This is a genomic window from Stenotrophomonas sp., assembly GCF_032099025.1.
GTDB lineage: Bacteria > Pseudomonadota > Gammaproteobacteria > Xanthomonadales > Xanthomonadaceae > Stenotrophomonas.
This window is the reverse complement of sequence record NZ_DAMCID010000031.1, coordinates 1-41,726: the sequence shown is the minus strand read 5'-3', so window position 1 is coordinate 41,726 and position 41,726 is coordinate 1. Positions and strand designations below refer to the sequence as shown.

Annotated in this window: 39 protein-coding genes; 14 read left to right on the top strand and 25 right to left on the bottom strand. The window is 67.4% G+C overall.

Going from position 1 to position 41,726, the window contains the following annotated elements; all coding sequences use genetic code 11:
* Positions 1–205 precede the first annotated feature (205 nt).
* From pstS to RT456_RS17075, 5 genes are all read right to left on the bottom strand, one after another.
* Positions 206–1,225, bottom strand: coding sequence for a phosphate ABC transporter substrate-binding protein PstS (gene pstS / locus RT456_RS17095; protein ID WP_313348334.1), 1,020 nt, complete (start codon positions 1,223–1,225; stop codon positions 206–208).
* Positions 1,226–1,559: 334 nt separating this feature from the next.
* Positions 1,560–2,771 carry an OprO/OprP family phosphate-selective porin gene (locus tag RT456_RS17090; RefSeq protein WP_313348332.1) on the bottom strand — a complete coding sequence of 404 codons (1,212 nt, stop codon included), beginning with the start codon at positions 2,769–2,771 and terminating at the stop codon, positions 1,560–1,562.
* Positions 2,772–2,952: 181 nt separating this feature from the next.
* Positions 2,953–3,588, bottom strand: coding sequence for an endonuclease III (gene nth / locus RT456_RS17085; protein ID WP_313348338.1), 636 nt, complete (start codon positions 3,586–3,588; stop codon positions 2,953–2,955).
* A gap of 38 nt (positions 3,589–3,626) precedes the next feature.
* Positions 3,627–3,989 (bottom strand): hypothetical protein, encoded by a 363-nt coding sequence (locus RT456_RS17080; RefSeq protein ID WP_313348330.1) that lies wholly within the window; start codon positions 3,987–3,989, stop codon positions 3,627–3,629.
* Positions 3,990–3,992: 3 nt separating this feature from the next.
* Positions 3,993–4,775 carry an enoyl-CoA hydratase-related protein gene (locus RT456_RS17075; RefSeq protein WP_313348328.1) on the bottom strand — a complete coding sequence of 261 codons (783 nt, stop codon included), beginning with the start codon at positions 4,773–4,775 and terminating at the stop codon, positions 3,993–3,995.
* Between the two features lie 167 nt (positions 4,776–4,942).
* Here RT456_RS17075 and RT456_RS17070 point away from each other — a divergent pair, with 167 nt between their 5' ends.
* From RT456_RS17070 to RT456_RS17060, 3 genes are all read left to right on the top strand, one after another.
* Positions 4,943–5,650: an FKBP-type peptidyl-prolyl cis-trans isomerase N-terminal domain-containing protein gene (locus tag RT456_RS17070; protein ID WP_313348326.1), complete on the top strand. Its 708-nt coding sequence runs from the start codon at positions 4,943–4,945 to the stop codon at positions 5,648–5,650.
* 86 nt (positions 5,651–5,736) lie between these two features.
* Positions 5,737–6,540 (top strand): CoA pyrophosphatase, encoded by an 804-nt coding sequence (locus RT456_RS17065; RefSeq protein WP_313348336.1) that lies wholly within the window; start codon positions 5,737–5,739, stop codon positions 6,538–6,540.
* Positions 6,537–7,445, top strand: coding sequence for a sulfurtransferase (locus tag RT456_RS17060; protein WP_313348324.1), 909 nt, complete (start codon positions 6,537–6,539; stop codon positions 7,443–7,445). Before RT456_RS17065 ends, RT456_RS17060 begins: the two co-directional genes overlap by 4 nt.
* A 98-nt stretch (positions 7,446–7,543) precedes the next feature.
* Here RT456_RS17060 and RT456_RS17055 read toward each other — a convergent pair whose 3' ends face one another.
* On the bottom strand, positions 7,544–8,113 hold the full coding sequence (locus RT456_RS17055) for an N-acetylmuramoyl-L-alanine amidase (RefSeq protein WP_313348322.1): 570 nt from the start codon (positions 8,111–8,113) through the stop codon (positions 7,544–7,546).
* A gap of 57 nt (positions 8,114–8,170) precedes the next feature.
* Between RT456_RS17055 and RT456_RS17050 the strand changes: the two genes are divergently transcribed.
* Entirely contained in the window at positions 8,171–8,698 is a 528-nt protein-coding gene (locus RT456_RS17050) for a hypothetical protein (protein WP_313348320.1), read from the top strand.
* 198 nt (positions 8,699–8,896) lie between these two features.
* On the top strand, positions 8,897–11,041 hold the full coding sequence (gene rlmKL / locus RT456_RS17045; protein WP_313348318.1) for a bifunctional 23S rRNA (guanine(2069)-N(7))-methyltransferase RlmK/23S rRNA (guanine(2445)-N(2))-methyltransferase RlmL: 2,145 nt from the start codon (positions 8,897–8,899) through the stop codon (positions 11,039–11,041).
* A gap of 65 nt (positions 11,042–11,106) precedes the next feature.
* Here the strand turns inward: rlmKL and RT456_RS17040 are convergent, their stop codons facing one another.
* From RT456_RS17040 to RT456_RS17030, 3 genes are read right to left on the bottom strand one after another with little or no spacing between them, the layout of a single operon-like run.
* Positions 11,107–11,439 carry a DUF3325 domain-containing protein gene (locus RT456_RS17040; protein ID WP_313348316.1) on the bottom strand — a complete coding sequence of 111 codons (333 nt, stop codon included), beginning with the start codon at positions 11,437–11,439 and terminating at the stop codon, positions 11,107–11,109.
* The gene (locus RT456_RS17035) at positions 11,436–13,079 is read right to left on the bottom strand and encodes a PepSY-associated TM helix domain-containing protein (protein WP_313348314.1); all 1,644 of its coding nucleotides are present in this window, start codon (positions 13,077–13,079) and stop codon (positions 11,436–11,438) included. Before RT456_RS17035 ends, RT456_RS17040 begins: the two co-directional genes overlap by 4 nt.
* A complete protein-coding gene (locus RT456_RS17030) occupies positions 13,076–13,399 on the bottom strand; it encodes a DUF3649 domain-containing protein (RefSeq protein ID WP_313348312.1) in 324 nt (107 codons plus the stop codon). The genes RT456_RS17035 and RT456_RS17030 overlap by 4 nt, the downstream gene beginning before the upstream one ends.
* Positions 13,400–13,685: 286 nt before the next feature.
* Here RT456_RS17030 and RT456_RS17025 point away from each other — a divergent pair, with 286 nt between their 5' ends.
* Positions 13,686–14,921 carry an aminotransferase class V-fold PLP-dependent enzyme gene (locus RT456_RS17025; RefSeq protein ID WP_313348310.1) on the top strand — a complete coding sequence of 412 codons (1,236 nt, stop codon included), beginning with the start codon at positions 13,686–13,688 and terminating at the stop codon, positions 14,919–14,921.
* Positions 14,922–14,952: 31 nt separating this feature from the next.
* Here RT456_RS17025 and RT456_RS17020 read toward each other — a convergent pair whose 3' ends face one another.
* The 4 genes from RT456_RS17020 to RT456_RS17005 all read right to left on the bottom strand — a co-directional run bounded on the left by RT456_RS17020 (position 14,953) and on the right by RT456_RS17005 (position 19,475).
* On the bottom strand, positions 14,953–15,351 hold the full coding sequence (locus RT456_RS17020) for a DUF4124 domain-containing protein (RefSeq protein ID WP_313348309.1): 399 nt from the start codon (positions 15,349–15,351) through the stop codon (positions 14,953–14,955).
* Between the two features lie 124 nt (positions 15,352–15,475).
* Positions 15,476–16,768 carry a DUF445 family protein gene (locus RT456_RS17015; protein ID WP_313348307.1) on the bottom strand — a complete coding sequence of 431 codons (1,293 nt, stop codon included), beginning with the start codon at positions 16,766–16,768 and terminating at the stop codon, positions 15,476–15,478.
* A 398-nt stretch (positions 16,769–17,166) separates the two neighbouring features.
* Positions 17,167–18,051: a plasmid replication/partition related protein gene (locus RT456_RS17010; RefSeq protein ID WP_313348305.1), complete on the bottom strand. Its 885-nt coding sequence runs from the start codon at positions 18,049–18,051 to the stop codon at positions 17,167–17,169.
* Between the two features lie 71 nt (positions 18,052–18,122).
* Complete coding sequence (locus RT456_RS17005) at positions 18,123–19,475, bottom strand: aspartate aminotransferase family protein (protein WP_313348304.1); 1,353 nt, start codon at positions 19,473–19,475, stop codon at positions 18,123–18,125.
* A gap of 208 nt (positions 19,476–19,683) precedes the next feature.
* On the opposite strand from RT456_RS17005, the gene RT456_RS17000 reads away from it, so the two are divergent.
* Positions 19,684–20,979: an MFS transporter gene (locus RT456_RS17000; RefSeq protein WP_313348302.1), complete on the top strand. Its 1,296-nt coding sequence runs from the start codon at positions 19,684–19,686 to the stop codon at positions 20,977–20,979.
* Here the strand turns inward: RT456_RS17000 and RT456_RS16995 are convergent.
* The 3 genes from RT456_RS16995 to RT456_RS16985 all read right to left on the bottom strand — a co-directional run bounded on the left by RT456_RS16995 (position 20,960) and on the right by RT456_RS16985 (position 23,759).
* Positions 20,960–21,421: a bacteriohemerythrin gene (locus RT456_RS16995; RefSeq protein WP_313348300.1), complete on the bottom strand. Its 462-nt coding sequence runs from the start codon at positions 21,419–21,421 to the stop codon at positions 20,960–20,962. The genes RT456_RS17000 and RT456_RS16995 overlap by 20 nt on opposite strands.
* Positions 21,422–21,491: 70 nt before the next feature.
* Positions 21,492–22,832 (bottom strand): diguanylate cyclase, encoded by a 1,341-nt coding sequence (locus RT456_RS16990; RefSeq protein ID WP_313348298.1) that lies wholly within the window; start codon positions 22,830–22,832, stop codon positions 21,492–21,494.
* A gap of 297 nt (positions 22,833–23,129) precedes the next feature.
* Positions 23,130–23,759 carry a hypothetical protein gene (locus RT456_RS16985; protein WP_313348296.1) on the bottom strand — a complete coding sequence of 210 codons (630 nt, stop codon included), beginning with the start codon at positions 23,757–23,759 and terminating at the stop codon, positions 23,130–23,132.
* Between the two features lie 436 nt (positions 23,760–24,195).
* On the opposite strand from RT456_RS16985, the gene RT456_RS16980 reads away from it, so the two are divergent.
* The gene (locus tag RT456_RS16980; protein WP_313348295.1) at positions 24,196–24,813 is read left to right on the top strand and encodes a DUF6338 family protein; all 618 of its coding nucleotides are present in this window, start codon (positions 24,196–24,198) and stop codon (positions 24,811–24,813) included.
* 148 nt (positions 24,814–24,961) lie between these two features.
* On the opposite strand, the gene RT456_RS16975 is transcribed toward RT456_RS16980, so the two are convergent.
* Positions 24,962–26,248: an FAD-binding oxidoreductase gene (locus RT456_RS16975; RefSeq protein ID WP_313348294.1), complete on the bottom strand. Its 1,287-nt coding sequence runs from the start codon at positions 26,246–26,248 to the stop codon at positions 24,962–24,964.
* Between the two features lie 231 nt (positions 26,249–26,479).
* On the opposite strand from RT456_RS16975, the gene RT456_RS16970 reads away from it, so the two are divergent.
* Together RT456_RS16970 and RT456_RS16965 are read left to right on the top strand one after the other, a co-directional pair.
* Positions 26,480–27,931 (top strand): glutamine synthetase family protein, encoded by a 1,452-nt coding sequence (locus RT456_RS16970; RefSeq protein ID WP_313348292.1) that lies wholly within the window; start codon positions 26,480–26,482, stop codon positions 27,929–27,931.
* Positions 27,932–28,093: 162 nt separating this feature from the next.
* Positions 28,094–29,200: a polyamine ABC transporter substrate-binding protein gene (locus RT456_RS16965; protein ID WP_313348290.1), complete on the top strand. Its 1,107-nt coding sequence runs from the start codon at positions 28,094–28,096 to the stop codon at positions 29,198–29,200.
* 53 nt (positions 29,201–29,253) lie between these two features.
* Here the strand turns inward: RT456_RS16965 and RT456_RS16960 are convergent, their stop codons facing one another.
* Positions 29,254–30,594 carry an NAD(P)-binding domain-containing protein gene (locus RT456_RS16960; RefSeq protein ID WP_313348288.1) on the bottom strand — a complete coding sequence of 447 codons (1,341 nt, stop codon included), beginning with the start codon at positions 30,592–30,594 and terminating at the stop codon, positions 29,254–29,256.
* 442 nt (positions 30,595–31,036) lie between these two features.
* On the opposite strand from RT456_RS16960, the gene potA reads away from it, so the two are divergent.
* The 4 genes from potA (at position 31,037) to RT456_RS16940 (ending at position 35,373) form a co-directional block, all read left to right on the top strand.
* Positions 31,037–32,170 carry a polyamine ABC transporter ATP-binding protein gene (potA, locus tag RT456_RS16955; protein ID WP_313348286.1) on the top strand — a complete coding sequence of 378 codons (1,134 nt, stop codon included), beginning with the start codon at positions 31,037–31,039 and terminating at the stop codon, positions 32,168–32,170.
* Entirely contained in the window at positions 32,167–33,078 is a 912-nt protein-coding gene (locus tag RT456_RS16950) for an ABC transporter permease subunit (RefSeq protein ID WP_313348285.1), read from the top strand. The genes potA and RT456_RS16950 overlap by 4 nt, the downstream gene beginning before the upstream one ends.
* The gene (locus RT456_RS16945; protein WP_313348283.1) at positions 33,075–33,917 is read left to right on the top strand and encodes an ABC transporter permease subunit; all 843 of its coding nucleotides are present in this window, start codon (positions 33,075–33,077) and stop codon (positions 33,915–33,917) included. The genes RT456_RS16950 and RT456_RS16945 overlap by 4 nt, the downstream gene beginning before the upstream one ends.
* Before the next feature lie 91 nt (positions 33,918–34,008).
* Positions 34,009–35,373 carry an NAD-dependent succinate-semialdehyde dehydrogenase gene (locus RT456_RS16940; RefSeq protein ID WP_313348281.1) on the top strand — a complete coding sequence of 455 codons (1,365 nt, stop codon included), beginning with the start codon at positions 34,009–34,011 and terminating at the stop codon, positions 35,371–35,373.
* On the opposite strand, the gene RT456_RS16935 is transcribed toward RT456_RS16940, so the two are convergent.
* The 7 genes from RT456_RS16935 to RT456_RS16905 form a co-directional block, all read right to left on the bottom strand.
* A complete protein-coding gene (locus RT456_RS16935; RefSeq protein ID WP_313348280.1) occupies positions 35,370–36,374 on the bottom strand; it encodes a magnesium and cobalt transport protein CorA in 1,005 nt (334 codons plus the stop codon). The two genes, RT456_RS16940 and RT456_RS16935, sit on opposite strands and share 4 nt — an antisense overlap.
* Before the next feature lie 15 nt (positions 36,375–36,389).
* The gene (locus RT456_RS16930) at positions 36,390–37,655 is read right to left on the bottom strand and encodes a DUF4105 domain-containing protein (RefSeq protein WP_313348278.1); all 1,266 of its coding nucleotides are present in this window, start codon (positions 37,653–37,655) and stop codon (positions 36,390–36,392) included.
* Positions 37,656–37,663: 8 nt separating this feature from the next.
* Positions 37,664–38,545: a transporter associated domain-containing protein gene (locus RT456_RS16925; protein ID WP_313348277.1), complete on the bottom strand. Its 882-nt coding sequence runs from the start codon at positions 38,543–38,545 to the stop codon at positions 37,664–37,666.
* Between the two features lie 64 nt (positions 38,546–38,609).
* Complete coding sequence (locus RT456_RS16920) at positions 38,610–39,206, bottom strand: hypothetical protein (RefSeq protein ID WP_313348276.1); 597 nt, start codon at positions 39,204–39,206, stop codon at positions 38,610–38,612.
* A 32-nt stretch (positions 39,207–39,238) separates the two neighbouring features.
* Complete coding sequence (gene ybeY / locus RT456_RS16915; protein ID WP_313348274.1) at positions 39,239–39,724, bottom strand: rRNA maturation RNase YbeY; 486 nt, start codon at positions 39,722–39,724, stop codon at positions 39,239–39,241.
* A gap of 19 nt (positions 39,725–39,743) precedes the next feature.
* Positions 39,744–40,280 (bottom strand): hypothetical protein, encoded by a 537-nt coding sequence (locus RT456_RS16910; protein WP_313348272.1) that lies wholly within the window; start codon positions 40,278–40,280, stop codon positions 39,744–39,746.
* Positions 40,281–40,285: 5 nt separating this feature from the next.
* Complete coding sequence (locus RT456_RS16905; protein WP_313348270.1) at positions 40,286–41,269, bottom strand: PhoH family protein; 984 nt, start codon at positions 41,267–41,269, stop codon at positions 40,286–40,288.
* Between the last annotated feature and the right edge of the window lie 457 nt (positions 41,270–41,726).

The window sequence follows — 41,726 nt, the reverse complement described above, 5'->3', positions numbered from 1 at the left end:
CGGGGGACATTTGCATAGGGGCCTGCCGGCCGCGGCGGGGCCCTCAACGCGCGCGGCAGATCTGATCGAAGTCCGCGCGCCAAGCTCCAAAAAAAAAGCGCGGACCTTTCGATCCGCGCCGCTGGTGCCGTCAGGGGGAGAGAGGACCCGACGGCACCGTTGCTCCCGACCGGTGGGTCACGGCCGCTGGCCGTGACGCCTTCGATCAATATTTCAGGTTCTGCGACCAGTAGGTCTCGATCTGCTTGACCAGCGCGTCCGGCAGCGGCACGTAGTCCAGCTGCTTGGCCTGGGCGTCGCCGCTCTTGTAGATCCAGCGGAAGAACTCCTGGGTGGCCTTGGCGTTGGCCACGCTCTTGGGCTGCTTGCGGACCAGGATGAAGTTGGTGGCGGTGATCGGCCACGCTTCGGCGCCCGGGGCGTTGGTCATGACCAGGTAGAAGTCCTTGGCGTTGGCCCAGTCGGCGCTGGCGGCAGCGGCGGCGAAGGACTCGTCGCTCGGCAGCACGACCTTGCCCGAGGCGTTCTTCATCGCGGCGTAGGACATCTTGTTCTGCAGGGCATAGGACAGTTCGACGTAGCCGATGCCGCCCTTGATCTGCTTCACGTACGCGGCAACGCCTTCATTGCCCTTGCCGCCAATGCCGACCGGCCACTGGACGGAGGTGCCTTCGCCGACCTTGCTCTTCCACTCCGGGTTGACCTTGGAGAGGTAGTTGACGAAGTTGAAGGTGGTGCCCGAACCGTCCGAGCGGTGCACGACGGTGATCTTGCCGTCCGGCAGCTTCACGCCCGGGTTCAGCGCGGCGATCGCCGGGTCGTTCCAGGTCTTGATCTTGCCCAGGAAGATGTTGGCCAGGGTCGGGCCGTCCAGCTTGAGCGCGCCCGGGGCGATGCCGGCCACGTTGATCACCGGCACCACGCCGCCGATCACCGAGGGGAACTGCGCCAGGCCGGCAGCGGCCAGCTCTTCGGGCTTCAGCGGGGCGTCGGACGAACCGAAGTCAACGGTCGCGGCCTTGATCTGCGCGATGCCACCACCGGAACCGATGGACTGGTAGTTGACCTTCTTGCCGGTCGCGGTGCTGTAGTCGGCCGACCACTTGGACATGACCGGGTAGATGAACGAGGCGCCCGCGCCGGTCACATCGGCGGCATTGGCGGCGAACACGGACGACGCGGCGAGGACGGCAACGGCGGCGCGCGACTTGAAGGCGTGGATCACGGGGTGGCTCCTGGGATGGATGAAGGTGCGGGGTGTCCCGCCCGGTGCTCATTGCATAACGGTTCGATGACAGGGCAGCGACTGTCATATGACGGCGGGATGACACGCGTTCCCGGCGGTTCCAGCCACGCAGGGCGTGGCTCTACGGCAACCGCACCAGCGTGGCCACGCGTACACCCGGCTGCACTGCGTAGATCCGCGCCCTGCGTGGCTGCCCGTACACCCGGATGCACCGCGTAGAGCCACGCCCTGCGTGGCTGCCCGTACACCCGGATGCAACAAAAAAGGGCGCAGCCCAAGCTGCGCCCCTTCCGTTACGGCGGTTGCGTGTGACTTACCAGAAGAACTGCAGGCGCGCTTCCAGGATGTTCGGGTCGTCGTTGACGAACGTACGGGTCGCCGAGCTGTACTTCTTGCTGTCCACCATCACGTAGTTCAGCGCGAACTTGGTGTTGGAGCGCCAGTAGTAGTTCACGCCCACCGTCCAGATATCCATCTTGCCGCCCAGCACGCCGTCCACGATCGGCGGACGACCCGCGACCGGGTTGGCAAGCAGGTTGCCGTCGTCCAGGTTCATCGAGTCATAGCGTGCGCCCAGCTGCCACATCCCACGGCCCGGCTCGTCCGGCAGACCGGTGGTCGGCACGCCGCTCTTGTAGCCCCAGCTCTCGCCGGTGATGTTCCACAGGCCGCTGACATAGAAGCCGTCGCTCTCGTAGTTGTCGTGCGAGTAACGCTTGGCCTTGCTGGTGTAGTACTCGCCCTGTGCCTTGAACGGGCCGCCGATGTACATCGCTTCGGCGCCGATCGTGGTCAGGCGGTCGGTGTCGACCATGTTGCCGCTGTCGACCAGTCGCGCGGTGGCCAGGTCCGCATTCGGACGGGCGCGCACGCGCAGGGTGTCGGCGTCGGTGTCGTAGTCGACGTAGCTCAGGCCGAAGTGCAGGACCTGGCCCTTCTCGTTGATCGGTGCCCAGGTGCCACGCGCGCCGTAGCCGCTGCCGTGGGCCAGGTTGCGGGTCAGCTCGCGGCCGAAGGCGCTGGCGGTGACCGACCAGTTGTTGTCACCGTAGCTGTAGGCGCCACCGAGACGGCGTGCCACCGCGTAGGTGTTGGTGACCGCGGCCTTGGAGATGAAGTCGTTGTTCTTGGTGCTGGACAGCTCTTCCAGGCTGTTGGGCTGCTTGAACTGGCCCAGCTGCACGAAGTGGTTGGCGTTGCCGGCCAGCTTGTACTTGACGTTGGTGTCCAGGAACTTGTCGGCCTTGGCGTCGTAGCCGACCACCCATTCCACGTTGCCCGGGCCCTTGCCCTTGAGGACCAGCTCGGCGCGGCGCAGTTCGAACTCGCTGTCCTTGCCGTTGGCGGCATCGCCACCGTTGAGGTCGGTCACATCGTTGTCGAACCAGTTGCCGTCGGCCTGGACCAGACCCTCGAAGGTGATCTCCGAGCCGCCGATCACGTCGATGGCCACTTCAGCGTGAGCGGCCGGCACGAACAGCGCAGCAGCCACGGCCGCAGTGAGGAGTTGGCGATGCAGTTTCATGGAAAGGAGCCTTGCAGGCAGGTGGGAAGATGCTGCGCAGGCTAATAAGTGAAGATTGCGTAAATATGACAGTTTCGGACAAAGCGTCCCCCGACCCGGGGCAGGCGGCGGCTGGGGTTGCCAAAAATGCCTGAAACAGATGACTGCCCGGTTGCGCCCAGATGGCAGTCGCGCCGCCCGCTCAGGCGGCGGTTTTCTGCTTGAACCGGCACAGGTCGCGGATCACGCACTGCGGGCAGTCGGGTTTGCGCGCCTTGCACACGTAGCGCCCGTGCAGGATCAGCCAGTGGTGCGCATCCAGCAGGAACTCGGCCGGAATCACCTTCACCAGCAGGTCCTCGACCGCACGCACGTCCTTGCCCGGGGCCAGTCCGGTGCGGTTGGAGACCCGGAAGATGTGGGTGTCCACCGCCATCACCGGTTCGCCGAAGGCGGTGTTGAGCACTACGTTGGCGGTCTTGCGGCCAACACCCGGCAGGGCCTCGAGCGCGGCGCGGTCGCGCGGCACCTCGCCACCGTGCTGCTCCACCAGCAGCCTGCACGCGGCAATCACGTTCTTCGCCTTCGCGTTGAACAGCCCGATGGTGGCGATGTAGTGCTTCAGCCCGTCTTCGCCCAAGGCCAGGATCGCCTGCGGCGTGTTGGCGACCGGGAACAGTTTGCGCGTCGCCTTGTTCACGCCCACGTCGGTGGCCTGCGCGGACAGCGCGACGGCGACCAGCAGTTCGAACGGCGTGGTGTAGTCCAGTTCGGTTTTCGGATGTGGATTGAGTTCGCGCAGCCGCGTGAACATTTCCACGACGTCGGCCTTCGGCATGCGCGCGCTGCGCGGGGCGGCTTTTACGGCGGTAGGCATCACGGAAGCTTTCCTGCGGCCTTGGCCTTGGCGCGCGCTAGGATCGCGGCGGCGGCAGGCGGCAGGGCCGGTTTCAATTCGGGGGTGGGCGCCGGTGGAGCACGCCGGGCGTCGCGTTCGGCGGCGCGTCGTGCCAGCCGCTGCGCGCGCTGGCGGTAACGCGCACGCGCGTCCCATGCACGCTGCAGCTGCTGCTGGGCCTGCAGCAGGCGCGCCGGCAGCTCCGGGTGGCCCGGCAACAGCGATGCATCGGCCGGGCCGGGCACGTAGTCCATCAGGCCCGCGGCCAGCGCGCCATCGAGGTCGTCATCGAGCACCAGCAACAGCAGCCGGGCGGGCAGGGGCATGTCGGTGTGCGTCATGGTTCAGCGGTTCTGGAACACCGGCGGGCGGCGCGCCAGGAACGCCGAGGTGCCTTCGCGCATGTCCTCGGTGGCGAACATCAGGCCGAACTGCGCGCTCTCGTATTCCAGGCCTTCGCCGAGCGCGCATTCGCCGCCGACATGCACCGCATCGAGAATGCCGCGCAGCGCGAGCGGGGCCGAGCGGGCGAGCTGCGCGGCCAGTTCGCCGACGCGCGCATCCAGCTGGTCGGCGGCCACCACCTCGTTGACGATGCCCAGCTGCCGTGCGCGCTGCGCGCTGATCGGCGTGCCCAGCAGGCACAGCTCCAGCGTGGCCGCGCGGCCGCACAGGCGCAGCAGCCGCTGGCTGCCGCCGAAGCCGGGAATCAGCCCCAGGTTGATCTCCGGCTGGCCCACCTTGGCGGTGTCCGCGGCGACGCGCAGGTGGCAGGCCATGGCCAGTTCCAGGCCGCCGCCGAGAGCAAACCCGTTGATCTTGGCGATGACCGGTTTGCGCAACCGTTCGATGCGGCGCATCAATCCCTGGCCCAGCAGGGAGAAATCGCGACCCTGAACCGGTGTCAGCCCGTTCATTTCGGCGATGTCGGCGCCGGCCACGAAGGCCTTCGGGCCGGCGCCGGTGAGCACCACCACGCGCACCTGCGGGTCGGCGTCCGCACCGGCAAAGGCGGCATCCAGGGCTTCCAGCGTGGCCTGGTTGAGGGCATTGAGCTTGTCCGGCCGGTTGACGCTTATCCAGCGGATGGCGCCGTCGTCGATAATGGCAAGGGGGGCGTCGGCCACGGCGTGCTCCTCGGAAACGTTAAAAAAAAGTGATATTGAACTCTGGAAACAAAGACAGGTCATAGCCTGCGTCGTTAGTGGCGGTTCAACGTTGCGGCGGCTATCCTAACCCGTCGCCTCAGGGCGGCCCAACGCGTCCTGAGTTACCACCCCTGGAGAAACGTTTGATGAAGTTGCGTTCTATCGCGGTCGCCGTCGCGGCCCTGGCCCTGACCCTGACGGGCAATGCCTTCGCCCAGGACACTTCGTCCGAAAAGGGCAAGCTGAGCTATTACTTCGGTTACGACTACGGCAACAACCTGGCCGAGCTCACCGCACGCGGCGAGCAGCTGGACATCAACTCGGTGGTCAAGGGCCTGCAGGATGCCTACGCCAAGAAGCAGCCGTCGATCACCGCCGACCAGTTGAAGCCGGCCGTCGAAGCCTTCCAGAAGCGTGAGCAGGGTCGTGCCCAGGCCGCCAAGGCCGAGTACGAAAAGGCCGCCGCCGAAAACAAGACCAAGAGCACCCAGTTCCTGACCGCCAACAAGGCCAAGGCCGGCGTGCAGGCGCTGCCGAGCGGTGTGCAGTACCGCATCATCGAAGCAGGCAAGGGTGCCAAGCCGACCCAGGCCAGCACCGTGCAGCTGGAAGTCGCTGGTCCGTACCCGTTCGGTACCCGTCCGGCCGAAGCCCGCCCGGCGCAGCAGATTCCGTCGATCAAGGTCAGCGAAGTCGAAATGAAGGCCATGCGCGAAGTGCTGCTGCAGATGCCGGCCGGTTCGAAGTGGGAAGTCACCCTGCCGCCGGAACAGGCGTATGGTGCCGACCCGCGCACCCCGTTCCCGCCGAACGTGGCCGTGCAGTTTGAAATCAAGCTGGTCAGCGTCAAATAAGAAAGTGCTGGAACAAACAAACGCGCCGATGGCAACATCGGCGCGTTTTTTGTTTCCGATCGCGTTACTGTTGCCGTGTGCAATCCCTGGAAGAATCCCCGCGTGCCGTGCCGACACCCTGTATTGGAATCTGCGCGCTGGACCGTGCCGGTCTGTGCAGCGGCTGCCTGCGCACGGTGGACGAAATCACCCGCTGGTCAACGATGACCCGACACGAACACGATCATGTGATGCAGCAGGTCCTGCCGCTGCGCGAACAACTGCGGCAGTCGCTGGGCAGCTCGCTGGCCGGGCACGAACGCCTGCTGCGCGCGCTGCATCCGCTGGATGCCCCACCCACCGGCGATGGCTGGAACCACAGTGAACTGGCCGACCTGCTGCCCCCCGGGCCTCCGGTGGAGGCGGCGGTGCTGGCCGGGATCATTCCGCGTGCCGGTGGCGCGCAGGTGCTGCTGACACGGCGCACCGATACGCTGCGCCAGCACGGCGGCCAGGTCGGATTTCCCGGCGGCCGCCAGGAGCCGGATGATCGCGACGCGGTGGCGGCGGCCATTCGCGAAAGCCACGAAGAAATCGCCCTCGCGCACGACCAGGTGCAGGTCCTCGGCTACCTGGACCCGTTCGTGACCATTACCGGTTACCGGGTGATGCCGGTGGTGGCGGTGATCGACCCGGCCTTCGTGGCCGTGCCGCAGCCGGACGAAGTGGCCGAAGTGTTCGAGGTGCCCTTGGCGTACCTGATGGACCCGGCCAACCTGCACCAGGTGGAGATCGACCACCGCGGGCGCATCCGCCACGTGCTGGAATACGGCTGGCCAGGCCAGCGCATCTGGGGCGCCACCGCCGCCATCCTTTACAACCTGCGTCGCCGCCTGGAGCAGCTCGAATGACCACCGCCCCCCCCGATGGCTGGACCACGATCGTCGATGTGGCCACGCTTGCCGCCGCGCTCGAACCGGGGGCACCGCGCCTGCTGGATGCACGCGCCACCGCCAGTGCCGCACCGCGCCTGCTCGACGCCCGTTTCTCGCTGGGTGATCCGCAGTCCGGTGCACGGGCGTACGCGCAGGGCCATCTGCCGGGCGCGCTGCAGGCCGACCTCAATCGCGACCTGGCCGACATGACCCGGCACGGTCACGGACGCCATCCGCTGCCGGACAGCGACGCCTTCGCGGCGCGCCTGGGGCAGTGGGGCATCGCCCCCGACACGCAGGTGGTGGTGTACGACGCCGGTGACGGCAGCATGGCCGCCGCACGCGCGTGGTGGCTGTTGCGCCTGATCGGTCACACCCGGGTGGCCGTGCTCGATGGGGGCGTCGCGGCCTGGCAGGCGGCGGGGTTGCCGTTGACCACGGAGGTGCCGGAGGTGGCGCCGGCGCCGGCCTATCCCCGGCGTTTCGACACGACGCAGATCGCGTCGGTGGAGGAAATCGCCGCGCGCCTGAAGCATGCGCCGGGCTGGCTGCTGGACGCGCGTGCCGGCGAGCGCTTCCGCGGCGAGGTTGAGCCGTTGGATCCGGTGGCCGGGCATGTGCCCGGGGCCGTCAACCGACCCTTCGGATTGAACGTGGCCGACGGACGCCTGCGCCCGGCGGCAGACCTGCTGGCCGCGCTGCTGCCACTGATCGGCAGGCATGATCCGCAGCAGGTGGTGCTGATGTGCGGCTCGGGCGTGACCGCCTGCCACCTGCTGTTGGCGATGGAAGTGGCCGGTCTGCACGGCGCGCGGATCTATGCCGATTCGTGGAGCGGGTGGGTGAGCGATTCAAGTCGGCCGGTGGCCACCGGCGCGTGATGGAGGCGCGGGATTGCGGCGGGTGATGCGCGGCGCGTTGCGCGGTTGACACGCACGGCGTGTCACTACGACCTGTTACGGGCCCCTCTGGATCCGGATCAAGGCACCAGTGGTTTCAATGGCGTTGCCGCCAACACCCGTGGCCACGGGAACAACGGACCCGGGTCGCGCTTGCGTGGGACGCGGCGTTCCGGGTCATCGGTTGCCACTTCTTCCCTGGTGTCCAGTTGTTCGTGGCCGGCGATGCGCTGCAACCCCGGCAGGGTGTCACACAGATGCTGCAGCAGGTCGATCAGTGCCGCGATCTGGGCGTCGGGGTAGGGCTCGTCCATCGCCTGGTGGCGCGAGTCCAGCCAGTGCGGGTAGCGGCCGGTGTTGACCAGCTCGATGCCGATCGAGCGTGGGTTGCAGCCGCTGACATGGTGGGCCACGCGGTCGGCGGGAACGTACTGGACGATGCTGCCGTCGCGGTCGATGTAGTAATGACCGCTGTTGCCGCTGCCGCTGTCGTACAGCACGCGCTCGCCGTAGCTGCGTGCCATGGCCAGGTCCGGCAGCTCGGTGCAGTGGATCACCACCAGGTCGATGTCTTCCGGCGCGCGCGCCGCCAGCTTCGCCACGTAAGGCAGCGGCTGCAGGTCGATGCGGGGAAGGGCACGGTCGGGCATGCGGCGATGCTAGCATTCAGCCATGAACGCTTACATCCATTCCCGCGCGGTGCGTGCATGAGCCGCGGCCACTGCATCCTCTCCCACGGCTTTGAAAGCGGCCCGGACGCCACCAAGGTGACCGCGCTGGCCGAGGTCGCGCAGCGGCTGGGCTGGAGCCACGAACGCCCGGACTACACCGACCTGGACGCCCAGCGCGAGGTCAGCAGCGTCGGCGACGTGCGGGCGCGCCTGCAGCGCCTGATCGAACGTGCCACCGCGGCTGCCGCACGCGGCCCGGTGGTCCTGGCCGGCTCCAGCCTGGGCGCCTACATCTCCGCCATTGCCTCGCTGCAGGTGCCGGTGCATGGTCTGTTCCTGATGGTCCCGCCGACCCGCATGGGGCCCATGCCGGCGCTGGACGCCGCGCCGGTGCCGACGAGCGTGGTCCACGCCTGGCACGACGAACTGATTCCCGCCGCCGACGTCATCGCGTGGGCGCAGGCCCGTTCGGCCCGGCTGCTGCTGGTGGACGACGGCCACCGCCTCAACAACCACGTCGCGGCGTCCGCGCAGGCCTTCGAGACGCTCCTGCAGGCGCTGTAATGCCAGGCCCTGCCTGACTGCCATGGTGGCGCCGGGTGCCCATGGCACAGGCGGTCGGGTCCCCCCGGCGGGGGCGCGGGCATCCCGCGACGGCGCTTTCGGCGACCTCACGTACAATGCGCGGTCCGGCCCCGCGGTCGGGCCGTCTGCCGTGCCCGTGGGCACGCCCCCCTTTTGCTGACCTGCGATACCGATCCCGTGAAATTCTTTGTTTCCTGCGCCAAGGGCCTGGAGTACCTGCTCGCCGATGAACTGCTGGCATTGGGCCTGGACAAGGCCACTGCCACCATTTCCGGCGTGAACGCCGAGGGCGAGCTGCCGCAGGCACTGAAGGTGGTGCTGTGGTCGCGCCTGGCCAGTCGGGTGCTGTGGCCGCTGGCCGAGTTCGAGTGCCCCGACGAGGGCTCGCTGTACCAGGGCGTTTCGTCGATGGCCTGGGAGCAGCACATCCGCCCCGAGCTGACCCTGTCGGTGGACGCCCATGTCTCCGGGACCGAGATCACGCACGCGCGCTTCGCCGCGCAGCGGGTCAAGGACGGCGTGGTCGACAGCCTGCGTTCGCAGGGCATGGAGCGGCCGTCGGTGAACACCGAGTTCCCCGACGTGCGCATCAACCTGTCGCTGCGCAAGGGCCGCGCGACGATCTCGATCGACCTCGGCGGCGGCCCGATGCACCGGCGCGGCTGGCGCATGGCGCAGAACGAGGCGCCGCTGAAGGAGAACCTGGCGGCAGCCGTGCTGATGCGGGCCAACTGGCCCAAGATCCACGCCGAAGGCGGCGGCCTGCTCGACCCGATGTGCGGCAGCGGCACGCTGCTGATCGAAGGCGCGCTGATGGCCGCCGACGTCGCCCCCGGCCTGCAGCGCCACGGCAGCATTCCGCCGAGCCGCTGGCTGGGCTTCGACCGGGATGCATGGAACAGCCTGATGGACGACGCCCGCATCCGCGAGCAGGCGGGGCGCGCTGCGCTCAAGCAGGTCATCCACGGCAGCGATATCGACCCGCATGCGATCCGCGCGGCCAAGGAAAACGCGGAAACCGCCGGCGTGTCCGAGGCGATCTGGTTTGGCGTGCGCGACGTGGCCGACATGCAGGTGCCGCCGCAGGAAACCGGCTGCGTGGTGTGCAATCCCCCATATGACGAACGCCTCGCCGCGGACGCGGTGCTGTACCGCCGCCTGGGCGATGCGCTCAAGCGGGCGGTGCCGCAGTGGCGCGCCAGCCTGCTGTGTGGCAGTGCCGAGCTGGCGTTTGCCACGGGCCTGCGCGCCACCAAGAAATACCAGCTGTTCAACGGTGCCATCGAGTGCGCGCTGATCGTCTGCGACCCGATCGCCGTGCCGCAGCGCGAGAACGCCGGGCAGCCGCGCGAGCTCAGCGAAGGCGCGCAGATGGTGGCCAACCGGCTGCGCAAGAACATCAAGAAGTTCAAGAACTGGCGCGCCCGCGAAGGCATCACCTGCTACCGTGTGTACGATGCCGACCTGCCCGAATATGCGGCCGCGATCGACGTCTACGAAGAGGATGCCGGCGCGCGCCGTACATTCCTGCACGTGCAGGAATACGCGGCACCGGCGACCATTCCCGACGTGGACGTACGCCGCCGTCGCAACGAGCTGCTGTCGGCCGCGCGCGAGGTGTTCCAGGTGCCGGCCGAGCAGGTCGCGCTGAAGTCGCGCGAGCGGGGCAAGGGCGGCAGCAAGTACGGTCGCTTCGAACAGCGCGGCGAGTTCGTGCTGGTGCGCGAGAACGACGCGCTGCTGCGGGTGAACCTGTTTGATTATCTCGACACCGGCCTGTTCCTGGACCACCGCCCGCTGCGTTGGCACATGGCGCAGGAAGCGATCGGCAAGCGCTTCCTCAACCTGTTCTGCTACACCGGTGTTGCCAGTGTGCAGGCGGCGGTGGCCGGTGCGGCTTCGACCACCAGCGTGGACCTGTCCGGCACCTACCTGCAGTGGTGCGCCGACAACCTGGCCCTGAACGGCAAGGGCGGCAGCCAGCACCAGTTGATCCAGGCCGATGCATTGGCGTGGCTGGAGGCCGAGCGGCATCGTTTCGACGTGATCTTCTGCGATCCGCCGACGTTCTCCAACTCGGCCCGCGCCGAGGACTTCGACGTCCAGCGCGAACACGTGCGCTTGCTGCGCGCCGCCGTGGCGCGGTTGAGCCCCGAGGGCGTGCTGTACTTCTCCAACAATTTCCGCCGCTTCAAGCTGGACGAAGACGCGATCAAGGAATTTGCCGAGTGGAGGGAGATCTCCGCCGACACCATCGGCGACGATTTCGAGCGCAACCCGCGCATCCACCGCGCGTGGGAAATCAGGCGGTTTACCGCCTGATTGGACGTCCGAGGCGCCAGCGCCAATGCGGAATTCCCGACTGGGTAGGCGTTACCCAGCCGGCTCTACCCCAGCGCAGCCACCACCAGGCCCACCACCGGCAGCGCGCACGCGAGCGGCGCGATCCAGCGCGGCCGCCACGGGTACAGGCCGAAGGCGATCAACATCCCGCTGATCGTCATCGCGCCCAGCCACAACACCGGTCCGGCGGCCCAGCCGTGGTCCCGGACGCACAGCGCGAACGAGAGCGCCAGCAGCGCCCAGCCCAACGCGCGCCACACGCGCATCCGCGTTGCACCCGCATGGGCCTTGCCGTGCAGCTCCAACTGGTGCCTCTCCATCGCGAACGACAGGGCGGCAAAGGCCGAAAAACCCACCGTGATCGCCAGCAGCATCATGCGCTGGCCTCCGCTTCCACGCCGACCTTGGCGGCCGCCGCCGCGGCGGCGGCCTGACGCTTCTTCTTCTCCGACGCACTCAGCGCCGGCTGCCAGCGCTGCATGCGCAGGCCGCAATAGGCCAGCATCACACCGAAGGCCAGCATCACCAGATCCACACTGGCCAGCACCCAGTCGCCGTTGCGCAGGGTCACGCCCAGATGCGCATGCGTGGTGAGTGCATTGAGCACCGGAATCAACGCGAACAGCGCGGCGCCCAGGTACAGCTGCCAGGCCCACATCAGCCGCTTGGGCCAGACGAAGGCCGCGAGCAGGGCGCCGCCCCAGGCATAGAAGAACACGTTGGCTTCGGCGTCGGCGCGCTCGGCCAGCTGTAACGGCAGCAGCCGGTTGCCCCAGAAGTAGGCGGCGAAAGCAATCGGCAGGCCGGCCACCGCGCCGATGTTCAGCGCATCGACCAGTCGCAGCCCGAACCCGATGCGGCCCGACTTGGCGTGCTTGGGCCGCTCCTTCACTGCCCACAGCACCACGCCGCTGGCCACCATCAGGCAGCCGATCAGGCCGGACAGGAAGAACAGCGCACGCAGGCCCCAGTCGGCGAAGCGGGCCAGGTGCAGGCCATACATCACCCCGCGGGTCTGGGTGGCGCCGCCGGACAGCGGGCTGGCCTCGATCAGCGCGCCGCTCACCGCGTTGTAGCGCAGCGAGGGGGTATCGACCGACAACCGCTTGCCGTCACGCTGGTAGATGTCGATCACCGCATTGGCCGCGCCCGGGCGGAATACGGTGAAGCCACTGACCTGCGCGCCCTTCCATTCGGCGCGCGCGCTGTCCAGCAGCTGCTGCACCGGCAGCGACGCGGCGCGGCCCTCGGCCGGGCCCTCCACGTCGGCCAGGCGCGCGAACGCTTCGCTGAAGAAGGCGTCTTCGTCCTTGGGGTAGGCCACGTTCACGCCCCACGGCAGGTACATGAACATCAGGGTGACGATGCCGGTGTAGGTGATCATGGCGTGGTAGGGCAGGGCCATCACCGCGCTGACGTTGTGGAAGTCCAGCCAGGAGCGCAGGCCTTTCTCCGGGCGGAAGGTGAAGAAGTCCTTGAAGATTTTCTTGTGGGTGATCACACCGGTGATGATCGCCACCAGCATGAACATCGCGCAGAAACCCACCAGGTAGCGCGCCCACAGCACCGGGATGTAGTGCAGGTCGAAATGCAGGCGGTAGAAGAAATCGCCCCCGCGTGTTTCGCGCGCGGCCACTTCCTCACCGCTGCCCGGGTCCACCGTGGCATCGCCGAACCGGCCACCGCCGCGGCGGCGCTTTTCGCCTTCCACCGGCGGTTTGACCATGGATTCGGGGTTGCGCCAGAACATGCGCATCACCGGGTTGCGCGGGTCGGGCAGGGTGACGTTCCAGCTTTCGGCCTGCGGCGCCTTGTGCTCCAGGAACGCAAGCGCGCGTGCGGCGGCCACGTTGGCATCCACGCTCACCCGCGGCAGCTCCGGACGCATCCAGCGGCTGATTTCCTCGCGGTAGTAGCTGGCGGTACCGGCCATGAAGATCAGCAGCAGCAGCCAGCCGACCAGCAGCCCGGTCCAGGTGTGCAGCCAGGCCATCGACTGGCGGAATCCGTTCTTCATGCGCGTGCCCCCAGCATGAGCGTGCCCAGCCAGAACACGGCGGTGGGCAGCGCGATGCCGACCCAGGCGCGCAGCGCGGTGCGGGTGGCAAACGCCCACAACGCCGCGCAGGCGCACAGCACGATGGCCACCAGCATGCCGGTCAATACCGCCTGCGCGCGTGCGATCGGCAGGGCGACGGCGAAGAACATCGAACACGTCGCGGCCAGTGCGTAGCCGCCGACGATGGCGGCCAGCGAGCGCGACAGGACGCCCAGCCAGGGACGGGCGAGCGTGTTTCCGAAGCGGTTCAACCAGCGGGCGTCAGGCGTGCGTTCCACGGAATCCTGCAATGTCGGGTCCTGCAATGGGGCGTCCCCGGTCAGCGCCGGGCACGGGTAAAAGGTGGCCATCCGTGGCCCAGCCACCGCGCGTGACGATGGTTTCCCTGGAGAACGTTGCCCGCGCCTCCGGTGTCCGCGCAGCGCTGCGCAACCCAGTGACAGGGCGACAGGTGCGGAAACGGTTCCAAGGGTGCAGGCGGGGCGTGCAACTGATTCGGTAATGATAGGCATTATCATTTGAGAGGGCAAGCAGGATTGATGGCTTCACTGCGATACTGGCGTCATGAACGAAGCAGAGCGTTGCCTGGAGGACGGCGTGGTGCTGCCCGATCGCGCCGGATGCGATCCCGCGGTGCTGGCCGGCGATGAAGCCTGGTGGGGTCAGGTACGGGCGCTGTACGACCTGACCGACGACGTGGTCATGCTCGACAACGGCTACTGGGGCGCCATGGCCGATCCGGTCCTGCGGGCCTACCAGCAGGCGACCGTGACGGTGAACCGGGGCAACGCGTGGTTCGGGCGGCGCACGTTCCCGGCGCTGCTCGAACAGGCCCACGCGCACCTCGCGCAGGTGCTGGGCGTGGCGGTCGACGAGATCGTCCTGACCCGCGGCGCGACCGAGGCGATGCAGCTGCTGATCGGCGGCTATCGGCGGCTCGCCCCGGGCGATGGCGTGCTGTATGCCGACATCGACTACGACAGCATGATCGGCGCGATGCAGTGGTTGCAGCAGCGCCGCGGCGTTGACGTGCAGCGCATCGCCTTGCCCGAGCCCTTCGACCACGATGGCATCGTGGATGCGTACCGCCAGGCCCTGGCGAGGTACCCGCGCACCCGGCTGCTGCTGCTCACCCAGGTCAACCACCGCAACGGCATGCTGCTGCCGGTGGCCGAGATCTGCGCGCTGGCGCGTGCGGCGGGCGTGGACGTGGTCCTCGATGCGGCGCACGGCCTTGGCCAGGTGGAGACGCCACTGCGCGAGCTGGGCGCGGACTTCGTCGGCATCAACCTGCACAAGTGGTTCGGCGCGCCGGTCGGCCTGGGCGCCATGTACGTGCGTCGGGGGCGCGTGCGCGACCTGGACCCGTACATGGGCGAGCCGGATGAGGACGATATCCGCACGCGACTGCATACCGGGACAGTGAACTTCGCCGCCTGCATGGCGCTGCCGGTGGCGCTTGCGCTGCACCAGCGCATCGGCGTGGCCGCCAAGCGCGCGCGCCTGCTGCGCCTGCGCAACCAGTGGCTGGACGCAGTGCGCGACGATGCACGGGTGCAGGTGCTGGCCAGTGCGGACCCGCAGCTCTCCAGCGCCATCGCCGCCTTCCGGCTGCGTGGGCAGCTGGGCATGGACGCCAACATGGCCACCGCCGAACGCATGCTCCAGCAGTCGGGCGTGTTCGTGGTGGCGCGCGAAGGCCTGGCCTCCGGGGCCTGCCTGCGCGTCACCCCGGGCATCTTCAGCACGCCTGCGCAGATGGACGCGCTGGTGCAGGCGGTACGCGCGGTGGCGGGGTAGCGCCGCAGGCGATTGCCGGCGGCGCAGGTGTTCAGCGGTTCGCGCAGGCCTTGGTGATGTCGTTGTTGATGCGTTCCGGTACCGGGCGGCCGAACACCTGGCTGATCTCGCGCCGCGCGCGCAGCTCTTCGCACTGCTCCGGATCGGCCGCACCGTCGATCACCGAGCCGCGCACCGGCGGCTGGCCACGGCCGGCATCGGCCTGCATGCGGCGGCGCGCCTGGTACAGGTCGCGCTGGGCACGCGTGCGCTCTTCCCAGGTGAGGTTCGGGTCCTTGGTGATGGGCCGGGTCACCCCCGTATCCTGCTCCGGCGGGCACGGCACCGTCTGGTAGATGGTCTGGCCGCCGGCCAGGCATTTGTACACGCGCCCGGCATGGGCATTGCCGGCCAGCGCACACAACGCCAGCATGATGATCGTCCTTCGCATGGATCCCCCCAGCGGGCCACTCCAGCCCTGAATGCGCGGCAGAATACGCGAACCACGTCGCAAAAACACCCGGTCAAACTGTCAACCACCGCGATGGGTCACGAGCGTTGCTGGTGACGCGGCGTCACCAATGCATCCACACCGTCAACGCATGCAGCAGCAGGCCGATCAACCCGCCCACCAGGGTGCCGTTGAAGCGGATGAACTGCAGGTCGCGGCCGACGCTCAGCTCCAGCTGTTCCACCAGGTGGCGCTCGTCCCAGCCCTTCACGGTCTGCGCGATATGCGTGGTCACGCCGTCGCGCAGGCGGCTGGTCAGACGCTCCGCGCCGTCCATCAGGTGCTGGTTGAGCGCCTCGCGCAGCGACGGGTCGTCCTGCAGCGCCTGGCCGATCTTGGCCAGGCTGCGGTGCAGGTAGCCGGCCAGCGCCGAGTCCGGGCTGGACAGATCGGCGCGCAGGCTGGCGTGGATGCGCGCCCACAGCCCCTGCACGTAGTCCTGCACCGCCGGGTGGTCGATCACCTGCTGTTTGAGCTGGTCGACCTTCCCGGCCAGCGCCGGGTCGCTGCGCAGGCGCTGGATGTACTCGCCCAGCCAGGTTTCGTAGTCACGCCGCAGCGGGTGTTCCGGCTGGGCCAGGATCTGCTGCAGCTCGGCCAGTACCGCATGGGCCATGCGTTCGGCCAGGCTGTCGCCGATCTCGTCGATCGGCTTGACCCAGTTCACCGTGCTGGCCAGCTTGGGCCATTCGCGCTGGATGTAACGCACGATCAGTTCGGAGGCGCGCTGCTTGACCGCCTCGTTGTCCAGCCACTGGCTGATCCGGGTCAGTCCTTCATCGAGCACGCGCTGGTGGCGGTTGTCGGCGGTGAGCAGCCCCAGCAGCTCGCCGGCGGTGGCGGCGGCATTCCACTGGCGCAGCTGTTCCACCACGAATGCCTGGATGCTGCGCCGGACCGCCGCCTCGTCGAGGAAGTCCAGGGCCTGCAGCGCCCAGCCGCGCGCCATGTCGGCGAGCATCTGCGACCGTGCCGGATCGGCCAGCCAGCTGCCCAGCCGGCTGGCCGGGTCGAACACCTGCAACCGCGCCAGCAACGCCTGCGGTTCCAGGAACTGGTCGCGCACGAACACCGCCAGGCTGTCGGCGATGCGGTCCTTGCTGTGCGGGATGATCGCGGTGTGCGGAATCGGCAGGCCCAGGGGACGGCGGAACAGCGCCACCACCGCGAACCAGTCTGCCAATGCACCGACCGCGGCGGCCTCGCAGAATGCCGACACCCACGCCCAGATGCCACGCTCGCCGTACAGGTGGCTGACGACGAAGCCGGCCAGCATGGCGAGCAGCATCGCCAGGGCGATGGCCTTGAGGCGGCGCAGCTGGGCGCGGCGTGGGTCTGCAGGTGGCGATGCATTCATGCCGCAAGTCTACCCAGCACCAAATGACGACGTAGTGCCGGCCGCTGGCCGGCTCTGCAATAGCGCCAAAGTAGTGCCGGCCGCTGGCCGGCTCTGCAGGGATGCCAAATGACGAGTAGTGCCGGCCGCTGGCCGGCTCTGCAAGGATGCCAAATGACGAGTAGTGCCGGCCGCTGGCCGGCTCTGCAAGGATGCCGGGATCGCCAGGAGCCGGCCAGCGGCCGGCACTACGGGATGCCGGGATCGCCAGGAGCCGGCCAGCGGCCGGCAGTACGGGATCCCGGGGTTGCTTGGAGCCGGCCAGCGGCCGGCAGTACGGGATGCCGGGGTTGCTTGGAGCCGGCCAGCGGCCGGCAGTACGGATGTCGGGATCGTCTGGAGCCGGCCAGCGGCCGGCTCTACAGGGGCTGTTCCGCCGATCCGTTCGCGCGCAGCGCGGCCAGCTGTCTGCGCAGGGCGTCGTTTTCCAGGGTCAGCGCGATCACCCGCTGGCGCAGCTCGGCCGGGCCTTCGCCCAGCGCGTTCAGCGCATCGGCGATCTCGACTTCGCGACTGGCTTCGATCTCCAGTTCGCCATCGGGGCTGTGCAGCACGTCCTGCACCGGCTTGCGCGGCTTGCGCTTGGCCTCGCGGACGCGCTTGGCGGCCTGCTTCAGCTCGTCCTTGCCGGCCACGGCGGCCGCGCGCTGTTCGTCTTCCGGCAATGCCGCCACCGCGGCGGCCGCGCTGATCGAAATCACGCCGCTCCTGACCGCCTCCACCAGCTCGGGCGCGGCCTGGGTGTGGATGCGTTCGATCATCGTCACCTGGCTGCTGCTCAGCCGCGCCTCGCGCGCCATGTCGGCGCGGCTGACCTTCGGTGCCGGCGCCCACGGCGGGCTGTCTTCATCGCCTTCCGGGGTGGCATCGGCGATCTCGCCGTCGCTTTCCTGCTGCAGCCTGGCCTGGTCGGCGCGGTGGCGCTCGGCCAGGATGTCGCGCTTGCGCAGCGCCAGCACGCCGCGCTGGAAGTCCGACACGCTGCGCCGGCCCAGGTGTTGTTCGATCATCCACAGGTGCACGTCGTCCATCGACTGGAAGCGTGTGTTCTGCACGGTCTGGAAGGGCAGGTCGTGCTTCTGGCAGATGCCGTAGCGGTTGTGCCCGTCCACCAGCACGTCGTTCCACAGCACCAGCGCGTCGCGGCAGCCCTCGGCCAGGATGCTGCGCTCCAGCGCGTCATGTTCGTCGGCGGTGAGCGGATCGATGTAAGCCTTGAGTTCTTCTTTGACGACGATGTCCATGCAATCCGAGGCGAGCGGGTAATGACCGCCCATTGTACCCGTCGCGTCGGGGCGACTCTGCCCGGCACCGCTCAGCCCGTTGCGCGGATCATCTCGCCCAGCACGTCCACGATCCGGTCGATCTGGTCCCTGTCGATGATCAGCGGCGGCGACAGGGCGATCACATCGCCCGTGCAGCGCACCAGCAGCTCGCCGTCGCGGAAGCAGCGCTCGAACACCTCGTAGCCGCGGCTGCCGGGCGCGTCCTTGCGCGGGGCCAGTTCGACCGCGCCGATCAACCCGAAGGTGCGGATGTCCACCACGTTCGGCAGCCCGCGCAGGCTGTGCAGCCGTGCCTGCCAGTACTCGCCCAGCTCGATGGCGCGGTCGAACAGGCCTTCGGCGGCGTAGGTATCCAGCGCCGCCAGTGCGGCCGCACAGGCCAGCGGGTGGCCCGAATAGGTGTAACCGTGGAACAGCTCGATGGCGCCGGGCGGCCCCTGCATGTAGGCGGCGTGGATCGCGTCGGAGACCATCACCGCGCCCATCGGCACCGCGCCGTTGGTCAGGCCCTTGGCCAGGGTCAGCAGGTCGGGCGTGACCCCGAAGCGCTGTGCGGCGAACGCGTTGCCGACCCGGCCGAAACCGGTGATCACCTCGTCGAACACCAGCAGGATGCCGTGCTGGTCGCAGATCTCGCGCAGGCGCTGCAGGTAGCCCGGCGCCGGCAGGATCACCCCGGCCGACCCGGCGATGGGTTCGACGAAGACCGCCGCGATGGTGGAGGCATCGTGCAGCGCGATCAGGCGTTCCAGGTCCTCGGCCAGCTCGGCGCCGTGGCGGGGCAGGCCGGGGCTGAACGCATTGCGTGACAGGTCCAGCGTGTGGCGCAGGAAATCACTGCCGGCCAGCAACGGTCCGAAGCCCTTGCGGTTGTTGGGCAGCCCGCCGATCGACAGACCGCCGAAGCCGACACCGTGGTAGGCCTTCTCACGACCGATGAAGCGGGTGCGCTGACCCTCGCCACGCAGCCGGTGGTAGCCCAGCACGATCTTCATCGCCGTATCCACCGCCTCCGAACCGGAATTGGTGAAGAACGCATGGTTCAGCGGCCCGGGCGCCAGCGCGGCCAGCCGCTGCGCCAGCACGAACGGCAGCGGCGAGCCCATCTGGAAGGGCGGCGCGAAATCCAGCGTGGCGGCCTGCGCCTGGATGGCCTGCACGATGCGCGGCCGCGCATGACCGGCATTGCAGCACCACAGGCCGGCGGCCCCGTCGAGGATGGGGCGGTCGTCAACGTCGTGGTAGTACATGCCCTCCGCCCGCACCAGCAGGCGCGGCGCCGCCTTGAACTGGCGGTTGGCGGTGAACGGCATCCAGTACGCATCCAGTGCCGCCGGCACCTGTTGGGACAGCGACGACGGCGAGAGTTCGGTGCGCGGCATGGTGTTGATCCCGTTGGCCTGGATGAGCTCGACTCTACTGTGGGATGCGTTGCCTTGCCGTGCAACGCCGGGTCCGGCCAACGGCCGGGTCTGCCGCGGATTGCGCTCTGTATGGCCAGGGCCACCCAACGTTGCGTGTGCAACCATCGTGCCGTGCGGTGGTGCGCCCGTGGCAGAATCGGGCAGCTGCTCCTTCTGCCTGTGAACGATGTCGACTCCTGCCGCTGCACCCGCCGCCAACGCTCCACGCCGCATCCTGCTGGCCAGCCTGATCGGCACCACCATCGAGTTCTTCGACTTCTACATCTACGCCACGGCGGCGGTGCTGGTGTTTCCGCACCTGTTCTTTCCCGACAGCAGCGACGGCGCGGCCTTGCTGCAATCGCTGGCGACCTTCGCGGTGGCCTTCATCGCGCGTCCGGTCGGGTCGGCGGTGTTCGGCCACTACGGCGACCGGATCGGGCGCAAGGCCACGCTGGTGGCGGCGCTGCTGACCATGGGCGTGTCCACGGTGGCGATCGGCCTGCTGCCCACGCACGCCAGCATCGGCCTGGTGGCGCCGGCGCTGCTGGCGCTGTGCCGGTTCGGGCAGGGCCTGGGGCTGGGCGGCGAATGGGGCGGAGCGGTGCTGCTGGCGACGGAAAACGCGCCGCCCGGCAAGCGTGCCTGGTACGGCATGTTCCCGCAGCTGGGTGCACCCCTGGGGTTCCTGTTGTCGGCCGGCATCTTCCTGCTGCTCGGGCGCGCGATGAGCGATGCCGATTTCCTGCAGTGGGGCTGGCGCGTGCCGTTCCTGGCCAGCTCGCTGCTGGTGGCGGTGGGCCTGTGGGTGCGCCTGAACATCCATGAGACCCCGCAGTTCCGCGCCGCGCTGGCGCGCAACGAGCGGGTGCGGCTGCCCATGTGGACCGTGATCCGCCATCACTCCCGCAGCCTGGTGCTGGGCACGCTCGGTGCCTTCGCCACGTTCGTGCTGTTCTACCTGATGACCGTGTTCACCCTGGGCTACGGCACCACCGTGCTGCACTACACCCGTGAGCAGTTCCTGCTGATGCAGATGGTCGGCATCCTGTTCTTCGCCGCCGGCATTCCGCTGTCGGCGCGTTACGGCGACCGCTGGGGAACCCGGCGCACGATGATCGTGGCCAGCGGCCTGATCCTCGGTTTCGGCGTGGTGTTCGCCCCGCTGTTCCAGGCGGGCAGCCCGTGGATGGTGCTGGGCTTCCTGTCCTTGGGGCTGTTCCTCATGGGCTTGACGTACGGGCCCTGCGGCACCTTCCTGGCCGAGATCTACCCGGTGCAGGTGCGCTACACCGGCGCCTCGCTGTCGTTCAACCTGGCCGGCATCCTCGGTGCCGCACCGGCCCCGTACGTGGCGACGTGGCTGGCCGAGCGCTTCGGGCTGGTCGCAGTGGGCTACTACTTGTGCCTGACTGCCGTAGTGACCATCCTGGCATTGCTGGCGATGGGTCGGCCGGTCCGGGTCAGCGGAAGAACCGCTTGAGCGTACGGCCCAGCCAGCCACCCTGCTGGTGGTCGCGCGCGAACTGGTTGAGGTGCTGCTTGACCGACTCGGCGTAGGCCTTGTCGTCGCCACGGATGTGGTTGAACAGCCAGCGCGAGAGCATCGTGCGCAGCTCGTCGGTCACGTCTTCGCCGGCCTGGAAGCGCAGCCGGTACTCGGCCACCCGCTTGACGAAAATCTCGTGCACGCGCTTGTGCGCGGCGCAGAACGGATAGCCGGCTTCCTCCATCAGCTCTTCTTCGAAGGCGAAGTGCGACATGGTGTAGTCCACCAGTTCGTCGATCACCTCGGCCACCGCCACCTTGTGCAGGCTGGTCTGCGCCACGTGCAGGTGGTTGAGCATCTCGACGATCCGCATGTGCTGGTGGTCAATGACGTCGATGCCGATGTTCAGGTCGTCCTGCCAGACCAGAAGTGCCATGTCGTGTTTCCTGCGCTGTTCAACAGGAAACGACTCTAGGCAGGGCGGGGCGGCCCTGCGTTGATCTGGATCAAGGCGCCAGCGCGGGTTCCCGGGCGGCGGTGGCCACCCGCGTGCTGCATACCCGGTTGCGGCCCGCGGCCTTGGCCAGGTACAGCTGGCGGTCGGCCTCGGAAATCAGCCGGTGCAGCGAGTCGTGCTGCGGACGCAGGCAGCACAGGCCGATGCTCACCGTCATGCGCAGCGTGGTGTGGCCCAGGTCCACTTCAAGCGCGGCGATGCGCTGGCGCAGGATCTCGAAGTAGCCCACCGCCTCGTCTTCTTCCAGCCCCGGCACCAGCAGGCAGAACTCTTCGCCACCGAAGCGTGCGATCAGGTCCTGGTCGCGCGCATGGTCGGCCACTGCAGCGGCCACCGCGCGCAGCGCGTCGTCACCGGCTTCATGCCCGTGGGTGTCATTGATGTGCTTGAAGTGGTCGATGTCGATCATCGCCACGGCGACCTGCTCGCCCTCCAGCTGCAGCTTGGGCAGTTGGCGCTGGCTGTGTTCCAGGAAGAAGCGGCGGTTGGGCAGGCCGGTGAGGAAGTCACGCGTGGCCAGGTCCTGCAGCGTGCCGATCAGCTCCAGCTGGTCCACGTTCTGCGAGACGCGGCAGAAGAACTCCTCGCGCGAGAACGGCTTGCGCAGGAAGTCATTGGCGCCGTTCTTGAGGAAGCGCGGAATCAGCGACGGGTCGGTGTTGCCGGAAATGCCGATCACCGCCACCTTGTCGCGCGAGCGCAGGGTCCGCAGCCGGCGGGTGAATTCCACGCCCTCCATGCCGGGCATTTCCTGGTCGACCACCGCCAGCCGGATCGCCGGGTGTGCCTCGATCGCCTTCAGTCCCTCGGCGCCGTCGGCGGCTTCGTAGACGTCATGCCCGTACATGCGCAGCAGCGAGGCGGCGTACATCCGCGCGGACATCGAATCATCCACCACCAGCGCCGCGATACGGCGGTTGCGGTCCAGTCGCTGCACCAGCCACACCAGGTAGTCGATGCTGCCAGGCGTGTTCTTCAGTACGTAGTCGATGATCTGCTGCTGCAGCACGCGCTTGCGCAGGTCTTCGTCATACACCCCGCTGACCACGACGGTACGCAGCCCGCGCGACAGGAAATATTCCACCACCTTGTCGCGGTCGCCGTCGGCCAGCACCAGCCCGGTCAGCACCAGGAACCAGCCTTCCTCCTCATCCAGCAGGCGCCCGGCCTCGGCCAGGGAGGTGGCCACGGACACCGGCAGCTCAAGCCGCTGTTCGATGGCTTCCTTGAGCATGCTGGTGAACGTGCGCGAGTTCTCCACCAGCAGGATCCGCTGGGGGAGGGAGTCAGCGGGTTCGCTGTCGAAGGCGCCCTGAAACAGTGCCGGCATGTCGCGTACGCTCGATTTCCGAGAGGGTCGGAAGGAATATCGGCGTCTTCACACGCGACTTTAGGGTCAATGCGCGGATCTGTGATCCGCGACCCCCGTCCGAGGCGCACCACGAGTCGATCGACCCATATCCAAATGGGCCCTCAACAACGCGTAATGACACGCCATGCGTGTCAACCGCGCGCAGCGCGGCACAAGCCGCCGAAGCCGGGCGCCATCTGCACCCGGCCCATGCAGCCGGCGTTGACCGCGGGCCGAAGCCGCCTACAAGTTCCTCGACGTGCCCAGCCTGCAGCCTCAGGCGACGAACTGGCGGTCCCAGCGAGCTTCGTACTCGGCGCTGTCCATTGGCCTGGCTGAGACGAGATCCAACCCCCCATTGGGCATCGAAATGACGCGCCCGGCAGAGCTCGTGAAGAAGGATTCGCAGTACTCAAGTGCGCTGCGAGCCTCATCAAGGAGGGGTACTCTCCCCTTCGGCAACGGGAGATCACCCAGTTTGAACATGTCGACGAAGTCAACCAGTTGTTTGCGAACCTCGTCTTTGCTCTCGCATTCAACGAGCTTACCAATGAGTGCGTCCCCAGCGGCAGTGCCAGCCCAATCACTCAAGGAGGTGCCCAGGTTGTTAGGTTGGCTCCCAGCGTATGTCGCATTGCTCAGCAGCTTTGCGCAGACGATGCCAGCGAGTGCCTGCGCACCAATCCTGTCAACCGAGTGGCCATCCGGCTTGATTGGGGCGGAACAGGCGTTACAACGTTCGTCAATCTCCTCAAGCCGACTGCGGATCTGATCAGGCGAAGACAACATTGCTGTGTGCAGGTGCTGACGTGCATCACCAAAACGTCCGCTGATGGCAGATTGTGCGAGGGATTTCGTTGCCTTGCCAAGCGCCACATGGGCATCTGTTGAGGGGGCGAGGGTCATGCGGACCCGCATGGTGTCGATCAGTGCGTGGCCATGTCACTGGGCGTTGGAAGCGGTAAGCGGGCGTACCAAGACTGTAGGCAGGGCTTGGCGGCTGAAGCACAGCGCGTCGACTATCTGGATGCCTTCGAGGCTGTGCTGGAGGCTGGCAAGGCCCGGGGTATTCCCTTGCGGATGGGCCGCTGAGGTGCAAGACGACCTGTTCGCATTAACTGGGCTCACGACGATGCTGAAGTTCTCGTGGTTCGGCGCGCCAGCGTGGTCAAGTCCCTTGCTCGTGACCTTCACGAATCGATCATCTCATTCGTCCTGACTCCAGCCGGTCAATCCGAAGGAAGAATCAATCGCAACCTCAATTGAATGAGAGCTCGGGCACGTACAAGCTTGTTTCCGGTCACTACGATTCCTCTGTGCCCGCAACTCTGGTCCGCAACGCATGGACAACCTCTACAAGGAAGTGACCCCACTACTCACGTTCCTGCTGCCAGGCTTCCTTTCCGCATGGATGTTCTATGGACTTACGTCACATCCCAAGCCAGGACAGTTTGAAAGAACCATTGAAGCATTGGTTTTCACATTTGTCGTACAAGGCCTTATCGAACTGATCCAGCTGTTGCTGGAAGTCGTTGGAAGAACCTTTGCGATCGGAGCGTGGACGGCCACCAGCCAGGTGCTGTGGTCGGTGATTGTCGCAATACTGTTGGGATCGACCGTAGCGGCAGCGGTGAACAAGGACGTGTTCCACACTTGGCTGCGAAGGAAGGGATTAACGTCGCGCAGTTCGCATCCCAGCGAATGGTTCTGCGTTCTGGCGTCCCATTCTTCGGACGTCATTCTTCATCTCAAGGATGGCAGGCGGCTGACAGGTTGGCCCAAGGAATGGCCTGTCGATCCATGCATGGGGCAGTTCTATCTTCAGGACCCGGCGTGGATACTCGAGGACGGCCCCCCGCTCGTCCTTGCTGCCCTCGATGGCATAATCATTCGCGCAGAGGATGTTCGATGGGTCGAACTGTTACCCGCTAAAGGAGGCGACGATGGCATTTCTCCGTAAAGGCTCAAATCCGCCACTTCCGGCTGGCCGGCGCCCTGATCCTGCGACCCCGGGTGCGCCACCGCGCATCAAACGCCCTCAGCTCCCCCCCAATCCGCCGCCTGCACCCAAGCGGCCGTAGTGCCACGCCCTGCGTGGCAACCTCGGCTCACCCCACCACATCCCGCAACTTGTACCAGGACATCGCCGCCACCAGCAGCGGCATGCGCAGCAGCTTCCCGCCGGGGAAGCGCCCATGCGGAATGCGTTCGAACACATCCAGCCGTTCGTTCTGTCCGGCAATGGCCTCGGCGATGATCGCGCCGGCCAGCCCGGTAGCCGCCACGCCATGGCCCGAGAATCCCTGCGCGAAGTACACGTTCGGGGTGAGCCGGCCCCAGTGCGGGGCGCGGTTGCGGGTGATGTCCACGTAACCGCCCCAGACCTGGTCCATGCGCACGTCGGCCAGCTGCGGGAAGACCTGGTGCATGCGCCGCGTCATCACCCCGCGCAGCCCGGGGGGCGGCAACGCGGAGTAGCTGGCGCGCCCGCCGAACAGCAGCCGGTGGTCGGCGCTGAGCTTGAAGTAGTCCAGCGCCCAGCTCACATCGGCCACCGCCATGTCGTTGCGGATCAGCGAGCGTGCGCGCGCGGCGCCCAGCACCTCGCTGGCGCCGATGTAGGTGCCCACCGGCATGATCCGGCTCTCCAGCTCCGGCGCGATGCCCTGCAGCCAGGCGTTGCCGGCGATTACCACCTGCCCGGCGCTGACCGTCCCCTGTGCGGTGCGCAGCTGCGGCCGGGTGCCGCGGACCAGTTCAACCACCGGGCTTGCTTCATGGATGACCACGCCCAGGCCCTCGGCGGCCCGCGCCAGGCCCTGCGCATACGCGAGCGGGTGCAGGTGGCCACTGGCCGCATCGAACATCGCGCCTCGATAGCGCGGGCTGTCCAACTGCGTGCGCAGCGCGACCTGGTCCCACCACTGCAGCGGGTAGTCGTAGCGTTCGGCGAGCGTCAGCAGCCCTTGGCGCAGTGTTTTTTCCTGGCGCAGGCTGATCGGCACGCTGGCATGGCCGTCGCGCCAATCGCAGTCGATGGCGTAGTGCTGCAGGCGGTGACGCAGCAGGGCCATGCCGTCGCGCGAGAAGTCGAACAGCCGTCGTGCATCGGCATGGCCGACCAGCCGTTCCAGCGTATCCACCTCGCAGCCGTAACCGACAATGGCTTGCCCCCCGTTGCGCCCGGATGCGCCCCAACCGACGCGGTGCGCCTCCAGGATCGTCACCCGGTAGCCACGCTCGGCCAGCGACAGCGCCGCCGAGAGGCCGGTATAGCCCGCCCCCAGCACGCACACGTCGGTGGCATGGTCGCCGCGCAGCGGGGTACGCAGTGGGGACGCCGGTACGCTGTCGGCATACCAGCTCGGTGCGTGTGCCTGGCCGGGGAGGTTCATGGTCGGCACGTAGCAGCAGGGGAGCGAACGGCAGTCATGGGTACAGCATGCCAGCAACCGGCGCCCGACAGGCGTGACGGCAGCGCACGGTTGCGCGGTGTCAGCGGGCAGGCGTAACGTGCAGCCAGGCCATTCGGGCACGACGCAGGTGCGTTGCACCCGGTTCAATCACGGCATTTTCCACGCCTTCGGCGATGCTTGTCGCCGTTGCTCACGCACAGCAGACCGCTCATGACCACCCGAACGCGTTCGCGCAAATCCCCTTCTCCGTCGCGCAAGACGGCCGCACCGTCGCGCAAGGCACCCTCGCGCAAGGCCGCGGCCAAGCCCGTGGCCGAGGAGAGCGCCCTGCTGCGCTGGCTCAAGGAGCGCCACATCACCGAGGTGGAATGCCTGGTGCCGGACATCACCGGCAACGCCCGCGGCAAGATCATTCCTGCTGACAAGTTCTCGCACGACTACGGCACACGCCTGCCCGAAGGCATTTTCGCCACCACCGTCACCGGCGAATTCCCGGACGACTATTACGAACTGACCTCGCCGTCGGACTCGGACATGATCCTGCGCCCCGATCCGGACACCGTGCGCATGGTGCCCTGGGCCACCGACCCCACCGCGCAGGTGATCCACGACTGCTATACCAAGCACGGCGAGCCGCATGAGCTGGCGCCGCGCAACGTGCTGCGCCGGGTGCTGGACGCCTACGCCGAGCTGGGCCTGCGCCCGGTGGTGGCCCCGGAGCTGGAATTCTTCCTGGTCCAGAAAAACACCGACCCGGACTTCCCGCTGCTGCCGCCCGCCGGCCGCTCCGGCCGCCCGGAGACCGCGCGGCAGTCCTATTCGATCGATGCGGTGAACGAGTTCGACCCCATTCTCGATCTCATGTACGACTACTGCGATGCGATGAAGCTGGACGTGGACACGCTGATCCACGAGTCCGGCGCGGCGCAGCTGGAGGTCAACTTCACCCACGCCAACGCGATGGACCTGGCCGACCAGGTGTTCCTGTTCAAGCGCACCATGCGCGAGTCGGCCATGCGCCACGGGGTCTATGCGACGTTCCTGGCCAAGCCGATGGAGACCGAACCGGGCAGTGCCATGCACATCCACCAGAGCCTGGTGCGGATCAGCGACGGCCACAACGTGTTCAGCGGCGACAACGGCGGCGAGGACTTCAGCCCGCTGTTCGGCCATTACCTGGCCGGCCTGCAGAAATACGTCCCGGCGGCGATGGCGTTCTTCGCCCCCAACGTGAACTCCTACCGTCGCCTGGTATTTGGCGAGGTGTCGCCGAGCAACGTGCACTGGGGCTTCGACAACCGCACCTGTGGGTTGCGCGTGCCGATGGACACCCCGGAAAACATGCGCGTGGAGAGCCGCTTCGCCGGCTCCGACGCCAATCCGTACCTGGCCATGGCGGCCACGCTCGCGGCGGGCCTGCTGGGCATCCGTGAGCAGGGCTCGCCCACCGCGCCGATCGCCGGCAGCGCCAAGGAGCTGGGCTACGACCTGCCGCGCTCGCTGGGCGAGGCGCTGGACGGGCTGGAACGCTGCCCGGAACTGCGCGAGATGCTGGGCGAACGCTTCTGCCGTGCCTACGTGTCGGTCAAGCGCAAGGAATACGAGACCTTCTTCAGGGTGATCAGCTCCTGGGAGCGCGAGTTCCTGCTGCTGAACGTCTGACCGGGGCAGGGCTGGGCAGGGCGCCGGCGGACCTGCCCGCCCGATCAGGCATGGCCGTGAGGAGCGCGTGCTGGGAAAATGGTCGCCTGCCCGTTAGGCTGACACCGGTCGTACCGGCCTGGCCGGTTCCCCCACCTCGCACCCGATCTGTTGGAGAGTCCGATGAAGCTGCGAATCCTCACCCTCGGCATTGCCGTCACGATGCTCAGCGCCTGCGGCGGCGGTGCCAAGCAGGACGACAGCAAGGTGCTGAACGTCTACAACTACAGCGACTACATCGCTGAAGACACCATCCCCAACTTCGAGAAGGCCACCGGCATCAAGGTGACCTACGATGTGTTCGACAGCGACGAGATGGTGGAAACCAAGCTGCTGGCCGGTGGCAGTGGCTACGACGTGGTGGTGCCCACGCTCAACTTCTTCGGCCGCCAGATCCAGGCCGGCGTGTTCCTTCCGCTGGACAAGAGCAGAATTCCGAACCTGGCCAATCTCGATCCGGAGATGATGAAGCGCATCGCGCAGCAGGATCCGGACAACAAGTACGGCGTGCCGTACATGATCGGCACCACCGGCATCGGCTACAACGTGGAGATGCTCAAGGAGCGTTTCGGCGGCAGCACCGAGATCGCCAACAGCTGGGACCTGATCTTCAAGCCGGAAAACATCGCGAAGATGAAGGATTGCGGGATCACGATCCTGGATACCCCGGCCGACATGATTCCCATCGCGCTGCACTACCTGGGCGAAGATCCGCACAGCCACGACCCGGCCGTGATCCAGAAGGCGGCCGACCTGCTCAAGAGCATCCGGCCGTACGTGCAGAACTTCCACTCGTCGCAGTACGTGGGCTCGCTGGCCAACGGTGGCACCTGCCTGGTGGTGGGCTGGTCGGGCGACATCATCCAGGCCCGCGACCGCGCTGCCGAGGCGGCCAACGGCGTGACCGTGGCCTACTCGATTCCGAAGGAAGGCGCGCCGCAGTGGTTCGACATGCTGGCCATCCCCAAGGATGCCAAGCACCCCGAAGCGGCCTACGCCTTCATCAACTACCTGCTGGACCCGAAGGTGGCCGCGGCCAACACCAACTTCATCCACTACGCCAATCCGGTCGGCGCGGCCACCCCGTTGGTGGACGAAGCGATCCGCACCGATGCGACCATCTACCCGCCGGCCGACGTGGCCGCGAAGATGTTCACCTACTCGATCAACCCGCCGGAAGTGGACAAGCTGTATACCCGGTTGTGGACCGAGGTGAAGACCGGTCGCTGAGCTACCCGAGTGCTTGAATGCCAGGCCGCCGGCGCACATCCCGGCGGCCTTTTTCATGCGCGTGGTGCAGGCGTGGCCGATGCAGCAAGGTGACGCATGATGGCGGGCAACAGCTCAGCCGCATCGCGTCCGCCGTTGCACAGGAAGTTGGAACTCGGCCGCTGCAGGTTGTACATGCCGAGGAAGAACAGCCCGGCCTGCGGAGACACCCCATGTTCGCCCAGCGGATAGCCGCGCGCGTCGAGCACGCCGGGTACATCGAGCCACGGCCAATGCGCCTCGAATCCGGTGGCGAGCACGAGCGAACCGATGCCCTCGTCATCCAGGCGGAGGCAGCGCGGCGCGGCCTCCGGTTCCCAATCCAGGTAGACCTCTTCGGGCAGGTAGCGCGCGTCGTCGGTAGGTACCTCAAGCGTCGAGGCGTAGTGCGCGTCCGCCATGTCGTTCAGATGGTTGAACTCGGCACGCGTGCCGGCGACCGCCGCACGGATCTGCGGCCGTACGTCGCGGAACTGCGCGATGTGGCCTTCCAGGTGTTCCAGCTTGCCGAGCAGCACGATGCCGTCGCGGTGCATTGACAGCAGGCTGATCGAGCTGCCCATGCCCAGCGCACCGGTCCCGGATACCAGGGGGAACTCGGCCGTTCTTGCCTTCTGCAGGGCGCCCGGCACCCGCGCGACCACGTCCGGGCGCTCGCTCACGTGCCGGTGCAGCAGCCCCTGCATGTCCCACCAGTGCATGGAATCGCGGCCGCGTACCCGGCGGATGTGCGAGAAGCGGTCGGCCATCGACCAGAACACCTTGCGTCCCGCCGCGCGCAGGTCCTGCGCGATCTGCGCGCCGGACTGGCCACCGCCGATCACCAGCACGGCGCCCGGGCCAAGCTGTTGTGGCCGCCGGTAGTCGCCGGAATGAAGGACCTCCAGCCCGGGAGCGGGGGAGAAGAACGGCCGCGGCCAGCGCGGGCGCCGGTACTCCCCGCTGGCCACCACGACGCAGCGTGCATGCAGCATGCCGTCACTGGTTTTAACGCGATATCCATTCCCTGCAGGGAACACCCGCTGCACGGTGCAGTTCTCCACGACGGGCAGCTGCCGCTGACGCGCATAGCCGGTCAGCATGTCGATGACCTCCGGCGCGGTGGCAAATCCGGTCGGGTCCGGACCCTCGTAGCGGTAACCGGGCAGGGCGGTGAGGAAGTTGGGCGTGTTGAGGCGGAAGGAATCCCATCGTCGGGTCCAGCTGGCGCCGATGGTCTCCGCCTCCAGCACCTGGTGGTGCACACCGGCCTCCATCAGGGTGGCAATGAGTGCCAGGCCCGAATGGCCCGCGCCGATGACCACCACATCAACCGGCGGTGGGGAGGGGGGCGGTGTTGTTTGATTCGTCCGCATGCGGGGCTCCTTGCGCGTTTGCCATCCACGCAGGTATCGCCTTCGCACCGCCGCTGGGTCAACGCAGTCTCGCCCAGAGTGTGATGGGCCGCGTGGCGCACGCGTCCTGCCGTGCCGAGGTGTGTCGTCGATCAAGAAACCGTCCAAGGTGGGTGCCCAGACGGCCACAGACGTCAGCCGACCGTTCGCAACCGGCCCGTCCCATCGGCCGCCCAGGCGCGGCGGCGTCAAGGCGCAGATGGACACCGAGGTGTGTCATGCGGAAGGCCGGCCGTGTCGCAGTCGAGCCGTTCACCTCGCCTCGGCAGCCGCCTGACTAGGGTGGGTGGGGTCTACCCCAGTCAGTGGGTGCCCAACCGCCACGATCCGGTATCGCTGCTGTCGCCAACGGCCGCTAAAATGGGCCATTCCCCTCCTGTCGCCGCTCCCGGAGCCGCTGCCCATGCCATTTGAAGCCAAGCCGGAAGGCGAGGTCGTCCCGGCCCTGGAGCCGGGCTATCTGTCCATCCGCGCGCTGCGCAAGGAGTTCGACGGGTTCGTCGCGCTCGACGATGTCAGCCTGGACGTGAACAAGGGCGAGATCTTCGCGCTGCTGGGCGGGTCGGGCAGTGGCAAGTCGACCCTGCTGCGCTGCCTGGGCGGCTTCGAAACGCCCACGGCCGGCACCATCGACCTGGATGGCCAGCGCATCAACGCGCTGCCGCCCTACCAGCGGCCGCTCAACATGATGTTCCAGTCGTATGCGCTGTTCCCGCACATGTCGGTCGAGCAGAACATCGCCTTCGGCCTGAAGCAGGACGGCCTGGCCCGCGACGCGATCCGCACGCGGGTGGGCGAAATGCTCGACCTGGTGCAGCTGGGCAAGCTGGCCAAGCGCAAGCCGCACCAGCTGTCCGGCGGCCAGCAGCAGCGCGTGGCGCTGGCCCGTTCGCTGGCCAAGGGGCCCAAGCTGCTGTTGCTGGACGAACCGATGGGCGCGCTGGACAAGAAGCTGCGCTCGCAGATGCAGCTGGAGCTGGTCAACATCATCGAAACCTCCGGCGTGACCTGCGTGATGGTCACCCATGACCAGGAAGAGGCGATGACCATGGCCACCCGCATCGCGGTGATGGACGCGGGCTGGATCCAGCAGGTGGGCAAACCGGACGAGATCTACGAGCAGCCGGCCAACCGCTTCGTGGCCAGCTTCATCGGCTCGGTGAACCTGTTTGAAGGGGTGATCGACGAGGACCTGCCCGAGTACGTCACCGTGCGCACGCCGTTGTTCCCGGCGCCGATCTATGTCGCGCACGGCATCACCGGCTACGAAGGCCAGCCGGTGGCGTTCGCGCTGCGCCCGGAGAAGGTGATGATCGGCAAGCAGGAGCCGGCCGGTGACACGAACAAGGCGCAGGGCGTGATCGAGGAGATCGCCTACTTCGGCAGTCACTCGGTGTACCACGTGCGCCTGCCGAGCGGCGCCAAGGTGCTGTCCAACTTCGCCAATTCGCAGCGCTGGGCCAGCGACGGGCTCACCTGGGGCGACAACGTGTGGGTGCATTGGCGCGACAACGACGGCGTGGTGCTCACCGCATGAACGCCACTGGCTGGAAGCGTTGGCTCCCGGGAACGCGCAGCGGTGTGATCGCCGCGCCGTACCTGTGGCTGCTGCTGTTCTTCGCGGTGCCGTTCGTGATCATCCTGATGATCTCGTTCGCGCGCACCCAGGTCGGCTCACCACCGTACACGTGGCTGCTGGAGTACGTGGACGGGGCCTTCTCGCTGAAGCTCAGCCTCGGCAACTACGCCGCGCTGGTCAAGGACAGCCAGTACCTGCTGGCCTACCTGAGCTCGATCAAGATCGCGGTGATCGCCACGCTGTTCACGCTGCTGATCGGCTACCCGATGGCGTACGTCATTTCGCGGATGCCGCCGGCGGCACGCAACGTGGCGATGATGCTGGTGGTGCTGCCGTCGTGGACCTCGTTCCTGATCCGCGTGTATGCCTGGATCGGCATCCTCGACCGCAATGGCCTGCTGAACCAGCTGCTGCTGAAGATCGGGCTGATCGATGCGCCGCTGCAGATCCTGTACACCCCGACCGCCGCCTACATCGGCATCGTGTACTGCTACCTGCCGTTCATGGTGCTGCCGCTCTACGCCAACCTGGTCAAGCTCGACAACCGGTTGCTGGAGGCGGCCTACGACCTGGGCGCCAAGCCGTGGCAGGCATTCCTGACGATCACGTTGCCGCTGTCGCGCACCGGCATCATCGCCGGCTGCATGCTGGTGATGATTCCGGCGGTGGGCGAGTTCGTGATTCCGGAGATGCTGGGTGGGCCGGACACGCTGATGATCGGCCGGGTGCTGTGGGGCGAGTTCTTCAACAACCGCGACTGGCCGACGGCATCTGCGGTGGCGATCGTGATGCTGGCGCTGCTGCTGGTGCCCATCCTGCTGTTCAACCGCGTGCAGCAGCGTGAGCTGGAAGGGAAGCTGACATGAGCATGGTGCGTCGCAGCCGCTGGCTGGGCTGGTCGGTGCTGGGGCTGGGCTTCGCCTTCCTGTACCTGCCGATCCTGCTGCTGATGGTCTATTCGTTCAACGCCTCCAAGCTGGCCACGGTCTGGTCGGGCTTCTCCACGCGCTGGTATGGAGAGCTGTTCAACAACCGGCAGATCCTGGACGCGCTGTGGATCAGCCTGAAGGTGGCGTTCTGGACGGCCAGTGCGTCCACGGTGCTGGGCACGATGGCGGCAATGGTGATGACGCGCTTCCGGCGCTTCCATGGCAAGACCCTGTTCGGTGCGTTGATCACCGCGCCGCTGGTCATGCCGGAGGTGATCCTGGGTTTCTCGCTGATGACGCTGCTGGTGGCGATGGGCGGAATTCCGGGCTTCCCCAGCCGGGGCGTGACCAGCATCTGGATCGCGCATGTGACCTTCACCCTGTCGTTCGTGACGGTGGTGGTGTCCTCGCGCCTGCAGGAGCTGGACCGTTCGCTCGAAGAGGCGGCGATGGACCTGGGGGCGAGCCGCCTGAAGGTGTTCTTCCAGATCACGCTGCCGATCATCGCCCCGGCGCTGGTGGCCGGCTGGCTGCTGGCGTTCACCCTGTCGCTGGACGACGTGGTGATTGCCAGCTTCGTGGCGGGCCCGAACTCGACCACGCTGCCGATGAAGGTGTTCGCCTCCGTGCGGATGGGCATCAAGCCGGAGATCAACGCACTGGCGACGCTGATGGTGCTGGCGGTGTCGATCGCGGCGGTGGTGGGCTGGTTCATCACCGCCCGCAGCGACAAGCGCCGGCAGCGCGACATGCAGATGGCGCTGCAGGACCGGTAGCGCGGACGGGTAGGGCGGCGCCGCCAACACCGGCAACATCCGGCTCACGGGGGCGGGCGCAGAATAGGGGCCTGTCTTTCGGAGCACCGCGATGACCGTTGAAATCGTCAACCCCGCCACCGGCCAGGTCACCTACCGGCATGAACTGCTGAAGGCCGCCGACATCGAGCAACGGCTGGCTGCCGCCGCCACGGCGTTCCCGTTGTGGTCGGCACATTCGCTGCAGGAACGCGGCGCGATCCTGCGTGGCATCGCCGCCCAGCTGCGTGCGCGCAAGGACGACATCCAGCAGGCCATGACCAGTGAAATGGGCAAGCTCAAGGGCGAGGCGCTGGCCGAGGTGGAAAAATGCGCGCAGGCCTGCGAGTACTACGCCGACCACGCCGCCGACTACCTGAAGCCGCAGCTGATCGATACCGAAGCGCAGCGCAGCTACGTGCGCTACGAGCCCATCGGGTGCGTGTTTGCGGTGATGCCATGGAACTTCCCGATCTGGCAGGTGTTCCGTTTCCTCGCGCCGGCCTTCATGGCCGGCAACGTGGCGCTGCTCAAGCACGCCAGCAACGTGCCGCAGTGCGCCGACCTGATCCTGGCGGTCTGCCGTGACGGTGGGCTGCCCGACGGCGTGTTCGATGTGCTGCACATCGACAACGACCAGGCCGCCGACGTGCTGCGCGACAAGCGGGTCAAGGCGGTCACGCTGACCGGCAGCGAGCGCGCCGGGCGCTCGATCGCGGCCAATGCCGGCGACCAGCTCAAGAAATGCGTGATGGAGCTCGGCGGCAGCGATGCCTTCGTGGTGCTCGATGACGCCGATCTGGACAAGACGGTCGCCGCGGCAGTGAAGTCACGCTTCGACAACAGCGGGCAGACCTGCATCGCCGCCAAGCGCTTCATCGTGGTCGATGCGATCGCCGATGCGTTCGTGGAAAAGTTCGTGGCCGCCTCGGCGCAGCGCGTGTACGGCGACCCGCAGGACGAGAAGACCACCCTGGCCCCGATGGCCCGCGCCGACCTGCGCGAGGAACTGCACAAGCAGGTGCAGGCCAGCGTGGCCAAGGGCGCGAAGGTCCTGCTTGGCGGTGAGCCGGTGCCGGGCACCCATGCGGGCTATCCGGCCACGATCCTGGACCAGGTGGTGCCCGGCATGCCCGCCTATGACGAAGAGCTGTTCGGGCCGGTGGCCGCGATCCTGCGCGTACGCGATGACGCCGACGCGCTGCGGGTTGCCAATGACACCACCTTCGGGCTGGGCGGCAGCGTGTGGAGCGGCGACCCGGTACGCGGCGAGGGAATCGCCAAGCGGCTGGAATGCGGCGCGGCGTTCGTCAATGCCATCGTCAAGAGCGACGTGCGGTTGCCGTTCGGTGGCAGCAAGCGCTCGGGCTTCGGCCGTGAACTCGCCGACCACGGCATCCATGAGTTCATGAACATCAAAACCGTATACGTGGCCTAGAGCCACCGCACCCGCTTGAACAACCGGTACAGGCCCACGCAGATCGCGCCGACGCCGACGATCATTGCCGGGTACGCCCATGGCTGGTTCAGCTCGGGCATGTGGCTGAAGTTCATGCCGTACCAGCTGGTGATCAGGGTAGGGGCGGCCAGCAGTGCCGCCCATGCACCCAGGCGCTTGACCGTCTCGCCCTGGGCCAGCGTCACCAGCGACAGGTTGACGCTCAGCGCGGTGCCCAGCATCTCGCGCAGCGTATCGATCACATCGCTGATCCGCACCGCGTGGTCATGCACATCGCGCAGGTACAGCTTCACTTCCTCGGGCACCAGGTCGCCCTGGTAGCGCTTGATCTGCGCCAGCATGTCCTGCAGCGGGGCCACCGCCATGCGCATCTTGTTGAGTTCGCGCTTCAGTTCGTACAGGCGCACCACGGTCTGCCGCTTGTAGCTGTCGGAGAAGATGTCCTTTTCCAGCAGTTCCAGCGTGTCGCGGTAGCGCTGCGTGATGGGCAGGTAGTTGTCGACGACGAAATCCAGCACCGCGTACAGGCAGTAGGACGGGCCCATCCTGCGCAGCAGGTCCGGCTCGCGTTCCACCCGCGCGCGCGGCGCGGCGTACGACAGCGAGGCGCCGTGCCGCACCGTGACCAGGAAGCGGGGGCCAAGGAATGCGTGGGTCTCGCCGTAGGCGATGCGCTCGTCGACCATCTGCGCGGTAGTGACCACCACGAACAACGAGTTGCCGTAGGCCTCCACCTTCGGCCGCTGGTGCGCGTTGCGTGCGTCCTCGATGGCCAGCGAGTGCAGGCAGAACTCTTCCTGCAGCTTGAGCAGCACGCTGTCGGCGGGCTCGTACAGGCCCACCCAGACAAAGCCGTTGCCGCTCTCGATCACATCGCTGATCGCGTCCAGGCTGATGTCGTGGCGCTTGCCCTGGTCGTCATAGTGCACGCAGTTGATGACGCAGGGCGGGTTGGGCGTGGCAATGGCCGTGTTTTCCATGGGCGGTATCGTGCGTCAGCGGACCGTGACAGGCGGGTCACGACGGCCCAGCACCCAAGCCAGGGCAACGTGCAGCGGTAGCAGCAGCACGATCCATTGCAGGTTGTACTGGGCCTGCAGGCTCAACCAGTGCAGCACCAGCCCCAGCGCCGAGAGTGCGGCCACGGTCCACAGCAGCCAGCGGAATGCGGCGCGCGGCGTTCGTCCGCGCAGCAGCGTCACCGCGCCCGGCAGCAGCGCAAGGCACAGGGGCGAGAGCTGCAGCAGGTTGCGGTTGGCCCAGGCGGCCTGGTGGGCGCTGAAGCCCCACAGGAAGGTCAGCAGCGCACCGGCGATACCGCAGAACAGCCACAGCGGCAGCGCCAGCCCGCCCAGCAGCCGGCGGCGCTGGCGCAGCGCGACCACTGCGGCGGCCAACACCAGCCCGCACAGCAGCCACGGCCACCAGCGGCGCGCCGATTCCGCCGGCTCCGGGGCAACCCGGTGCGGCAGCAGTTCCTGTTCGGCCTGCACCAACGGGCGGCCGTCGCTGTTGCGCACCTGGCGCAGCGCGTCGGCCAGGCGCATCGGCACGAAGGCTTCCTGCCAGCGCGACAGCGGCTGGTCGGCGAAGGGACCCAGACCGATGTCGAAGCCCAGCCACATCCACGGCGCCGGCGACGCCAGGCGCACCGATTCACTGCGGTAGGTGTTGCCGCGCGAGCGGCCCGAGAGCTGCGAATGCAGCCCGCCACCCAGTGCGCCATCGATCGCATCGCGGACCATGGTGGCGCAGTTGGCGGTGTAGTAGTCGTAGCGGTAGCGGGCGTTTTCAGGCTTGGCGCGCTCGGCCAGCGAGGCGGCGAGGGTGCCTGCCTGTTCCGGGCTGAGGTCCAGCCACTGCAGGTTGGCGCCGCGCCCACTGTCGCGGTAATAGGACAGATCCTGCTCCAGCGGCAGCGCGACCAGGTAATACATCATCTCGCCGCGGATGAAGCGGCCGATGAAGTCCGGTTCGGACGGGTCGAAGTAGCCGAAGTTGTACGAGGTCGCCTGCCCGGTGACCGGGTCCAGCACCACGATGGCATCGTGCCCGAAGCGCTCGAAGAAGATCGAGCCGGGCTTCATGGTCACGATGCCGATGCGCGGCGGCGGCGCATCGGCCGTTGCAGCCGCCTCCGCGACGGGCGTGGCGGGCGGCTCAGGGGCGGCCAGCGCGGCCAGGGGCAGGCCGGCGACGCCGACCAGGACCAGCAGGAACAACAGGCGGCACAACGGCCACCGCATCAGCAGGGGCCGCATGGCGGGACTCAATCCTCGTTGTTGGTGTCGGCCGGCAGCACCGTCACATGGAAAGCCTGCACGCGACGGGCATCGGCACGCGCGACCCGGAACACGAAACGGTCCAGGGTGAGTTCGTCGCCGGTCTCCGGCAGGTGCCCGATCGCCTCGGTGACCAGGCCGCCGATGGTGTCGTAGTCATCGTCGGGGAACGTGGCGCCGAAGCGCTCGTTGAAGTCCTCGATGGCGGTCAGCGCATCGACCACGTACTGGCCGTCGGCCTGGATCGCGATCTGTGCGGTGTGATCCTCGGCCTCGTCGTGCTCGTCGTCGATCTCGCCGACGATCTGTTCCAGCACGTCCTCGATGGTGACCAGGCCGGCGACGCCGCCGTACTCGTCCACCACGATGGCCATGTGGTTGCGCGAGAGCCGGAACTCCTTGAGCAGCACGTTGAGCTTCTTCGCCTCGGGAATCAGCACCGCCGGGCGCAGCAGTTCGCGCACGTTGGCCGGACCGTTGTCGGCGACCACGCCGCGCAGCAGGTCCTTGGCCAGCAGGATGCCCAGGATGTCGTCCTTGTTGTCGCCGTGCACCGGGAAGCGCGAATGGCCGGATTCGACCACCTGCTTCATCAGTTCAAGGAACGGGGCTTCCACCGGCAGCGAGACCATCTGCGAGCGCGAGATCATCACGTCGCCAACGGTGAGCTCGGCCACCGAGATCGCACCTTCCATCATCCGCAGCGTATCGGCGGCGATGAGGCCGTCGTCGTGCGCGGTGTGCAGTACCGCCACCAGCTCGTCGCGGGTGTGGGGTTCGCCGGAGAAGGCAGACGTCAGGCGTTCAAGCCAGCTGCGCTTCTTCTCATTTTGCTCCGCACTGGAGCCACTACTGTCGTCGTCAGACATCTCTGGAAAAAAGGCACCCGGCGAGCCGGGCGTTGGCGCCAGTCTATCAGGATGCGGGCCGCTGTCAGCGCCCGTCCGGCGGGGTATTCACGGACGGGGGCAGCGGGCGGGCCGGCGCCTGCGGGGCATCGGCCGGCAGCGCGTCCTCGGCCGGCAGGTCCAGGCTGTAGGTGCAGCCGGCCAGGGTCTTGCCGGGGTGGGTCTTGACCGTGGACAGGCTCAGGATGATCGATTCGATCATCGGCTCGCCCGTGCGCGGATCGGTCACGTCCTGGCTGACCACCTCGCGCCCGGCCATGAACTTGTCCGGGTTGTCGACCCCGTCCTCCAGCGCCAGGGTCCTGGCCAGCGGGCGCGGATCGGCCACGTCCAGGATCGCCATGATGCTGGCCCCGGACACCGTCACGTACTCGGTGCGCTGGCCGAATACGGTCAGCGGCGTGGCCAGGCGGAACTCGCTCATGAACGGGTTGGTCTGCGGCAGCGGCTGCAGGCCGTTGGCCACGGCCTTGAGCGGGTCGGCCACCACCGGCGCCAGGGCGTCGTAGTCGGCCAGGCGCTGGCGGCATTCGATCAGCGCGGCCAGGTCGAGCGGGGCGGCGGAAGCGGTGGCGGGCAGCAGGGCCAGCAGGCCCAGGCAGGCGGTCTTGAAAGCGGTCATCGAAAGATCCGTGGGGTTGCCGGTGGTGCGGCTCAAAGCTCGTTGGCGTAGGGGTCGTCGATGCCCAGCTCGGCGAGGATGTCGCGCTCCAGCTGCTCCATGGCCTCGGCTTCCTTGTCGTCTTCGTGGTCCCAGCCGAGCAGGTGCAGGACGCCGTGTACCGTCAGGTGCGCGTAGTGGGCGTTCAGCGCCTTGTCCTGCTCGCCGGCCTCGCGTTCCACGACCGGGGCGCAGATCACCAGGTCGCCGAGCAGCGGGAACTTGACCCCCTTGGGCAGACCCTCGGGAAGCTCGGCGGGGAAACTGAGCACGTTGGTGGCGTAGTCCTTGCCACGGTAGTGCCGGTTCAACGACTGGCCCTCCTTGGCATCCACCAGGCGGATGGCCAGGTCGGCTTCGCGGATGCGGCCCTTGAGCGCGGCCGCGACCCATTTGCGGAAACTCACCGCGGACGGCAGCCCGGCCCGGGGCAGGGCGTAGCTCACGGCGACATCGAGGCGGACGGGACCTTTGGTCATGACAGGCAATTCCGGGTAATCAAACAACACAGGTGACAAGGTGGAAGAACGGCTGGCCGTTCTCCAATCGATAGCTCCACATGCCTAACGGCCCCTCATGGCAGGTGGTTTCGCGGAGCATGACAGCAGCTTCGGCACGGGCCTGTCCGTCCACGGTGACCATGGCCTGGCCGGATTTCAACAGCTGGCCGAGTAGATATTGTGCATCGCCCAACCGTTCCAGCGGAACGCTGCGGCAGCCGTAGCGGTCTGCGGTGTCGGCATCCAGCTGGACCCACGCGTGGGCGCGGTCGCCCCATACCCGCGCCAGGTGCTCCGGGTCGGGGGCGCCCTGCGGCCTGGGTCCGGTCGGCCGCGCGGCAACGTAGCGCTGCAACACCGGTTCGGGCACCGCGACGGACACGTCGCTGGATACCCGCACCGACAGGCACGGCGCGGTCATCGTCTGCAGCGTCGCCACGCGCTGGCGAAGCACGGGCGCACGTGCACCCTCGTCGGCCCGTGCGGTCGCCAGTGTCGCCAGTGCAGCGGCCAACAGCAGCGTGCGCGCCTGCATGGGGCCTACTCCGCCCCCGGCTTGAGCTGCTGCAGGTCGCGGCGGTCGTAGGCGCTGACGATGCGGGCCACCAGCGGGTGGCGGACCACGTCGCGCGCCTCGAAGAAGGTGAAGCTGACCCCGTCCACGTCGCGCAGCACCTCGATCGCATCGCGCAGCCCGGATTTGACGTGCTTGGGCAGGTCGGTCTGGGTCAGGTCGCCGGTGACCACGGCGGTGGAGCCGAAGCCGAGCCGGGTCAGGAACATCTTCATCTGCTCCACCGTGGTGTTCTGCGCCTCGTCCAGGATCACGTAGGCATCGTTGAGCGTTCGTCCGCGCATATACGCCAGCGGTGCGATCTCGATGACGTTCTTCTCCAGCAGCTTGAGCACTTTTTCCACGCCCAGCATTTCATACAGGGCGTCATACAGCGGGCGCAGGTAGGGGTCCACTTTCTGGCTCAGGTCGCCGGGCAGGAAGCCGAGCTTCTCGCCGGCTTCCACCGCCGGGCGCACCAGGATCAGCCGCTGCACGCGCGATTCATTGAGCGCATCCACGGCGCTGGCCACCGCCAGGAACGTCTTGCCGGTACCGGCCGGGCCGATCCCGAAGTTGATGTCGTGGGTGGTGATCTGGTGCAGGTAGCGGGCCTGGTTGGCGCCGCGGCCGCGCACCGTGCCGCGCTTGACCTTGATGGTCACTTCCTGCGCGTCGTAGCTGCGTTCGACCACGTGCTCGACGTTGGCCTGGTTCAGGCGCAGGTGGATGGCGTGGCTGTCGAACGTTGCCTCACCCGCTTCGATGTACAGCGCCTCGATCAGCTTCTGCGCTTCCTCGGCCACGAGCGTGGGACCGGTGACCCGGAACACGTGCCCGCGGTTGGCGATCTCGACGCCGAGCTTGAGTTCGATCTGGCGCAGATGCTCGTCGAAGGGGCCGGCCAGGTTGGCCAGGCGTTCGTTGTCTTCCGGGGCCAGGGTGAAGTCGCGGTGTGCCAGTGCTGTCATTGCGTTCGGCGGCCGCGGTCGCAATGACCCTGCCGCGAGCTTGGGAAAGGAACCACAGGGTAGCGCGCGCACCCGGGCGCCGCCACAGCATCGACCCTGCCGCGCTTTTCCACAGCCGCTGTGCAGCGCCGGTGCAGCAACCTGTGGATAGTCGGTGGCGGCCTTAGTGCCGCAACGATCCCGTGCGCATGGTCAAAAAAGCGTCAAACCCGGCGGGGTTTTCCACACCGCTTGTGGGCGGTTGCGCGGGAAACATGTGGATAAGCCGCCGTACCCCAATGAGCGCAACGGCTGCGCGGCCGTGATCATTTCATGACCACCGACGCGCGGCCTGACCGGCCCTTCACACCTGTATGCGCAAGGTGACGAATCGCGCCGCCGCGTCCTTCCTGCCGGAGTTCCGCCCCTGGCGATCCTGCGCTTCCGCAAGCGCCTGGATTGAGCCGGGACCGCGCAG

What these genes read in the sequence shown, in the direction of transcription:
- RT456_RS16940 (WP_313348281.1), top strand. Translation starts at nt 34,009, where the DNA reads ATGACCGTTGAAATCGTCAACCCCGCCACCGGCCAGGTCACCTACCGG.
- RT456_RS16920 (WP_313348276.1), bottom strand. Translation starts at nt 39,206, where the DNA reads ATGACCGCTTTCAAGACCGCCTGCCTGGGCCTGCTGGCCCTGCTGCCC.
- potA (WP_313348286.1), top strand. Translation starts at nt 31,037, where the DNA reads ATGCCATTTGAAGCCAAGCCGGAAGGCGAGGTCGTCCCGGCCCTGGAG.
- RT456_RS17090 (WP_313348332.1), bottom strand. Translation starts at nt 2,771, where the DNA reads ATGAAACTGCATCGCCAACTCCTCACTGCGGCCGTGGCTGCTGCGCTG.
- RT456_RS17055 (WP_313348322.1), bottom strand. Translation starts at nt 8,113, where the DNA reads ATGCCCGACCGTGCCCTTCCCCGCATCGACCTGCAGCCGCTGCCTTAC.
- RT456_RS17070 (WP_313348326.1), top strand. Translation starts at nt 4,943, where the DNA reads ATGAAGTTGCGTTCTATCGCGGTCGCCGTCGCGGCCCTGGCCCTGACC.
- RT456_RS16985 (WP_313348296.1), bottom strand. Translation starts at nt 23,759, where the DNA reads ATGACCCTCGCCCCCTCAACAGATGCCCATGTGGCGCTTGGCAAGGCA.
- RT456_RS17025 (WP_313348310.1), top strand. Translation starts at nt 13,686, where the DNA reads ATGAACGAAGCAGAGCGTTGCCTGGAGGACGGCGTGGTGCTGCCCGAT.
- RT456_RS17015 (WP_313348307.1), bottom strand. Translation starts at nt 16,768, where the DNA reads ATGAATGCATCGCCACCTGCAGACCCACGCCGCGCCCAGCTGCGCCGC.
- RT456_RS17060 (WP_313348324.1), top strand. Translation starts at nt 6,537, where the DNA reads ATGACCACCGCCCCCCCCGATGGCTGGACCACGATCGTCGATGTGGCC.
- RT456_RS16950 (WP_313348285.1), top strand. Translation starts at nt 32,167, where the DNA reads ATGAACGCCACTGGCTGGAAGCGTTGGCTCCCGGGAACGCGCAGCGGT.
- RT456_RS17020 (WP_313348309.1), bottom strand. Translation starts at nt 15,351, where the DNA reads ATGCGAAGGACGATCATCATGCTGGCGTTGTGTGCGCTGGCCGGCAAT.
- RT456_RS17035 (WP_313348314.1), bottom strand. Translation starts at nt 13,079, where the DNA reads ATGAAGAACGGATTCCGCCAGTCGATGGCCTGGCTGCACACCTGGACC.
- RT456_RS17040 (WP_313348316.1), bottom strand. Translation starts at nt 11,439, where the DNA reads ATGATGCTGCTGGCGATCACGGTGGGTTTTTCGGCCTTTGCCGCCCTG.
- RT456_RS17080 (WP_313348330.1), bottom strand. Translation starts at nt 3,989, where the DNA reads ATGACGCACACCGACATGCCCCTGCCCGCCCGGCTGCTGTTGCTGGTG.
- RT456_RS17050 (WP_313348320.1), top strand. Translation starts at nt 8,171, where the DNA reads ATGAGCCGCGGCCACTGCATCCTCTCCCACGGCTTTGAAAGCGGCCCG.
- RT456_RS16925 (WP_313348277.1), bottom strand. Translation starts at nt 38,545, where the DNA reads ATGTCTGACGACGACAGTAGTGGCTCCAGTGCGGAGCAAAATGAGAAG.
- RT456_RS16960 (WP_313348288.1), bottom strand. Translation starts at nt 30,594, where the DNA reads ATGCGGACGAATCAAACAACACCGCCCCCCTCCCCACCGCCGGTTGAT.
- RT456_RS16935 (WP_313348280.1), bottom strand. Translation starts at nt 36,374, where the DNA reads ATGGAAAACACGGCCATTGCCACGCCCAACCCGCCCTGCGTCATCAAC.
- RT456_RS16905 (WP_313348270.1), bottom strand. Translation starts at nt 41,269, where the DNA reads ATGACAGCACTGGCACACCGCGACTTCACCCTGGCCCCGGAAGACAAC.
- RT456_RS17000 (WP_313348302.1), top strand. Translation starts at nt 19,684, where the DNA reads ATGTCGACTCCTGCCGCTGCACCCGCCGCCAACGCTCCACGCCGCATC.
- RT456_RS16930 (WP_313348278.1), bottom strand. Translation starts at nt 37,655, where the DNA reads ATGCGGCCCCTGCTGATGCGGTGGCCGTTGTGCCGCCTGTTGTTCCTG.
- RT456_RS16995 (WP_313348300.1), bottom strand. Translation starts at nt 21,421, where the DNA reads ATGGCACTTCTGGTCTGGCAGGACGACCTGAACATCGGCATCGACGTC.
- RT456_RS16965 (WP_313348290.1), top strand. Translation starts at nt 28,094, where the DNA reads ATGAAGCTGCGAATCCTCACCCTCGGCATTGCCGTCACGATGCTCAGC.
- RT456_RS16990 (WP_313348298.1), bottom strand. Translation starts at nt 22,832, where the DNA reads ATGCCGGCACTGTTTCAGGGCGCCTTCGACAGCGAACCCGCTGACTCC.
- nth (WP_313348338.1), bottom strand. Translation starts at nt 3,588, where the DNA reads ATGCCGAAGGCCGACGTCGTGGAAATGTTCACGCGGCTGCGCGAACTC.
- RT456_RS16980 (WP_313348295.1), top strand. Translation starts at nt 24,196, where the DNA reads ATGGACAACCTCTACAAGGAAGTGACCCCACTACTCACGTTCCTGCTG.
- RT456_RS16975 (WP_313348294.1), bottom strand. Translation starts at nt 26,248, where the DNA reads ATGAACCTCCCCGGCCAGGCACACGCACCGAGCTGGTATGCCGACAGC.
- RT456_RS16945 (WP_313348283.1), top strand. Translation starts at nt 33,075, where the DNA reads ATGAGCATGGTGCGTCGCAGCCGCTGGCTGGGCTGGTCGGTGCTGGGG.
- RT456_RS16910 (WP_313348272.1), bottom strand. Translation starts at nt 40,280, where the DNA reads ATGCAGGCGCGCACGCTGCTGTTGGCCGCTGCACTGGCGACACTGGCG.
- RT456_RS16970 (WP_313348292.1), top strand. Translation starts at nt 26,480, where the DNA reads ATGACCACCCGAACGCGTTCGCGCAAATCCCCTTCTCCGTCGCGCAAG.
- ybeY (WP_313348274.1), bottom strand. Translation starts at nt 39,724, where the DNA reads ATGACCAAAGGTCCCGTCCGCCTCGATGTCGCCGTGAGCTACGCCCTG.
- RT456_RS17005 (WP_313348304.1), bottom strand. Translation starts at nt 19,475, where the DNA reads ATGCCGCGCACCGAACTCTCGCCGTCGTCGCTGTCCCAACAGGTGCCG.
- RT456_RS17010 (WP_313348305.1), bottom strand. Translation starts at nt 18,051, where the DNA reads ATGGACATCGTCGTCAAAGAAGAACTCAAGGCTTACATCGATCCGCTC.